Annotated in this window: 44 protein-coding genes and 1 pseudogene (1 of these 45 cut by a window edge); 17 read left to right on the top strand and 28 right to left on the bottom strand. The window is 54.1% G+C overall.

Annotation, left to right across the window (positions count from 1 at the left end):
* Positions 1–274: 274 nt before the first annotated feature.
* The gene (locus ACKC9G_RS08020) at positions 275–1,342 is read left to right on the top strand and encodes an AraC family transcriptional regulator N-terminal domain-containing protein (protein WP_411404420.1); all 1,068 of its coding nucleotides are present in this window, start codon (positions 275–277) and stop codon (positions 1,340–1,342) included.
* A gap of 65 nt (positions 1,343–1,407) precedes the next feature.
* Here the strand turns inward: ACKC9G_RS08020 and ACKC9G_RS08015 are convergent, their stop codons facing one another.
* The 4 genes from ACKC9G_RS08015 to ACKC9G_RS08000 all read right to left on the bottom strand — a co-directional run bounded on the left by ACKC9G_RS08015 (position 1,408) and on the right by ACKC9G_RS08000 (position 4,074).
* Positions 1,408–2,268: a LysR family transcriptional regulator gene (locus tag ACKC9G_RS08015; protein ID WP_411404419.1), complete on the bottom strand. Its 861-nt coding sequence runs from the start codon at positions 2,266–2,268 to the stop codon at positions 1,408–1,410.
* Between the two features lie 235 nt (positions 2,269–2,503).
* Positions 2,504–2,902, bottom strand: a complete 399-nt coding sequence (locus tag ACKC9G_RS08010) for a hypothetical protein (protein ID WP_411404418.1) — start codon at positions 2,900–2,902, stop codon at positions 2,504–2,506.
* A 48-nt stretch (positions 2,903–2,950) separates the two neighbouring features.
* A complete protein-coding gene (locus ACKC9G_RS08005) occupies positions 2,951–3,361 on the bottom strand; it encodes a hypothetical protein (protein ID WP_411404417.1) in 411 nt (136 codons plus the stop codon).
* Between the two features lie 5 nt (positions 3,362–3,366).
* Positions 3,367–4,074 carry a polymorphic toxin type 44 domain-containing protein gene (locus tag ACKC9G_RS08000; RefSeq protein ID WP_411404416.1) on the bottom strand — a complete coding sequence of 236 codons (708 nt, stop codon included), beginning with the start codon at positions 4,072–4,074 and terminating at the stop codon, positions 3,367–3,369.
* Positions 4,075–4,360: 286 nt separating this feature from the next.
* Between ACKC9G_RS08000 and ACKC9G_RS07995 the strand changes: the two genes are divergently transcribed.
* From ACKC9G_RS07995 to ACKC9G_RS07960, 8 genes and pseudogenes are all read left to right on the top strand, one after another.
* Positions 4,361–4,786 (top strand): VOC family protein, encoded by a 426-nt coding sequence (locus ACKC9G_RS07995; protein ID WP_411404415.1) that lies wholly within the window; start codon positions 4,361–4,363, stop codon positions 4,784–4,786.
* A 519-nt stretch (positions 4,787–5,305) separates the two neighbouring features.
* Positions 5,306–6,457, top strand: a pseudogene (locus ACKC9G_RS07990) (PAS domain S-box protein); the annotation flags it as partial.
* A 210-nt stretch (positions 6,458–6,667) separates the two neighbouring features.
* Entirely contained in the window at positions 6,668–9,154 is a 2,487-nt protein-coding gene (locus ACKC9G_RS07985; protein ID WP_411404414.1) for an EAL domain-containing protein, read from the top strand.
* Positions 9,155–9,165: 11 nt separating this feature from the next.
* The gene (locus ACKC9G_RS07980; protein ID WP_411404413.1) at positions 9,166–13,773 is read left to right on the top strand and encodes a PAS domain S-box protein; all 4,608 of its coding nucleotides are present in this window, start codon (positions 9,166–9,168) and stop codon (positions 13,771–13,773) included.
* The gene (locus tag ACKC9G_RS07975) at positions 13,773–14,774 is read left to right on the top strand and encodes a diguanylate cyclase domain-containing protein (RefSeq protein ID WP_411404412.1); all 1,002 of its coding nucleotides are present in this window, start codon (positions 13,773–13,775) and stop codon (positions 14,772–14,774) included. The genes ACKC9G_RS07980 and ACKC9G_RS07975 overlap by 1 nt, the downstream gene beginning before the upstream one ends.
* Positions 14,775–14,913: 139 nt before the next feature.
* Positions 14,914–15,255, top strand: coding sequence for an FKBP-type peptidyl-prolyl cis-trans isomerase (locus ACKC9G_RS07970; protein ID WP_411404411.1), 342 nt, complete (start codon positions 14,914–14,916; stop codon positions 15,253–15,255).
* Between the two features lie 179 nt (positions 15,256–15,434).
* Positions 15,435–17,633: a hypothetical protein gene (locus ACKC9G_RS07965; protein WP_411404410.1), complete on the top strand. Its 2,199-nt coding sequence runs from the start codon at positions 15,435–15,437 to the stop codon at positions 17,631–17,633.
* Positions 17,634–17,676: 43 nt separating this feature from the next.
* Positions 17,677–18,252, top strand: a complete 576-nt coding sequence (locus tag ACKC9G_RS07960; RefSeq protein WP_411404409.1) for a CesT family type III secretion system chaperone — start codon at positions 17,677–17,679, stop codon at positions 18,250–18,252.
* Between the two features lie 97 nt (positions 18,253–18,349).
* Here ACKC9G_RS07960 and ACKC9G_RS07955 read toward each other — a convergent pair whose 3' ends face one another.
* Together ACKC9G_RS07955 and ACKC9G_RS07950 are read right to left on the bottom strand one after the other, a co-directional pair.
* Complete coding sequence (locus ACKC9G_RS07955) at positions 18,350–19,663, bottom strand: methyl-accepting chemotaxis protein (RefSeq protein ID WP_411404408.1); 1,314 nt, start codon at positions 19,661–19,663, stop codon at positions 18,350–18,352.
* Positions 19,664–19,772: 109 nt separating this feature from the next.
* The gene (locus ACKC9G_RS07950) at positions 19,773–20,777 is read right to left on the bottom strand and encodes an NAD(P)/FAD-dependent oxidoreductase (RefSeq protein WP_411404407.1); all 1,005 of its coding nucleotides are present in this window, start codon (positions 20,775–20,777) and stop codon (positions 19,773–19,775) included.
* A gap of 140 nt (positions 20,778–20,917) precedes the next feature.
* Here ACKC9G_RS07950 and ACKC9G_RS07945 point away from each other — a divergent pair, with 140 nt between their 5' ends.
* From ACKC9G_RS07945 to ACKC9G_RS07935, 3 genes are all read left to right on the top strand, one after another.
* A complete protein-coding gene (locus ACKC9G_RS07945; protein ID WP_411404406.1) occupies positions 20,918–21,352 on the top strand; it encodes an RrF2 family transcriptional regulator in 435 nt (144 codons plus the stop codon).
* A gap of 22 nt (positions 21,353–21,374) precedes the next feature.
* Positions 21,375–21,746, top strand: a complete 372-nt coding sequence (locus ACKC9G_RS07940) for a hypothetical protein (RefSeq protein ID WP_411404405.1) — start codon at positions 21,375–21,377, stop codon at positions 21,744–21,746.
* Positions 21,747–21,827: 81 nt separating this feature from the next.
* Positions 21,828–24,920 (top strand): hypothetical protein, encoded by a 3,093-nt coding sequence (locus ACKC9G_RS07935; RefSeq protein ID WP_411404404.1) that lies wholly within the window; start codon positions 21,828–21,830, stop codon positions 24,918–24,920.
* Between the two features lie 157 nt (positions 24,921–25,077).
* Here ACKC9G_RS07935 and ACKC9G_RS07930 read toward each other — a convergent pair whose 3' ends face one another.
* From ACKC9G_RS07930 to ACKC9G_RS07885, 10 genes are all read right to left on the bottom strand, one after another.
* On the bottom strand, positions 25,078–26,025 hold the full coding sequence (locus tag ACKC9G_RS07930) for a sugar-binding transcriptional regulator (RefSeq protein WP_411404403.1): 948 nt from the start codon (positions 26,023–26,025) through the stop codon (positions 25,078–25,080).
* A 44-nt stretch (positions 26,026–26,069) separates the two neighbouring features.
* Positions 26,070–27,167: a bifunctional 3,4-dihydroxy-2-butanone-4-phosphate synthase/GTP cyclohydrolase II gene (ribBA, locus tag ACKC9G_RS07925; protein ID WP_411404402.1), complete on the bottom strand. Its 1,098-nt coding sequence runs from the start codon at positions 27,165–27,167 to the stop codon at positions 26,070–26,072.
* Between the two features lie 283 nt (positions 27,168–27,450).
* Entirely contained in the window at positions 27,451–28,224 is a 774-nt protein-coding gene (tpiA, locus tag ACKC9G_RS07920) for a triose-phosphate isomerase (RefSeq protein WP_411404401.1), read from the bottom strand.
* A gap of 203 nt (positions 28,225–28,427) precedes the next feature.
* Positions 28,428–29,915 (bottom strand): FGGY family carbohydrate kinase, encoded by a 1,488-nt coding sequence (locus ACKC9G_RS07915; protein ID WP_411404400.1) that lies wholly within the window; start codon positions 29,913–29,915, stop codon positions 28,428–28,430.
* Positions 29,916–29,979: 64 nt separating this feature from the next.
* Positions 29,980–30,918 carry a transketolase family protein gene (locus ACKC9G_RS07910; protein WP_411404399.1) on the bottom strand — a complete coding sequence of 313 codons (939 nt, stop codon included), beginning with the start codon at positions 30,916–30,918 and terminating at the stop codon, positions 29,980–29,982.
* Entirely contained in the window at positions 30,911–31,741 is an 831-nt protein-coding gene (locus tag ACKC9G_RS07905; protein WP_411404398.1) for a transketolase, read from the bottom strand. The genes ACKC9G_RS07910 and ACKC9G_RS07905 overlap by 8 nt, the downstream gene beginning before the upstream one ends.
* Positions 31,742–31,899: 158 nt before the next feature.
* Positions 31,900–32,688 (bottom strand): SDR family oxidoreductase, encoded by a 789-nt coding sequence (locus ACKC9G_RS07900; protein WP_411404397.1) that lies wholly within the window; start codon positions 32,686–32,688, stop codon positions 31,900–31,902.
* 71 nt (positions 32,689–32,759) lie between these two features.
* A complete protein-coding gene (locus ACKC9G_RS07895) occupies positions 32,760–34,253 on the bottom strand; it encodes a sugar ABC transporter ATP-binding protein (RefSeq protein ID WP_411404396.1) in 1,494 nt (497 codons plus the stop codon).
* 54 nt (positions 34,254–34,307) lie between these two features.
* Positions 34,308–35,243, bottom strand: a complete 936-nt coding sequence (locus ACKC9G_RS07890; protein WP_411404395.1) for a sugar ABC transporter substrate-binding protein — start codon at positions 35,241–35,243, stop codon at positions 34,308–34,310.
* Between the two features lie 108 nt (positions 35,244–35,351).
* A complete protein-coding gene (locus ACKC9G_RS07885) occupies positions 35,352–36,362 on the bottom strand; it encodes an ABC transporter permease (RefSeq protein ID WP_411404394.1) in 1,011 nt (336 codons plus the stop codon).
* Positions 36,363–36,755: 393 nt separating this feature from the next.
* Here ACKC9G_RS07885 and ACKC9G_RS07880 point away from each other — a divergent pair, with 393 nt between their 5' ends.
* Complete coding sequence (locus tag ACKC9G_RS07880; RefSeq protein WP_411404393.1) at positions 36,756–37,538, top strand: SDR family NAD(P)-dependent oxidoreductase; 783 nt, start codon at positions 36,756–36,758, stop codon at positions 37,536–37,538.
* Between the two features lie 163 nt (positions 37,539–37,701).
* The gene (locus ACKC9G_RS07875) at positions 37,702–38,343 is read left to right on the top strand and encodes a DedA family protein (RefSeq protein ID WP_411404392.1); all 642 of its coding nucleotides are present in this window, start codon (positions 37,702–37,704) and stop codon (positions 38,341–38,343) included.
* Positions 38,344–38,678: 335 nt separating this feature from the next.
* Here ACKC9G_RS07875 and ACKC9G_RS07870 read toward each other — a convergent pair whose 3' ends face one another.
* Both ACKC9G_RS07870 and ACKC9G_RS07865 read right to left on the bottom strand, forming a co-directional pair.
* Positions 38,679–41,324 (bottom strand): AAA family ATPase, encoded by a 2,646-nt coding sequence (locus ACKC9G_RS07870; protein ID WP_411404391.1) that lies wholly within the window; start codon positions 41,322–41,324, stop codon positions 38,679–38,681.
* Positions 41,325–42,251: 927 nt separating this feature from the next.
* Positions 42,252–42,554, bottom strand: a complete 303-nt coding sequence (locus tag ACKC9G_RS07865) for a helix-turn-helix domain-containing protein (RefSeq protein WP_411404390.1) — start codon at positions 42,552–42,554, stop codon at positions 42,252–42,254.
* 106 nt (positions 42,555–42,660) lie between these two features.
* Here ACKC9G_RS07865 and ACKC9G_RS07860 point away from each other — a divergent pair, with 106 nt between their 5' ends.
* Positions 42,661–43,179 (top strand): hypothetical protein, encoded by a 519-nt coding sequence (locus ACKC9G_RS07860; RefSeq protein ID WP_411404389.1) that lies wholly within the window; start codon positions 42,661–42,663, stop codon positions 43,177–43,179.
* A gap of 344 nt (positions 43,180–43,523) precedes the next feature.
* On the opposite strand, the gene ACKC9G_RS07855 is transcribed toward ACKC9G_RS07860, so the two are convergent.
* From ACKC9G_RS07855 to ACKC9G_RS07835, 5 genes are all read right to left on the bottom strand, one after another.
* Complete coding sequence (locus ACKC9G_RS07855) at positions 43,524–43,940, bottom strand: hypothetical protein (RefSeq protein WP_411404388.1); 417 nt, start codon at positions 43,938–43,940, stop codon at positions 43,524–43,526.
* Entirely contained in the window at positions 43,940–45,925 is a 1,986-nt protein-coding gene (locus ACKC9G_RS07850) for an integrase (RefSeq protein WP_411404387.1), read from the bottom strand. The genes ACKC9G_RS07855 and ACKC9G_RS07850 overlap by 1 nt, the downstream gene beginning before the upstream one ends.
* Positions 45,918–47,450, bottom strand: a complete 1,533-nt coding sequence (locus ACKC9G_RS07845) for a site-specific integrase (protein WP_411404386.1) — start codon at positions 47,448–47,450, stop codon at positions 45,918–45,920. Before ACKC9G_RS07845 ends, ACKC9G_RS07850 begins: the two co-directional genes overlap by 8 nt.
* A gap of 4 nt (positions 47,451–47,454) precedes the next feature.
* Positions 47,455–48,723: a site-specific integrase gene (locus tag ACKC9G_RS07840; protein WP_411404385.1), complete on the bottom strand. Its 1,269-nt coding sequence runs from the start codon at positions 48,721–48,723 to the stop codon at positions 47,455–47,457.
* Positions 48,724–49,335: 612 nt separating this feature from the next.
* A complete protein-coding gene (locus ACKC9G_RS07835; RefSeq protein ID WP_411404384.1) occupies positions 49,336–49,653 on the bottom strand; it encodes a hypothetical protein in 318 nt (105 codons plus the stop codon).
* Positions 49,654–49,740: 87 nt separating this feature from the next.
* On the opposite strand from ACKC9G_RS07835, the gene ACKC9G_RS07830 reads away from it, so the two are divergent.
* Complete coding sequence (locus tag ACKC9G_RS07830) at positions 49,741–50,013, top strand: hypothetical protein (protein ID WP_411404383.1); 273 nt, start codon at positions 49,741–49,743, stop codon at positions 50,011–50,013.
* 74 nt (positions 50,014–50,087) lie between these two features.
* Positions 50,088–50,681, top strand: coding sequence for a hypothetical protein (locus ACKC9G_RS07825; protein WP_411404382.1), 594 nt, complete (start codon positions 50,088–50,090; stop codon positions 50,679–50,681).
* A gap of 132 nt (positions 50,682–50,813) precedes the next feature.
* Here the strand turns inward: ACKC9G_RS07825 and ACKC9G_RS07820 are convergent, their stop codons facing one another.
* The 5 genes in view from ACKC9G_RS07820 to kdpA are tightly spaced (at most 21 nt apart) and all read right to left on the bottom strand, a layout consistent with a single transcriptional unit that may run on beyond the window.
* A complete protein-coding gene (locus tag ACKC9G_RS07820; RefSeq protein WP_411404381.1) occupies positions 50,814–51,521 on the bottom strand; it encodes a response regulator in 708 nt (235 codons plus the stop codon).
* A 21-nt stretch (positions 51,522–51,542) separates the two neighbouring features.
* Entirely contained in the window at positions 51,543–54,191 is a 2,649-nt protein-coding gene (locus ACKC9G_RS07815; protein WP_411404380.1) for a DUF4118 domain-containing protein, read from the bottom strand.
* 3 nt (positions 54,192–54,194) lie between these two features.
* Positions 54,195–54,860, bottom strand: coding sequence for a potassium-transporting ATPase subunit C (locus ACKC9G_RS07810; protein ID WP_411404379.1), 666 nt, complete (start codon positions 54,858–54,860; stop codon positions 54,195–54,197).
* 8 nt (positions 54,861–54,868) lie between these two features.
* Entirely contained in the window at positions 54,869–56,947 is a 2,079-nt protein-coding gene (kdpB, locus tag ACKC9G_RS07805) for a potassium-transporting ATPase subunit KdpB (RefSeq protein ID WP_411404378.1), read from the bottom strand.
* A 13-nt stretch (positions 56,948–56,960) separates the two neighbouring features.
* A protein-coding gene (gene kdpA, locus ACKC9G_RS07800; RefSeq protein ID WP_411404377.1) for a potassium-transporting ATPase subunit KdpA crosses the window boundary here: on the bottom strand, positions 56,961–57,671 show its final stretch. It continues 966 nt past the right edge of the window; only the last 711 of its 1,677 coding nucleotides appear in the window; the start codon falls outside the window, past its right edge — the gene reads right to left on this strand; it ends in the stop codon at positions 56,961–56,963.

Here is a 57,671-nt window from a genome sequence, read left to right as displayed (position 1 = left end):
CCAGCATGTCGACAGACGTCCCCATCACGGTCTTTTTCCTCGCTCATACTGCCGGGGCCATTCTCACCCTCCGGCAAAGCACGAGACGTGAGCCATGCACTTAAGGTCAAAACCGGGAAAGATCAAACCAGCGAAGCAGAGTCCACGATGACAACGGAGATGATCATTACTGCGCAAAGCTTGCCTAATCCTCCAGAAGTGAGGAACAGGCACTGGCGAACTCGCGCGCGCAAGGCCATGATGATGGGCATTCTGAGATGAGCGAGTTCAGCCCATGCCCGAACGACATGAACAATTCGACAAAACGTCCGCCGAGCTTCGCTCCGGCCCGACAGACCATGCCCTGACTTCTGTGACCCGTAATGAGGTTGTATTGCCGGCAGTCTCGGCCGATGCCATCGCCAGTGAAGCACAACGGACCGCCTGCCTGAATGAGCAAACCTCTCGTCTGGCGGCACTGATTGCCCGCCACCAGCCGGAACCCGGCTTCAGCCCCGTGCCTGAGCTTGGCATCAACCTGATCCGCTCTCACATCAGCCAGAGCCGTGGCCCCTTCATTTACGAACCCGGCATGGTGATTGTGGCTCAGGGCGACAAGATCGGCTTTCTCGGCAATCAGGTCTTTGAGTACAACCCCGGCAAATATCTGGTGCAGATGCTACCGCTGCCCTTTGAATGCCAGCATATTGCCAGCCCGGAAGTGCCACTGCTGGCCGTGAGTCTTAGCCTCGACATGAGCCTCTTTGCCAGCATGGCGCGGCAACTGCTGGACGATGCCCCGCTGCGCGAAGCCTCTCGCGCCGAGGACTGCACCACTGATGCCGAAGCCATGACGGCGATACCCATGCACGCCAACCTGAGTGAAGCCCTGATCCGCCTACTCAGTTTGCTGGATGATCCCCAAGGCATGCGGGTGCTGGGCGAAGCGCGTCTTAAGGAAGTGATGTATGAAGCCCTGCGCGGCCCTTATGGCTCAAGACTGCAACACCTGCTGAACAGTCATTCACAGTTCTCACGCATCTTTCGGGCACTGGGGCAGCTGCACAGCAATTACACTTCCAGCCTGAATGTGGATGCGCTTGCCAGTCAGGCCAACATGAGCACTTCCAGCTTTCACCAGCACTTCCGCCAGATCACCGCGACCTCGCCGCTACAGTACATCAAGCGTTTGCGTCTGCTGCGGGCACGCCAGTTGATTTACGAAGGCAGCGCGACCGTCAGTAGCGCGGCGATGGATGTCGGCTATGAAAGCCCATCGCAGTTCAGCCGGGAATACAAACGTTACTTTGGCGTGCCACCCAAGGAAGACCGGGCGCAGGCCGCCACCGCTTTGACGGCCTGACCTGTCAGGTAAAACGTTTACCCTTCCCCAATGAAAAAGCCCCGACAACTCGGGGCTTTTTTTGCTTAAGGGGTTTTCAGTGAATCCCGGAAGGCGCGGGTTAGCGGGGCATCACGTTGGCCATAGCGGCAGATCAGCACCAGCTCACGGTGGAAGGTCATCTCACCCAGGCTTAACTTGCGAATTCCTTCCGCACGCTGGTGCCAAAGACCGGCTTCCGGCAACAGCGCCACGCCAAGCCCGCACTCCACCATCCGCACAATGGCATCCAGCTCATCCAGCTCCATCACGGTGGTCGGCGTCAACCGTTGCTGACGCAGAAACCGTGACACCAGACGCCCGCCAAAGGAGTGCCGGTCATAGCGAATAAAGGGCTGGGTTTGCAGCAGATGCAAGGGATCATCCCCCTCGACGGACGGCGGCACCAGGAGTACGAAGGGCTCGCGAGCGACCGGCTCCGTATGCAGCTCTTTCGGTAGCGGAAAGGATGGCCGGATAATCAGCGCCAGATCCAGCTCCCCGGCATCCACCTGATTAAACAACTGCAGCGACACCCCCGGCACCAGCTTGGTTTCCACCCCCGGCGCGCGCTGGCGTAAACGCACCAGCACCTCAGGCAACAGGCCCGTCTGCACCGTATTGATCGCCCCGAGGCGTAACTCACCGCGAAAATCCTCCAGCTGCGCCGGTGTCGCCATCTGCTGATACAACCCGAGGATTTCCTCCGCCAGCGCCAGCGCCCGCTTACCTGCAGCGTTCAGTACCGCCGAACGGCCGGTCCGATCAAACAGCGCCTGACCCAAGCTTTCCTCCAACTGGCGAATCTGCGCACTCACTGCGGATTGCGTCAGCCCGACCTTGGCTCCCGCCGCCGCAAAGGAGCCGCAGTGGCAGACGCTGACAAAGGTTTTCAGTTCTCGAATCATGACACTGGAATCCGGTTTAACTCATCAGGGAATAGGCGGTGGTCGAACAGGAATGACTTGCTTTAACTTAGAGAGATCAGGCACGAGCCAAGAGAAGCCCTATATGCGTTTTTTCTTTGCTTTCACGTCCTCTTTACACTCAAGAGAAACGATATGAATAGCCGCTTGATCTATTGAAAACTAAAGGCCCGTCTAAGACCTTCAGTCTTCATGAATAACCTGAAATACGTATGACTTAGTCAAAAGAACAAGGCAGTTTACAGGACTTTTCATCAACAACCTGGCCTGCGTTATTAATCACTAAATGCGTGAGAAATGCAGTTTCTGCTGGATAAAGTTGTTTCCCAGACCAACCCTCCTTAGGAGCATTACCATCGGGATAACGTTGAACCCATGCGACAACCGCATTATCAGCAAACTCTCCAGGATAGATGCGCACAGACTTTGTCTCTCCGGGCGCAATATCAGTAACCCAGGTCTTGTCTCCGCCTGATATCAAGGTCACCGCAGCCAGAGGCGCAGCTCCCTCTGGCGCCATAAACTCAACTTCAACGTAACTGGTTGGTCCATTATGCGTAACCAACCACCCGACTGCACAAAGTAGGAACGCTATTCCTATAAGTAGATAACGCACAAGCTAAGCTTCCTATATCACCTAAACACTGAGGCTGGTGGCGATTAATTAACGTGCTTTAAAAGTACAGGGAAGCTTGCAGGATTTTTCGCTAATAACCTGTCCATTCTGATCAACTTGAATATGGGTACGGAAAGCAGTGCCCGCAGGATAGTAGCGTGCGCCCCCCCAACCCACGTTCTTTTTAGAGCCATCAGATGTTGGATAGATGAAAAGGCTCACTTCATTACCATGAGCATTTTCAGGGTAAACCTGTGCAGTTTGTGTATCGCCTGGCTCAATATCGGTAAGTCTGGTTTTACTAGGACCAGACATGATCTCTACAGTGCGAAGTGGGTTCGTCCCTGCAGGTGCGACAAACTCGATCTCGACATAGGACACCGGCCCTGAATGACGTGTAAAAAACCAGAAAGCACATGCCGCTAGAAGAAGGCTGAAGAAGAAATATCGCTTGAACATATTTCTTAGAGCCCTGCTGAACGATAAACAATTTGACTATCGAGAATGGCATTTACCAGCATATTCACACTGATACCACCTGGAGACTTTCGATAAAGCTGAATGCCCAACTGAATACTGAGACGGTCGTTGGCACCATCAAAATCTCGAAGTTTTCCCGTCAGCGCCCCTTGGCGTGAGGGCCATGAGCCTGCTAATGAATCGCTGGCAATTTGCTCTAGCCCTGCACCATCTAAGAGCATGGCATCATTAAAACCCGATGCTGCGCCAATAAATCCATAATGAATATTTGACCAGATATCGTAAAAATAACGACGATCTTTCCAGGCATGGAATTGCTGCGATTGCGGGTCTCTCGGATGGAAGCAGTGGCTGATCACCGGTTTATGATCCCAAGTACTGTCCTGAGCTACCTTTTTTGTCCAGATCATCATAGCCGCCTCTCGACAAGTGAGGCCTTTGGCTTTGTCTTTGCTCCAGTCCCAAAACTCTCCGAATCCCCATGATTTAACTTCATGCCCGTGATTAAGAAAGTAGTCCGCAGATCGGTTGAGGTAACGCATCACCCCTACATCACGAGAACGGAGATTCGTGCGAATTTCTCTGACTATGTATTCCGCGATGGGAGTTAGCTCATCGAGAAACGGCTGACCAGCAGGATTACTGACAACCGCTGATCCACTGGGAGTTGGGCATACGTTAAGAGTTCTCATTTCACATTCCATGTATCGTTGAGAAAAGTCGGTATTAGTGTCCATTACTACCGAAACGTGAGCAGCATAGTCCAAACGCAGGAAGCACGATAGTTTTCCGCTTCAAAGCATCAAAATTATTCTTGCTCAGCGTTGAAAATATCCGCTTTTTAATCAGAAAACGACGGGTAATAATAATTTTCGTCCGGGGCTAAACGCCTGAGCCTGTTTGCAAACCGCAGCACGCTGCCAGCGTCAGCCCATCAGAAGAACATGCCGCCCGGCGGCCAGACCGTGAGAGAACCCCATGAGCCTTTCTCCTTTTCACCTCGCCATCCCTGTTTATGACCTGCCTGCGGCGCGCTCTTTCTACGGCGATATCTTTGGCCTGTCTGAAGGCCGCAGCAGCGATCACTGGGTGGATTTTGATTTCTTCGGCCACCAGCTGGTCATCCATGAGCACCCCAAAACCACCTCACAGGAAGCGGCTCACACTAATGCGGTCGATGGACACGACGTGCCCGTTCCCCACTTTGGTGTTGTGCTGGGTTGGGAAGAGTGGGAAGCACTGGCGGATCGCCTGAAAGCACGTGAGACCAAGTTCGTCATCGAACCCTATGTGCGCTTTAAAGGTCAGGTCGGTGAGCAGGCCACCATGTTCCTGTTCGACCCTTGCGGTAACGCTCTTGAGTTCAAGGCCTTCAAGGACATGAGCCAGCTGTTCGCCAAGTAAGTGAACAGGGCCTGCGCCCTATCGCGAATGATGGCCTGAAAAGGCGGTTATTCAAGGTACAAAAAACGCTGCTCCACGTGTCCGGAGCGGCGTTTTTTCTTTCTGCGCCTTACTCCTTTCCCACGCCCTATAAAAACCGCCCCGTCCCAGATTCTTGCTCGTTTGAGTAACGCTTAATCGGTTCAGCGCTGTCTCAATGATCACAATTTAATCAATTGAGGAAGCCCTACGCTCAGTTCCCCACCGAGTGCGCCATTCTTTACTACAATTATTCAGCTTGCGACCAAAGCCTTGGGAAGGAATTAACAAACCAAGCTATCGTGTCATTAGCCGTGACATTCCTGACAAACAATTCTTTTGAGGATCAGGAAGTGATCGATCTTAATAACAATTTCGTAGCTGTCTTTAATCCAGAGTTTGGCGAGGTGCCACATGCTTAGCCTGTTGCGTAAAAAAACGGATGTTCCCGACACGGCACAACTGCAACTCCAGCAGGAGCTGAAAGATACCCAGAACAAGTTCGCGGCAATCTGGAACTCCGTGGGCATGATCGAATTCACGCCGGATGGCACCATCATTACGGCCAACTCGCAGTTCCTGTCTGTGATCGGTTATTCACTCGATGAAGTGAAGGGCAGGCATCATCGTCAGTTCTGCAAACCTGAACTCAGTAAGTCTGACCGCTACCGCCAGTTCTGGCAGGATCTCGCGGCAGGCAAGCAACAGGATGGCACCTTTGAGCGCGTTGGCAAAAACGGCCAGACGCTCTATGTCGAAGCCACTTACTTTCCGGTCAAAAACGAGCAAGGCGATGTGTATAAAATCGTCAAGATTGCCTCTGACGTCACTCGCCAGCACCGCCAGTTACAGGACCAGCAGGCTATTCTGGAAGCCCTGAACCGTTCTCAGGCAGTGATCGAATTTAGCCCCGACGGCCATATTCAAAATGCCAACGAGAACTTCCTGAAGGTAATGGGCTTTAAGCTTGAGGACATCAAAGGCAAGCACCACAGCATGTTCTGCTTCCCTGAGTTCTATCAGAAGAACCCGAACTTCTGGGCGTCACTGGGCAGCGGCCAGCTCTATGCAGGGCGCTTTGACCGCAAAAATGCTCACGGCACCCGCATCTGGCTGGAGGCGACTTATAACCCCATCCGCGATGAAACAGGCAAGGTCTACAAGGTCATCAAGTTTGCCTCGGATATCACCTCACGCATGAACAAGGCGATTCAGGCTGTCGAAGCAGCAGGTGTGACGTCGGAAGAAACCGCCGTGACCGCCTCCGATGCGACCACACGCCTGAGTAAGGCGGTCGATAACTCCGAGCAGATCAGCCATCAGGTTACTCAGGCTTCGGTGCTGGGTGGTCAGCTAAGTGAGCAGTCCTCCAGCATCGTTTCCATTATGAGCACCATTCGCAGCATCGCCGACCAGACCAACCTGCTGGCGCTCAACGCCGCGATTGAGGCTGCCCGGGCCGGGGAAAGCGGCCGTGGCTTTGCCGTGGTCGCCGATGAAGTGCGTAACCTCGCCCGGCGTACCGCCGATGCCACCACCGAAATAGACCGGGTGGTCAGCGGTAATGCAGAGCTGATTGAGCAGATGTCCCAGCAGCTCTCGGGTGTCGCCGGTCTTGCCGACAGCGGTGAAAACCATATTCGCGAAGTGTCCGACGGCATTCACTTTCTTGAAGGCGCCGTCAGTGAGCTGGCGCGTATCGTTCATGAGCTGAAGCCGTAATTTGTCAGGGATGCCGTCAACCGCCAGCAGGATGCAGGGCATTATTTTGAATTATCGCAACGTCACCGGGGCGCTTTGTGAAAGCGCACCGGAAGACGCGATTCAGTGATGCCGTCAGGTGTCCCGGAGGAATAACACGCCATGGCCACTCCAACACGCGATGTCATCCTGCTGGTGGATGACCAGCCTTCCAACATCAAGGTGCTGCATGAGGCCGTCGAGTCGCTGGGCAACATTCATTTTGCGATGGATGGCCTTGATGCCCTGGAAGCCGCTCGTCGGGTCAAACCTGACCTGATGCTGCTGGATGTGCAGATGCCGGGCATGGACGGCTATGAAGTCTGCCGCACCATCAAGAATGATCCGGAACTCTGCGATACCGCCATCATCTTCGTGACGGCCTATGCCGAGTCAGAGAACGAGCTACGCGCCCTGGAATACGGCGGTGTCGATTTTCTGATGAAGCCCATCAATATTCCCATTGCCCAGGCCCGTGTGCGTACTCAGTTAAGCCTGCTGCGTGAGCGCAAGGCACTGGCGCGGGCCCGTCAGGATCTCGACGACATCATCAATAATATTCCGGGCTACGTCTCCAGCTGGACCCCCGGCATGATGAATCTCTTTAGCAACAACGCGCAGGCCCAGTGGTTTGAGCTCTCCGGTGGCGACAGCCGTGGCAAATCCCTGCATGACATTGTCGGTAATGACAACTTCGCGGCGCTTTCGCCCCAGGTGCAGCAGGTGCTTGCCGGCCACACTGTCCACACCGAGCTGCGCCTGAATACCGTTGATCGCGGTGAGCGCACCTTTGATGCCACCTTTATTCCCCGCCGGGAGAAACGTGAAATCACCAGCTGGACCATGGTGCTCAATGACATTACCGATCTGATGGAAGCGCAGGCGGCGCTACTCACGGAAAAAGAGCGCCTGCGCGTGACCTTGAGTTCTATTGCCGATGCGGTGATCGCGACCGATCTGATGGGCGCCATCACCTTTATGAACCCGGTGGCGGAAAACCTGACCGGCTGGACCCTGAGTCGCGCCGAGGGCCAGCCCATCGAAGAGGTGATGCAACTCTGTGAACCCTTGGAACCCTCACCTCTCACAAATCCTGTCTATCGCGCACTGCAAGAGGGGCGCGTCGTAGAGACTTCACTGCACACCAGCCTGCGCCGTGCCGATGGTCAGCTGATTGATATTGAAGATTCAGCCTCGCCGATTATTGACCATCAGGGCCGTCCTCTTGGGGCCATCACGGTTTTCCACGATGTCAGCGAAGCCCGTGCCCTGGCACAGAAAATGTCCAACATGGTCAACCATGACCCGCTGACCGGCCTGCCCAACCGCCTGATTCTGAAAGAGCGCGCCCGCCGTAGTCTTCAGGATGCCAAGCGCAAGCATCATCAGGTGGCGATGCTGGTTCTCGATCTGGATAACTTCAAAACCATTAATGAATCCGTTGGTCACAGCGTGGGCGACCAGATTCTCAAGGAAGTGGGGGCACGTCTGAAAAAGATGGCCCGGCCTATCGACACCATCAGCCGTCACGGCGGTGATGAGTTCATTATTCTGCTGCCCGAATTGCAGAATGAACGCGAGCTGACCGAGTTTGTGCAGCTGCTGATGGACACCCTGCGGGAACCGGTCTGGGTGCAGCAGAACCGTTACGATATTGCCGCCAGCCTTGGTATTGGCCTCTACCCCAATGACTGTGAGGATGTCGACACCCTGTATCGTCATGCCGACTCGGCCATGTATCAGGCCAAGCGTGCCGGGCGTAACCGCCATCACTACTTTGCTCCGGCGCTGGAGCAGGCCGCTGTCGCCCGCCACATGATGGAAAAAGAGCTGCGACTGGCACTGGAAGAGAAACGCTTCGAGCTGTATTACCAGGCCAAGATGAATGCCAACACCAACAAGCTGGTGGGTGTCGAGGCACTGCTGCGCCTGCATGATCGCCAGGGAAAAATGGTCTCCCCGGCGGACTTTATCCCTCTTGCCGAAGAGACCGGGCTGATCGTTCCCATTGGCCAGTGGGTGCTGGAGCAGGCCTGCCGCCACGGCGCTGAATGGCATCAGGAAGGCTACCCCATTCGTGTGGCGATTAACGTTTCAGCCGTGCAGATGCGAGAAGCAGGATTCGATCGACAGGTCGGCACGATTCTCGAGGAAACCGAAGTGCGCGCCAATCTGGTGGAGCTGGAAATCACTGAAGGGGTTCTCGCCACTCAGATTGACCGTGCCGCTGACATGCTGAGCGCCCTCAAACAAACCGGCATACAGATCTCCATGGATGACTTTGGCACCGGTTATTGCAGCCTGGCCTACCTCAAGCAGTTCCCCATTGATGTCATCAAGATTGACCAGAGCTTTGTCCGCGATGTGCTGGTCGACCCCAGCGACGATGCCATTGTGTCCGCCATTATTCGCATTGCTCAGGGCCTGAAGCTGCGCGTGGTGGCAGAAGGCGTCGAAACCGTGCAGCAGGTGAATCATCTGCTCGAGCAGGGCTGCCATATCATGCAGGGCTTTTATTACTGCCGCCCTCTGCCCTATGACAAGATGTGCGAGTTTATTCATGACCATAGCGACGTGGCGCGCCTGCCCACCGAGAACTGGTGTTTGTAGGAGTCGGGGCCATGAAACTGAAGCCTTTAAACTCTGACTACCTGAACCGCACGGTGCTGATCACCCTGCAGGCATGCCTGCTGATCACCGTGATCGTCGCGCTCACCATTCGCCATATCAATGATCTGCGCACTAACGACGCGGTAAAGGAAAAAGGTGATATTGCCTTCCATGCGGTTATTGACCGTCTGCACTTGTATGAACACGGTCTGGAATCGACCCGCGCAGCGGTGCTGGCCGGTGGCGTCGAGTATATGACCCGTGAGGATTTTAACCGCTACGGCCATACCATTAATCTGGCGGAGGACTTCCCCGGCACCCGCAGTTTTGTGTTCGTGCGCAGGGTCAGGGACCCTGACCTTGACGCCTTTGTGGAACGTACCCGCAAACTCGACTGGCCCCAGTTTGAGCTGAAAGATCTGAATGCTCACGATCATGATGAGCATTTTATCGTCCAGTACGTTACCCCCGAGGAAGACAATACCGAAGCCATCGGACTGGACATCGCCACAGAAGCCTCCCGGCGTTACGCCGCTATTCAGGCCATGGTATCCGGCGATACGCGGATCACCCGCCCTATTCAGCTGATTTCCAGTGATACCGGCTTTCGCCATTCCTTCCTGATGCTGATGCCCATCTATAAAGGGGGCGAGATACCCAGTACCACCGAGGATCGCCTCAACAAGGCCATTGGCTGGGCGATGGCACCTATTACCATCAGCGATGCATTGACCGAACAGCGTCTCGACCCGGAGCGCTTTATTCTCACCATCAGTGATGTGACCGACACCAGCTACCCCGAAGAGTTCTTTATCAACTCCAAGGAAAAAGGCTCCCACACGGATATCGAGCGCTTCGAAGTCTATGGCCGCATCTGGCGGATGACCCTCTCGGCGACCCCGGCCTTTATCGACAGCCTGCATCTTTTCTCGCCGCTCGTGGCTGGCCTGATCGGTATCTTTATTTCGCTACTCGCCTCCGCACTGGTATCGGTGCTGCTGGCTAACTATCGGAATAATCAGCGCCTGCAGATGGAGCAAACACGCCTGACCTCCATTATGGAAAGCTCTGCTGACGGCATTATCGGTAAAACCCTGGAAGGCAAAATCATCGCCTGGAACGCCGGTGCCGAGCACATCTTTGGTTTTACCCGAGAGGAAGCCATCGGCAGGTACATTGTGGATTTGCTCATACCCGACCGGCTTCGCCATGAAGAGGCCATTGTGCTGAAGCGTATTAGCAACCGGGAAACCATTACCTCCTTTGAAACCACGCGCAAACGCAAGGATGGCCGCGAGATTCCCGTATCGGTCTCCGTCGCACCCATTATTTCCGCCACGGGGCAGGTCATTGGCGCCTCAAAATCCGTGCGGGATATTTCCAAACAGAAAGCGGCCGAGTCACGCATCCGTGACCTGAATGCCAATCTGGAAAAAGAAGTGGAGCAGCGCACGGCAGAACTGGCGGACCTGAACCTGCTGATGAGCAACGTGCTCTCCGCTGCCTCTGAGTTCTCCATTATTGCCACAGACAAAAGCGGCGTGATTCGCGTCTTCAACCGTGGGGCAGAAATTCTGCTGGGCTATTCCCCGGAGGAGATCGTCGGCAAAACCACACCAAAAATCTTCCATGTGCGGGATGAAGTCGAAGCCCGCGCGGCAGAGCTGTCGGCGGAGATTGGCCGCGAAGTGAATGGCTTCGAGGTCTTTACCTATAACCCGATTAGCACAGGCGCCGAATACCGGGAGTGGACCTTTATCCGTAAGGATGGCTCCCAGGTCCCGGTCACGCTGGTCGTCACCGCCATGCGGGATGATGCGGGCGATATCATCGGCTTCCTCGGCATTTCCACCGACATTACCGAAAGCAAGCGCGCGGCGGCAGACCTCAATGCCGCTCAGGAAAAACTGATGGCCACCTCCGACACGCTGCTGATGGCATCGAAAACGGCGGAGCTGGGTATCTGGACCTGGCATTTAGAAGACCAGCATCTGGAGTGGAACGACAAAATGTATGAGCTGTACCAGCAGCCGATTTCTCTGGCCGAGGGCGGCTTATCCTTTCATCACTGGTCATCCCGTTTGCATCCGGATGACGTGGATATGGCCATCGAGCGATTGCACCAAGCCATACGCGGTGAAAGCGAATACGACCCGACCTTCCGCCTGGTGCTGGATAATGGCGATATTCGCTACATTCAGGCGGGCGCTTACGTCGAACATGATGCCGACGGCAAACCGGTCAAAGTGACCGGAATTAACCGCGATGTCACCGATGACCGTGAGCTGAAACAACGGCTGATTAAAGCCAAGGAAATTGCTGATGCCGCCAACGAGGCGAAATCCCTGTTCCTGGCGAACATGAGCCATGAGATCCGCACTCCCATGAATGCGGTGCTCGGCATGCTGGAGCTGCTGCTAAAAACCAGTCTGGAAGATCGCCAGTTCGGCTATGCCAATAAAGCCAAGATGGCGGCAACCTCGTTGCTCAGCCTTCTCAATGACATTCTCGACTACTCGAAAATTGACGCAGGCAAGCTTGAGCTTGATCCACACTCCTTTGATATCAATGCGCTGATGGAGCACCTCGGGGTGGTGATGTCCGGCAATCTGCGCGGCAAATCCATCGAGCTGCTGTTTGATATGGACGAGCAGTTGCCCCAGTTCCTGATCGGCGATCAGCTGCGTCTGCAACAGGTACTGATCAACCTCTCCAGCAATGCCATCAAGTTCACCTCCGAAGGTGAAGTCACGGTACGCATTACCTGTCAGAACATTGAGAACGGCATCGCTGAAATTGACTTCAGCATCATCGATACCGGCATTGGCATCAGCCCGGATCAGCAGGAGCGTATTTTTGAAGGCTTCACTCAGGCGGAAGCCTCGACCACCCGACGCTACGGCGGCACCGGCCTTGGTCTGGTGATCAGCAAGCGCCTGATTGAACTCATGGGCGGCGAACTGAAGCTGGATAGCCATGTGGGGCGCGGCAGCCACTTCCACTTCACTCTGCGCCTGCCATTGGATACCTCTCGCGAATGGCACTCTCCCCATCTGACACTGGCGCAACCTCCGCGCATTCTGGTGGTGGATTATCACCGCGCCTCGCGTGAGCTGTTGGCACGCCAGCTCAACCATATCAATGGTTTTGTGCTGACAGCCCAAACCGCCGAGCAGGCGCTGCAGCATATGAGTCAGTGCGGGCCGATGAATACCCTGTGCTTTGATCTGATCCTGCTGGACTGGCCCATGCCAGATACCGACATGCCAGCGCTGGTTCGTCAGCTGAAAAACAGCTGCACCAACCCGAATATGCAATTGCTACTGCTGTGCAGTGCCACCGAAATGGAGCTGCCCCACGCCTCGAAGGACCTGCCTTTTGATGGCGTGCTAAGCCGTCCGGTCACGCCGCTTCGTCTGGTGCAAACGCTGGAAGCCGTGCTGACTCACCAGCCCATGCCGGATGTACTGACCGACATCGGCCATGAAGAAGAGGCCACCGGCGAGCATCACGGCCCCCTTGCCGGCCTGCATCTGTTGCTGGTGGAAGACAACCTCTTTAATCAGGAAGTGGCTTATGAACTCCTGACTCAGGAAGGCGCCAAAGTGGACGTCGCTCCCGGCGGTCTCGAAGGGGTCAATCAGGTGCTGGAGCGTCAGCGCCCCTATGATCTGGTGCTGATGGATATGCAAATGCCTGACATTGACGGTCTGGAAGCGACCCGCCGCATTCGTGCTGATAGCAGGTTTACCCATCTTCCCATTATCGCCATGACGGCCAATGTCAGCCCAAGCGATCAGGAACGCTGTCTGGAAGCCGGGATGAATGCGCACCTGGGTAAACCGCTGGATATGCCACGGGTGATCGAGACCATTCTGGAATACACCCGCGCTAACGACGAGGACAGCTCGAAAGTGATCCCGGTCAATCAGGAAAACCTTGCCGCCGCCGATACTAAAGAACAGGCGCAGCTCGCTACGCCCGAGGCCGATGAAGAGAACACTGACGAAAGTGATATTCAGGTGATGAGCAGCGAAGAAGCGATGGTCGACCTGATGCGCCGTTTCGCTGGCAACGAGAAACTGTGCCGCAAGGTGATTGTCGGCCTGGTGCCCTCACTGCAACCGATTCTGAATGACCTTCGTCGCCAGTTTGAAACCCAGGATTGGGAAGGCGCGCGCGCCAGTGCCCATACCATGAAAGGCACCGCCGGAACCGCAGGCTACATGCGTCTGCATCATCAGCTGGCCCAGCTGGAGAAGCGCCTGCGCCAGGAACCGGTCGAAGCCCGGCAGTTCTCCACCGCACTGGTGGGTCGCCTGCAGGGGCAAGCCGAGCAAGAACAACAGATGCTGATAGCCCTGTTGAAAGAGGAAGAAACCGCGACCCAGGCCACAGCCGAAGTCCCAACGCAGGATCTGCAGGCGAAGATGCAGGCCGCTGCCCAGTACCTGCAAAGTGGCAACCTCAAAGCGCTGGATATCATTGAGGAAATCCATCGCGCCCTGAGCCTGCGTACTGAGTTTGACCAGACTCTGGCCTCGCTGATGGAAGCGGCCGAGAACCTGGAGTTTGATGCGGCTCAGTCGCAGTTAATGGACCTGATGGAGAGACTCTGATGCTGAATACACTGCACGATACCCTGCAGCGCTCAGGACACCGGCCTCGCATCCTGATTGTGGATGACCAGCCCATTAACATCCGCGCGCTGAATGAGGTCTTCAAGGAAGACTGCGACATTCTGATGGCCACCAAGGGCGAACAGGCGCTGGAACAGGCCCGTTCCCAGCAGCCGGATATCATTCTGCTGGATATTGTGATGCCCGGCATGGATGGCCATGAAGTCTGTCGCCAGCTCAAGGCCGACCCTTCCACCGAGAACATTCCGGTGATCTTCGTCACCTCACAAAACGATGACAACGATGAAGCCTTCGGTTTTGAGATCGGCGCCGTCGACTTTATCTCCAAGCCCATCAACCCGGTGATTGTGCGTGCCCGGGTTCGCACCCAGCTCGCCCTTAAACTGCAATATGACTTTGCTCGCAATATGGCGCTGCTGGACGGCCTGACCGGCATCGCCAATCGCCGCCGCTTTGATGAAGACCTGATTGCCGACTGGCGTTTGTGCCTGCGGGAAGAGCGCCCCATGACCATGCTGCTGATCGATGTCGACTACTTCAAACGCTACAACGATCACTATGGCCATCAGGCGGGTGATGAGTGTCTGCGCATGGTGGCCAAGGGCCTGCAGGGCATCCTGCGTCGTCCCAGTGATCTTCTGAGCCGCTACGGCGGTGAGGAGTTCGCCTGCCTGCTGCCCTTTACTGATCTGGTCGGCGGCGAGGGTCGGGCTGAAGCCATGTTAAAAGCCGTTCAGGACTTGAAAATCCCCCATGCGCTGTCAGATGCCTCTGACTATGTCAGCATCAGCATTGGTGTGGCCTGCGTGATTCCCTGCAATGATCAGCAGCCTAAATCACTGATCAAACAGGCAGATGAGGCGCTGTATCAAAGCAAGGCCGAAGGTCGTGCGCGCTTCTCCAGTTACGCAGGCATTGACCAAAGCCATCCGAGTCACCCAACCGGCAGCGTTGAAGCCAGTCAGGAAAAGGCGCACTGACCGGCGAAGAGTCCAGCGCCCCCCACCGCCGGGCGCGATAGTGCTTTGTTATACTGCGCGCCTTGAGGCTCTTTCGGGCTTATTTTTAGGCAACACGGTGATTGCATACGCACCACCGCCACAGGACAGACAACGGCTTATGACACTTCAGGTCAGTATTGAAGACATCACCCCAGGTACCGGCAAAACCGCCAAACGCGGCTCCTTGATTACCGCGCATTACCGGGGTTTTCTGGATGATGGCCACGAGTTTGACTCCTCGTTTTCGCGCAACACGCCGTTCCAGTGTGTACTGAGCAACAAGCGGGTTATTCAGGGCTGGGTCGATGGTGTGCAAGGGATGCAGGAAGGCGGCAAACGCAGGCTGCACGTGCCAGCAGCCCTGGCCTACGGGGAACGCGGCATGGGTGATAAAGTGCCCGCCAATGCCAATCTGACCTTTGAAATTGAGCTTTTGGAAGTACTTAATCGCGACGATTAATTCACCCAAGACGCGAAGATTGAACCAACTGGTCAAACTCATGAGTCCGGCAAGGAACTGCTGCGAAACTCCAGACACATAAAGGATAACAATGCCGCCCGAAGGTCATTTAAACGACCTTTGGGCTCTTTCGGTGGGACATCCCAAAAGACTGGCAGCGCAGCTTTAAGGTACCGGTAATGGGACTAAATATCAGATCCGGCTTCAACGCCCAATTAAACCAGATCACGCAAGGTCTGGGGGATAAGCTCAATCGTCTGCAGGATGTCCTCCGCCACGAAATCTCCGCGGCCATGCCGCATTCAGTGCCCCAGGGTTTTGCCGGTTCCCCCGGTTCGCCACAGCTGCCGCCGCCGATGCGCCCCCAGTCCTACTCGCCTTATCAGAGCCAGCTGGCGATGAATGGCATGCAGATGCCAAGCGCCTACGCGAAACCCCAGCAGGGCGGACCACAGCAGTCACAGGGACAAGCTCTGCAGCAGGGAGCGCCCAACCGTTACGGCTCTCCCATTCAGCAGACGCTGCAGCAATCGCGCTTTGATCAGCAGTCGCCTCAGGCGCAACGTCCTGCGGGGGATCAGCGTCCGCCGTTGCCGGCCCGAAACCAGCATCAGAGTTCACCGAATCTCGGCACTCAGGCGCGTCCACAGATGGGCGCACGTCCCAACAGCACCGGTAATGTCTATCAGCGCCCGAGCAATCCTGATGCGCTAAACGATATGAATATTCCCACCAAGACCCATGTTCTGGTGGAAGAGCCAGCAGCACAAAGCACCCGGCCACAACAGCGCCCTCAGGATGGCGGCCCACGTCCACAGTCCGCACCTCAGCGTCCGCGCCCTCAAAGCATGAATAGCCAGAGCGCGCAGACCAATGGCGCGACAACCCGGCCTTATCAGCGCCCAGCCAATCCGGATGCACTGGTGCTGAATACGGCGCAAACCTCGTATGAGCTGGTGGAAGATCACGCACCGCAACAACAACGTCCGCAGCAGCGTCCACAAGGCGGCCCTCAGGCGCGTCCGAACTCGGCACCCCAGCGTCCACGCCCGCAGAGCATGAACAGCCAGAATGCTCAGACCAACAGTGCTACGACCCGCCCCTATCAGCAGCATTCCAATCCGGATGCGTTGCCGATGAATACCGTACAAACCTCGTATGAGCTGGTGGAAGATCACGCGCCGCAGCAACAGCGCCCTCAACAGCAGCGTCCGCAACAGGCACGTCCACAGCATACGCATCACAGCCACTCTCATCAGGGCAGCCGTCCGACCAGCACCGCGTCCTCCCATGAAGACATGCCTGACTTCTCACAGATTCAGACATCGGCCGATGAGCTGCACATGGGCTCAGGCAATGTCGACAATGAGCCTAAGTACACGGCACATAACCACATTGAGCAGGATCAGATCGCCTCACCGCGTCCACAGCGCTTTACCAAGCCTCAGCAGTCAGAGCTGTTAAAGCAGCAGGAAAATGAAGGCTATGTGACGGATCCCAAGTTCTACGCACCGACACCGCAGCCCGGTGAAATGCGTCCGCAGCAAGGTGCGGATGCCTCAACGATTACCCAGCAGGATCAGGATGACCTGGCCCAGGCACTGGCCGAGTTTGGCCTGCCACAAGGCAAGTCCAGCTTTACGGTGACTGCGGATGACTTCCGCCCTCAGAATCAGCAGGCAGGCAACCACAGCCCTACCTCTTCTGAAAGCTCTGATAACAAGTTCAGCACCGACATGAAGGCCTTTGCCGCACAGCACGGCGCCGTGGATATGAGCGGTCTGCATGAAACCAGCGCAGCCAGTGAAGTGAAGCGTCCCGACTCAGGTTTTAAAGGTAATCAGTTCCCGCTGACAGCGAAGATGGACAGCCGTTACCAGAACGAACATATCGCCGGACGTCATAACAACTTTTCTGCTGACTTTGGTCTCTCTGCCCGCGTTCAGTACCTGAACCCGAAAGAGCGGGAGCACTTCGAGCTGCACATCAAGGATGGCCTGATCTATAACAATCAGGGCAAGCTCTTTGATACCAATGGCTTTAACACCCCCGCCGGCGGCGCAGGTGGTATCTTCGTTATCGACCCCTCCAACGGCAAACTCTACGGCACCGCTGACCACGAAAACGGCCGTTTCCAGCACTCCAGCTTCCTGGCCGGTGGTGATGTGGGTGGCGCCGGTGAGTTCATCGTCAGTAATGGCCGTCTGCAGGAAATGTCCCGCGTGAGCGGACATTACAAGCCCAGCGTCGATATGCTGAACCAGACCGTCCAGCACCTGAAGGATCAGGGTCTGGATATGTCCAGCGCGCTGGTCGATAAAGAAATCATGTCCCCAGAGCTTGCAGACGTCGCAAAAGATTTTCTCAAAGAACTTTGAGAGGTAAGCTCTCTGGAAGTGCTTTGGCAATCGGAACATCAAGATGTCTTTTAACGCATTCTCAACGCTCATCGATCGCTTCTGCGAAGGCATCGGTATTGCCGACAGTGAACCTTTCAAGAAAGGGGACAGCTTTGATATCGGTGGCGTGATTGTTAATCTGGCCTACAGTCAGGATCGCCACCCGGACACCCTCTTTATTTACGTTGCCTTCGGCACCCTGCCGGAAGGCCGTGAACTGGCGGCCATGGCGGCATTGCTTGAGCAGAACTACCTGAGCCACGATGGTCACAGCCATGTGTTTGGCTGCCTGTCAGATCATAAAAATGTCGTGCTCACCGACACCCTGCCACTGCCGACGCTTGATGAGAAAACCCTGCTGGAACATTTGAACCGTCTGGTGGATGAAGCCCTCGACTGGCGCAAGCATTACTTCCTGAGTAACCAGCCGACAGCGGCAGCACCTGCGCCGAAAGTTCAGGTTTCTCAGGGCCCGGCGCCCTCGCCCGCTGCAACCCCCAAGCGCCCTGCAGCAGAACCGGCCCAGCCTCAGAAAATTCGCAGTGCCGAGCCACAAAATGCCCGCAGCCTGCTGGAGCAGAAGCTGCGTAACCTGTAAAAGTTAATGGATGCCGCAGAAAGCTCATCCGTTTTCGCGCCACAGAATGCAAAAAGGCCAGCAAATGCTGGCCTTTCTTATGGAAAAGCGTTCGAGGCTATTTGATCTGATCCGAGAACTGCGACACTGCAGCCACCACCTTGCGAGCTTCGTTTTCAATCTCGTGAATCACATCACGGGCCTGCGCCACCAGATGCACGACATCTTCCGCCTGCTTCTTGCTGGACTCGATAATCGATACTGCACTGGCGGTCAGCGCCTGATTCTGCCCCACCACTGAGACGATCTCTTCGGTAGCCGAGCTGGTACGGGATGCCAACTGGCGTACTTCATCGGCCACCACCGCAAAACCACGACCCTGTTCACCGGCACGAGCGGCTTCAATGGCAGCGTTCAATGCCAACAGGTTCGTCTGGTCAGCAATGCTGCTGATGCTTTGAATAATGCTGCTGATCTGCTGAGACTGCTGCTCAAGGTCACTGATACTTTTCGAGGCGATAGACATCTGGTCCGACAGTTTTTGCATCACTGCCGTGGTTTCCCGCATCACATCCATACCGCGCTTGGCACTGGCATCGGTCTCATGGGATATCTCATACGCTACTGTGGCGGCTTGTGATACCGCCAACTCCTGCTCCACCTGATCGGTAATTACCGTGGCGAACTTCACCACCTTGTAAAAGTGACCGCGAGAGTTGGCGATGGGGTTATAACTCGCCTCAAGCCAGACGGTATTGCCATAGCGATCAACCCGCTTGAAACGGTCCGCCACGAACTGGCCATCCCGCAGTTTGCGCCAGAAAGCCTCATAGGCCGGGTTTTCATAGACTTCCGGCTCGCAGAACATCTTGTGATGCTTGCCCTTGATGTCGTTCAGGGAGTAACCCATGGCTTTCAGGAACAGCGGGTTGGCATCCAGCACCAGCCCCTGCATATCAAACTCGATCACCGCAGTAGAACGCTGCAATGCCTTGATCATGTTTTCATGCTCAAGGGAGTTTTCGATAGTGCGGGTAAGGTTGTTACCGATGACAAACATCTCGACCAGTTTGCCATCACTGGTTCTTACAGGATGAATAATACAGCGAATCCAGAAGCGCTGATCACGGGCATTAGACGCCTGAACCGCACCGATCCAGTGAGTACCACTTTTAAGAGCCTCAACCATTTTCTGGTAATGAATGGTATTACGCAGGTCGGAAGGCACCAGTTCAGCAAAACGTTTACCTTCCAGCTCTTCCTTACCTACTCGCATTTCGTTTTCGAAATGCGAGTTACTAAAAATGATCTTGCCCTGGGGGTCCAGGGTCATCACCATCATCTCTTCACGTATTCCGTCACGCACCTGCAAGAAGGCACCGAGCTCTTCTTTCAGAATGGCATTTTCCCTGCGAACCTTGGCTCCAAACATGTACAGCACTCCTGCGGTGACTGGCTCTATTTCTTATAGACGAAAGCGTAACTAACCTCCAGTCATTCATAGAGTTCAGTCACTCCAGACCCCAGGCTTTATTGTCGCTTTAACCAAACATCAGCGAGCGATGAGCACTCACCCCCGCCAGGGTGCCGGAAGCGATGGCAAAGGTGCCGTTTTGCATCAGGTTGGAAAGATCACCCGCGGCGAAAACACCGGGGACGCTGGTCTGCTTCATGGCATCAACGCCAAGCACCGTCCCCATTGGGCTCTCCTCCAGCTTACAGCCAAGGGATAGCGCCAGCGGCTCTGCTGCATTAATGCGACTGGCAACGTACAGCCCCTCGATAGCTATTTCACGGCCATCGGCAAGGCGCACCCCCGTTAACTCAGGCGCCTCGCCCAGCAAGGTCACCACGGGCGAGTCTTCAATCATGACGCCTCGGCGCACCAGCAAATCCCGCTGCTCAGGCTCCAGCTGAATATTGCCTTGAGTGAAGAAGGTCGTGGCGCCCCAGTCAGGAATCATCGCCGCCTGATGCCAGGACATCGCACTTGAACCCAGCACACCCAGTGCACGGTGGCTCAGCTCATAACCATGGCAGTAAGGGCAGTGAATAACCGTCTTGACCCAACGTTCAGCGAGGCCGGCAAGCTCAGGCAATTCATCACGAATACCGGTTGCCAGTATCAGCTTCTGCGCCTGCATTCCGCTGCCTGCCTCCGTCGCCAGACAAAAACGACCATCCTCACCCGTAATGCTGACAACACGTCCCTCGACTTGCCGAAACGTTGGGTAGGCCTGTAATTCCTGCAGCGCACGCTCGCGAATCATCGCAGGGCTCAGGCCGTCCATGCCAAAGATGCCATGAGCATGGGCGGCAAAACGATTGCGCGGCAGACCCGCATCAATCACCACCACCTTGCGATGACCCCGCACCAGCGGCATGGCAGCAGCAAGCCCGGCAAAACTGCCACCGACAATCGCGACATCAAAAACGGAGGAGCTCCACTGCGAAGAAGATAAAGAAGACATAAACACCTGCGAATTCATTAGCGCCAACAGCGCATCACCAGAGGATTTCGGCGTCAGCCAGCACTGATCACCCAAACCACCATTTCATGAAACTTTAATAGTTACTTAATATTAGTCTGGCGCGGAAGGAACCAAAAGACAAGACAGGTAACCTAAAAAGATACGTAATATGATAACATTTTGCTTTTCATCGCCCGGATCAGACGGAGCCCACTGTGCGTAAAGACAGCCGCCTGTCACGAGTGCTTCATGCACTGGTGCACCTGAATGCCATCGGCACACCGGTCACCTCGGATGACATGGCCAAAATGCTGAATACCAATCCGGTCGTGGTGCGTCGAACCATGGCGTTGCTGCGCGAAGCCGGTTATGTCAACGCGGCCAAGGGTCATCATGGCGGTTGGACACTGAGCCTGCCGCTGGCGAACATCACCCTGCTGGATGTCCACAAGGCGCTGGGGGAAAACACCCTCTTCACTATTGGCCTGACCGATGAGCATCAGTCCTGTCCGATCGAACAGGCGGTGAACCAGTCACTGGCTGAAGTCATGAATGCCGCCGAGCAGCTGATGCTGCAGCGTTTCGGCGAAATCACTCTGGATCAGCTCGCCATTGGCGTGCCATCCGTTAAAGCTCATGCGACACCCTAGCCCCGCCGCCCAGGTTTAACCCATGCTGGCTTCTCCCCTGACATCACCGAGGCACCGCCATCAGCACTGGCTGATTGGCCTGCTGCTGTTTGCGCTGTTACAAGCGCATCACCTCGGTTTTATTCACGGGATCGAGCACACCCAATGGCAGGAAGTGCAGGCGCATTTTCATGGTGATGCCTCCTCGGAGGATCATGATGAAGCTCTGAGCCATGCTCATTCCTGTCTGGCGTTTGATGCCGCCTCCCTGGCCATCACCCTGCAAAGCCTGAGTTTTGCCGCCCCTTCTCTGTACCGCCGGGCGTTGCGCATCAGTGAGACGACAGCGCCGCCCGTGCCGCCTTTCATCACCCGCCGCTTCTTTGCCCCACGCGCTCCGCCTTCTTTCGTCTGAGTTATCCCGCGTTTTCTCTCTCACCGACCTTTGCCTGAATCAGGCGAAGCGGGTTACTGACGCCGAAAGAAGAGCATCATCATGAATACCAGCCTTCGCAATGTGCTGAACCAGCACTTCTCGACAGGCCTTGAGCAGGTTACCCAGCGCGACACCTCGGCTGATACCGCCGCTAAAGCGGTACAGTCCAGCGCCAAAGCCCAACAGGCCATCCAGACCCTTTTAGGGGATTCCACCATTGAGCATCGCCTGCAGGCGCTGCTCGGTCAGGTCAGCGCCCAGCATGAGGCGCACGCCCATGAAGCCGCGCCGGATCATCAGGCGTTTTTCCATGAAACGCGTGAACTCATGGGGGCTTTTAACACTCTGCTGGGCAGTTTCCAGCGCCCGGAAGAAAAACACTTCACCCAGCCCTGTCAGGCCTTGCTGGAGCTGCTCGATGAGGAGCTGCAACTGGCGGATAAACCTCTTGCCGCCGCGCAGACCCAAGCCAGTCACGGCCATGATCATGCCCACGCACATTCCCATGATGACGATGAGCATGTGCATCACCACCATGCCGACACCCGCATGAAGCGGCTGCTGAAAAAGTGTCTTGGCACCACCGATATTGACGAAGGTCCTCACGCGGCCGTCGGCGCCAAGACCGGTATGGCTGCTGTGCTGAACCCGGATGATGGCCACTCGGGCCTCTCCCGCCTGCAGCAATTTCAGCATCATGAAACCTCAGGCTCGGGCCTGGAGCTATTCGGAGATACGCTGCTGGCCGGCCTGCAGGTGGGCGCCGGAGGGCTGGGTTACGCTGCTGGTAAAGGAGAGCGCAAGGAAGGTCAGGCGGAGAAAAAGCACGATACCAAAGCCCGCTTACGTGTGATTGAGCACAAGGCGCAGCTACTGAAAAAACTCGAGGCCCTGAAAACGGCACCAGCGGATGAAACCCCGGCCCAGCATCAGGAGCGTCAACAGCATTTGCAGCTGCTGAGTACCGAGCTTCGTGTCACCGACTGGGAACTGGAGCGGCTCGATCAGCGTCTGGGGAACGTCAAATACAAGATTGGCCTTGGTAAAGGCTCAGAAACGGCCGGCGCGCTGATGATGGTTAAAGGCATGATCGAGCTGGTCTGTAAGCCTCTTGCCTACGCCAGTGAAGTTGCCATGCCGGTCGCGTCGACCCTCGCAGGCGTGGCGGGCATTGGCCTTTCGCCTGCGGCTGCGGCCTCCGGCCTTTACATGGGCGTCAACACGCTGAAGCTCACTAAAGCACAACTGGCAGAGCTGCAGGACCGCCTCAAGACGGCCGGTGAAGCCTTCGAGCTGATCAAGGAAGAACTGCCGACGGAAATTCGCGAGGACTACGACCGCTTCTTCAAGGACGGCAAATGGGCATCCCAGGAGCAGGGGCTGAAAGCCTTCAAGAAACTGCTGAACTGGTTCGTCGGCGGTATGGGCGGTTATACCCTCGGCGCCACGGGGATCAGCGCCACCAAGATTGCGGCACTGGTGGCAGGCACCGCGACCGTTGCTGATATCAGTGCCAGCACCGCGATTCTCGCCTCCGTGGTCGCCGTGGCCTACGGCACCTACGGTTATGCCCGTTATCACGCCAACATCCATGAGCATGAAGAGTGGGCAGAGCGTGAAGACCCGGAGCTGCGCAGTGATCTCTTCAAGGCCCTCGCCGCCAATGGCGGTAAAGACAGCATCCAGCTGCCGACGGAAATGGCGCGCTTGCTGGATGAGCGTGAAGATCATCGCACCGACTTTCTGGTGGATATGGCCAAGGCCAACGGCCTGCGCCACAAGAAGATCACCACCCACTCCACCGACACAGCACAAACCCGGGAAAAGCGTGAAACCCAGCGTAAGGAAGACAAGGGCTTTATGCAGCGTACCCGTGAGTCCCTGCAGCGAGGCGGCCAGCAGACAGCGGCGCTGTCGCGAGGCGTCGGCAGCTATCTCAAACACAGCGCGCCCCAGACTCTGAGCGGAGAATCCTGGAAGAAAGCCTATCGCGATACCCGCTACCAGCCTGCGGAGCACAACCATGATCACTCCGCTCATCACCATGACGCTTCGGCCCCGCCACAGGCAGAGCATCATCATGGTCACGCTCATGAGCACCATCACGGGCACAGCCATGCTCATGAACATACTCATGATCATAGCTACCGTCCCCTGAAGGACCGTTTCAAAAGCATGACCCTGCCGATGAAGCGTGGCGCCCAGCATCTCACCAGCACCCTGAAAGCCCATGAGAAACCCGCGCTGGCGGCCGCACGGGAAGACTTCAGCGATAAAACGCCCTACCTCAATAAAACCCAAATGGCGCGGATTCTGACCAAGCCGGAAAGCGCCGCGCCACTCAAGGCCTGGATGGCGCAGGATGTGAACAAGGCGCTAACGCACATGGACAATCTGCTGGCCGCCGAAACGCGGCTGTTTGATGTCAGTGAAGGGGATGACCGCCTGGCACAGGCGCTGTATCAGCCGGAAGACAACCCCTTGCCCGTTGAAGAGCCAGTCAGCCAGAAACCGGAGCACAAGCATCGCTTTGGATTATCGCTGCACCGCCATCATCACGAGCACAGCCATGATGCGGCAGCTCCAGCAACGGCCAGTGGCGTACCTGTTGAATCTGCACAAGAGGCCGCGCAGTCCTCTTCTGAGAATGCGGCAGAGCAGACCAGCGAAGAGGCGGTGAAAACGCACTGGCAAAGCGTGGGAACAGGCCTTGCGACCGATCTGCTACGCCAGCGAAAACTCAGCGCACTGGCGGAAAAGCTGACGAGTGAGACAACAACACCCGCGGCAATGCAGGGGCTGATGGAAGCCTATCTCGATCTCTTCGGCCCGGTGGCAGATCATCACCATGATCATGACCACGGCCCGGCTACGGCGGAGCCCGCCTCCATCGAGCAGCGGTTTGCCCAGCATCTGATGGATGATGCCAACAAGGAGTTTCGCAAGAAGCGCAGTCGCCTGAATACCTTACTGCTCGGCACCGCGCCGCTGCGACTGGATGCTGCCTGCCGTCAGGCCAAGGTACTGCAGGACCGTCAGGCCGCGCAGGATCAGCAAGCTGCTACCGAACACGAACGTGAGCTGGCGATCAAGCTCCAGGGTCAGCACTGGCAGAGCGGTTTCAGTGCCTCCGGCGCGCCGCAGATTCTGTAAAGACCGAGGCCTTTGAGCAGCCTCTAAACTGTCTCAGAGCGGTCTCTTAACGCTGGGGTGTACTCGCACAGGATGCGCTGAAGTGCCCATAAAAAAACGGCTCGTCCCCTGATCAGGGCGAGCCGTTTTCATTAGCAGGTACGCGCTTTGTTATTTGTTACTTCACCAGCGCCTTGGCGGTAATGCGATCGGTAATCAGCACATCAATGTAACCACCGGCCAGCGCCCCTTTAATGGCATCCACGCGATCAAGCCCACCGGCCAGACCAACCACCCTCGGGCAGTTTTTCAGCTGCGCCAGCGACATGGAGATGACCGGATCTTCCTGATCCTTCAGTACCGGCTCGCCCTGCTGATCAAAGTAATGCAGGCAGATATCCCCCACCGCACCCCGCTTGACCAGCTCTGAGGTCATCTCTTCCTGAAAGTAGTTACCGGAGTTGCGCAGCAGGAAGGATGGCTCCGTGGAACCAATACCCACCAGCGCCAGATTGATTTCCTCAAACCTGCCCACGACATCCAGCACTTCCGGACTGCTCATCAGGCGGGTGCGATCCTCCACCGACTGACCAATCCCCGTGGCCGGCAACAGGTAGGAATCACACTCCAGCAGTCGCGCCAGTGAATGCGTCAGCATGGTTGCCTGCAGGTTGCCGTTATGGCCCACCCCGCCAATCATCTGGATCACGCCCCGCGCCTTGTTGGCCAGCGGGTGCATGTTATCCACCATCGCCCGGATGGTTTCACTCCAGGAGGAAATGCCGATCAGCTCATCCTTCTGCAGGGTGGTATGCATGTAGTGCGCAGCGGCGGCACCGATGGCCCGGCGGATCTGATCCTGGGAAGCATCATCCGGCACATCGACCACGATCGCCTGGGCAAAATCAAATCGAGACTGAATTTCCCGCTCCAGACTGACGAAGATATTCGGTGGCTGCACCACGCTGATCTTCACCAGGCCGTCTTTCAGGCAGCGGCTCAGGGCACGGGACACTTGCGACTGCGAGAGGTTAAGGTTCTTGGCGATATCCGCCTGCTTAACACCCTCGTCGTAATACAGGGTCGCGATCTTGATCAGAAGACGTAATTCGTTATTGCTGGTCATCGCGCTCCCGTTTACGGATCACTGGCCTGTGGATCAAAGGCAGGTTATTCACAGATGTTCTCAACCACTTCCAGACCAAAGCCCGAGAGTGCGTGATAACGCTGCTCGGTCGAGGTCAGCAGGCGCATTTTGCGCACGCCCAGATCAGACAGAATCTGTGAGCCCACACCAATCTGGCTGAATTGACCACGCGTGGCCTTGGCGGCCGCTTTGGTTTCCTTGCCACCCAGACGCTGAATCTTCTCCAGCACCGCATCCTCGCTATCCTGACTGGCCAGAATCACCAGCACACCGCCCTGCTCGGCAATACGCTGCATGGCGGCGGGAATTGACCACTTCTTGCCACCTGCGTGGAGCACATCGACGACCGGGTCCTGTGAGTGCACACGTACCAGGGTTTCGCCGTCGGTATCAATGGGGCCTTTGGTCAGGGCAAAGTGCAGCTTGTGCTCAATCTGGTCGCGATAGGTCAGAAGGTTGAAAGCACCAAAGGCGGTTTCCAGCACCGTCTCGGCGACCTTCTCGATGGTGCGTTCAGTTTCGTAGCGGTAGGCAATCAGATCGGCGATGGTGCCAAGCTTGATGCCGTGCTTTTCAGCGAAGACTTCCAGCTCGGGACGACGTGCCATGGTGCCATCATCATTCAGAATCTCGACGATAACGCACGAAGGCGTAAGCCCGGCCAGACGCGCCACATCACAGCCGGCCTCGGTGTGACCGGCGCGGGTCAGAACGCCGCCTTCCTGCGCCATGACCGGGAAAATGTGCCCCGGCATGACGATGTCTTCCGGTACGGCATTTTCCGCTACCGCGACCTGAATAGTGCGGCAGCGGTCCTTGGCGGAGATGCCGGTTTCAACGCCGGTGGCCGCTTCGATAGCGACCGTAAAGGCTGTAGAGAAAGCCTCGGTGTTATTGCGCACCATCAACGGCAGGTTGAGCTGACGGCAGCGGTCCTGCGTCAAAGTCAGGCAAATCAGGCCACGACCATGCTTGGCCATAAAGTTCACCGCTTCAGGCGTCACTTTATCCGCCGCCAGCAAAATATCGCCTTCGTTCTCGCGGTCTTCGTCATCCATCAGGATGACCATTTTGCCCTGACGAATATCTTCAATAATTTCTTGTGCAGTGCTGATCGCCACAGTGACCTCGATAACCCGTCTCAGGGACTAAGAATGTTTTTTCAGGAAGGAAAGCGTCCGCAACGCCTCCCTGAACCCCGCTCATCTACAGAGCTTTGCGGTTCATTCTAGCAGTTGTGAATAATTATTCACTGAGGATTTTGCATGCTTTTTTGTACAGAAAATCCGCAAAAACTGCCTATGCCTGTCAAAAAAAAGCCCGGATTGTCTCCGGGCCGAATGTGGGTCACACCTCAAGTTAAGAAGCGACACCTCGAATTGGATTCGTGCTGGCAGGCAGGTCTTAGCCCACCTCCGCCAGGGTATTGCACACACGGGCAAACTTTTCCGCCACCAGCGCAGCACCGCCGACCAGACCGCCATCAATATCAGGCTGGCTCAGCAGCTCTTTGGCGTTCTGATCATTCAGACTGCCGCCATAGAGAATCAGCAGTGAGTCGGCAATAGCGCTATCCAGCGCCGCCACCTGCTGACGAATCAGCGCGTGGACTTCCTGTGCCTGCTCAGCCGTTGCGGTCAGGCCGGTGCCGATGGCCCAGACGGGCTCATACGCCACGATGATACGGGCCACACCGGCACGGTCGATGCCCTCAAGCACTGCCTGCATCTGGCGGGAAATCACCGCCTGCCACTGTCCGGCTTCACGCTCTTCACGGGTTTCCCCGACGCAGAGAATGGGCGTCAAACCCGGCTGTTCCAGCGCCTTGGCGACTTTACTGACGACGATGGCGTCGGTTTCAGCAAAGAGCGTACGACGCTCGGAATGGCCAACAATCACATGATCACAGCCAATATCCGCCAGCATGGTCGCGGAGACCTCGCCGGTGTAGGCACCGTCGTTATAACTACTGACGTTCTGGGCGCCCAGGCTCACACCACTCTGCCCAAGTGCCTCTGCCACCATCGGCAAATAGGGCATCGGTGGGCACAGACACACCTGTTCCGTCAGCGCGGGGGAGAGTTGCTCCAGCAGGTCGCTGACCAGCGTACGGGCAAACACCGTGCTGCCGTTCATCTTCCAGTTACCCACGATCTTCTTGCGACGTTTTAACGTCATGCATACCTCCAGAAACCGATCGGCGGGCAGCGGTATCCTTGTTCGAGTCTGACCAGCTGCGCCAAGATTAGGGGATGGTTCGCCCCGTATTATGACGAGTCTTACGGTCAACGACACCTAAAGGCGCGCCACCCGGCAAATTCAGGTCGGAAACCGGTGTTTTTCACCAGCTTCCGACTGCCGTTATGCGATGTACCACGATGCTACTCAGCAGTTGGGGTCAGCAGCGTGCGTTCAATCGCCTGCTTCCAGCCCGCGTAGCTTTCGGACAAATCCACTCGCGGTGAGCCGGGCTCAATAACCTCCACCTGACGGCTCAGTGCCGCCAGATCCTGCCGAGTGGCCCACCAGCCAAGAGCTTTACCGGCCAGATAGCCTGCCCCCAGCGCCGAGACTTCTGCCGTTTTACAACGCAGTACCGGGCGGTTCAGCAGATCGGCCTGGAATTGCATCAGCCAGCGGCAGCGTGTCGCGCCGCCATCGACCAGCAGCGCTTCGAGCTTGCTGCCCGAGAGGCTTTCCATCAGATAGAACACATCGGCGACCTGATACGCCACGGACTCCAGCGCGGCACGGGCGAGAATCGCCGGGGTGGCATTATCGGTAAGACCGGTGATCAGACCACGCGCTTCGGAATTCCAGTACGGCGCTCCCAGACCCGAGAGTGCCGGCACAAAATACACGCCATCGTTGGATTCCGTGGATTCGGCCATCGCCACCAGCTTGTCCATATCGTTGATGCCCAGCATCTTCGACATAAAGCTCATGCCCGCGCCGGTATGGGTAATGTTGCCTTCGAGGGCATAGGTCAGGGCATCATCATGCCAGGCGACCGTACGCGCCAGGCGGTAGTCATCGCTCTCGACGGTGGTGACCGGTGTCATCAGCGAGCTGCCGGTACCGTACGTGGCCTTGATCACGCCGGGGACAAATCCCCCCTGTCCGTACAGCGCAGCATGGGAATCACCAATCTGCGACAGCACCGGCACGCCATCAGGCAGTGCGCCAAAGCCGCGCGTGACGCCTCGCAGCCCGGATGACTGACACACCGTGGCGAGGCACGATGCAGGAATATCAAAAAGAGCCAGCAAGTCGTTGTCCCATTGCTCCTGATAGATATCAAAGAGCTGGGTGCGACTGGCATTGGAGTAATCGGTCACGAACGCCTGCTGTCCGGTGAGATGCCAGACCAGCCAGGTATCGATGGTGCCGACACAGAGGCTGCCGTCATCGGCTTTGCTGCGAGCATTCGGGATTTCATCCAGCAGCCACTTGATCTTCGCTGCCGGAAAGAGCGGATCAACCGGCAAACCGGTTTTCGCCTGTACGGTCAGGGCATTATCGCTGGCAGCCAATCGGCGGCAGAACGCATCGGAACGCCGGCATTGCCAGGTCACCACCGGGCTTAAAGGCTCACCCGTGGCGCGATCCCAGATCAGCACGGATTCACGCTGATTACTGATGGCGACACCGGCAATCTCGGCATCCGCCACCCCGGCAAGGGCTTCAGTGATGGCCTCTTTCACCGCCTGAATAATCACCAGCGGGTCCTGTTCAGACCAGGCCGCCCTGGGATGCGTCAGGCTTAAGGGGCGAGAGCCCTTGGCGATGATCTGACCGTCGCGGTCGATACATACGGCCTTGGCGTTCGTGGTGCCTTCATCAATGGCGACAATGATGGGTGTCGGCATGCTCAGCGTCCTGTTTTTAGCATTATTCTTGTGAACTGTATTTCGCCTGCGTCAGGCTGCCGGGTTATCCCAGCAGCTGACGGGCCTTAGCGCTGATGCCCTTGGCATCAATACCCAGTGCATCACGGGTCGAGGCACGATCACCGGCAATGGCATAGCCGCCATCACTGATGCCCAAACGGGCAAGACGTGCACCGATGCCATATTCCGCCAGCACTTCGGCCACAATCGAACCGGCGCCACCGTTGATGTTGTGCTCCTCAGCCGTCACCACACAGCGGTAACCTTTCAGGGCCTCAGCCAGGGCATCACGGTCCAGCGGACGGATGGACGACAGACTGATAACGCCTGCGTCGATACCTTCAGCGGCCAGCGATGCGGCGGCATCCACGGCTTCATGCACCGCTGAACCCAATGCCACCAGCGCGACATCATTCCCCTGCTTTAATACATCGACTTTGCCGGGAGCGAATTCATAACTCTTATCATGCAGCACCGGCAGGGCTTTGCCATCAAGACGAATGTAGACTGGCCCGACCTTATTAATGGCGTAATCGATAATCTGCTGGCACTCCAGAGGACAGGCAGGTGCGTAAATTTCGATATTGCCAAAACCGCGCATCACAGAGATGTCATCGGTACTGTGGTGCGTGCTCGCCAGCGGGCCGTAGCTGGCACCGGCGTTCAAGCCAAAGAGTTTGACGTTGGTGTTGTTGTAGCAGATATCGACCTTCACCTGCTCATTGGCTCGAGAGATCAAGAACGGCGCGGCATTACAGGTCACCGCGACTTTGCCGCCGAGGGCCAGGCCCGCCGCCGTGCCGACCATCACCTGTTCGGCGATACCGACATTCACCACGCGGCCGGGATACTTCTCCATAAAGGGTTTGATCTTGGCAGTGGAGGTGGAATCGGCAACCACAGGCACGAGATCCACACCGGCTTCCACGGCATGCATAAACTGCTGCACCATCACGGTGGCAAGATGCTCTGCATTACTCATCGTTCAACTCCTCCAGTGCCAGACCGACTTCCTCGCCCTTGGGCACGCGGTGGTGCCATTCAGGACGTCCCTGAATAAAGGAAATTCCCGCGCCTTTTTCGGTGTTGGCGATCACCACATGGGGTTTGCCATTCGGCTTCAGGCTTTCCAGCGTTGAGACCACCGAGGCCATGTCGTTGCCCTGACACTCGGTGACTTCCATACCGAAGGCACGCCATTTCTGATCCAGCGGATCGGTTGACATGATTTCCGCCGTGGGGCCTGCCAACTGCAGCTTGTTCTTGTCGTTGATGATGATGAGGTTATCGAGCTTGTAATGCGCCGCGACGAGGGCCGCTTCCCAGTTACTGCCTTCGGCCAGCTCACCATCACCGGTAATTGCATAAATCTTGCGCGGGTTGTTATCGCGCTTGGCCGCCAGCGCCAGACCGACCGCAACCGGCAGGCCGTGACCCAGGGCACCGGTGTTTAGCTCCACACCTGGCGTTTTCTGACGCACGGGGTGACCGGGCAGTTTGGAATCATTGTGCTGATAAGTCTCAAGCCAGGATTCCGGGAAGTAACCGGCTTCTGCCAGTACGCAGTAATAACCGCCGACCGCATGGCCCTTGGACTGGATATACATGTCGCGCTCAGGATCATTAAGACGATCCGGGCTGCAGTTCAGCAGTCGAAAATACAGCGCGGTCACCAGTTCAACCTGGGAAAGATCAGCGCCGGTATGACCACCGGCCGGGCTATTGGCATTCAGGTGAATGATGCGACGACGCACCGCCCGTGCCTTTTTTTCCAGCTCTTCAACGGATAGCAAGAACGGATTCATAACCATTCCTCCATAATTATTCCATTTCGCATATTTATCCGCAGTGGCGAAAAAAATATGCCTGCAGAAAACCGGGACGAGACCACCAAGGGGACTCACCCAGCCCGTCAGCCAGCGCCTTGCAGCGGCCCCGGCTGACGTCTGTGATTGTTATGCGCTTACCAGCAGCAGAAGCCGCCATCCACCAGCAGATCGACACCGGTGCAATACGAGGAAGCATCGCTCGCCAGGAAGATCGCCGGACCGACCATTTCGTTGACGCTAGCCATACGACCCATGGGAGTCTGGGCTTCAAACTCTTTGGTCTGGTGCACCATCTCAGGACGGGTGTTCATCGGCGTGGCGGTATAGCCGGGGCTAATGGAGTTCACACGAATGCCCTTCTGCACCCACTCCATCGCCATGCTTTTGCTCATGTGAATCACACCGGCTTTAGAGGCGTTGTAGTGCACCTGCTCAAGGCCACGGTTGACGATCACGCCAGACATGGAGGCGATGTTGATAATGGAGCCCTTGCCGTGTTTCAGCATGGCGTTGGCTTCAGCCTGACAAGACAGGAACACGCCCTTCATGTTGATATCCATCAGGGTCTGGTACTGATCTTCTTCCATCTCCTCGCAGGGATTGGCGTTAGCAATACCAGCCGCGTTGACGGCGATTTCCAGCGGGCCAAGCTCCGCTTCGGTAGCCGCAACCGCTTCCTGCATCGAGGCTTTGGAGGTGACATCCACAGACAACGCCAGTGCCTTGCGACCCAACGCCTGAATCTGCGCCACAGTATCCTGCAGGCCACCATCGGTACGACGGTCAAGACAGGCAACATCTGCACCGGACTGCGCCAGTCCCAGTGCAATCCGCTGGCCGATACCACTACCGGCACCGGTGACCAGCGCCACACGTCCGGAGAGATCAAACAGCGCGGGGGCATTCAACACGTCTTGAGTCATCGTTATCACCACTTGTACTTAATGCGTTTGTTATTTGAGGTAATTCTGTTCAGGGTCTGCGCCGGTACCGATCAGGCAGTCGCCAGCTCCATCACCGAGACATCATTGGCTTCACTCTGCTCAAGAATGCCGGTCTGCTGACCGTGTGCCATCACCATGATGCGGTTGGAAACCCCCAGTACTTCTTCCAGATCCGAGCTGACCACAATGACGCTGACGCCGTGGTCGGCCAGACCATGAATGATTTCGTAAATCGAGGAGCGCGCGCCGACGTCAATGCCGCGGGTCGGCTCATCCAGCACCACCACTTTCGGGTTACGTGCCAGCCATTTGGCGATTACCACCTTCTGCTGGTTACCGCCGGACATCTCATCGGCGTTTTGCTCACCGATGCCTTTGACGCCGAACTTGCGAATACTGCTGTCAGCAAATTCGCGGATACGCTTCTGGTTAATCCAGCCGGACTTGGACACCGACTCGATATTGGAATAGCTGATGTTGTCGGCGATGCTGTGCTCCAGCACCAGCCCCTGCAGTTTGCGATCTTCCGGCACCAGGACGATGCCGCGCTGAATGGCCTCGGCAGGTTCTTTCGGGGTGATTTCCTCGCCGTGCATCAGCACCTGACCGCAAGCGATGGGGTCCGCACCGGTGATGGCGCGCACCAGCTCGGTACGACCGGAACCGACAAGGCCCGCAATACCGAAGATCTCACCTTCACGGACACTGAAGTTCACATCGTTAAAGCGGCCCTCTGCAGAGGTCAGCCCTTTGACTTCCAGCACCACGCTCTCTTTGGGTGTCGGCACCGGCGGGAACATCTGCTCAAGGCTGCGACCCACCATACTTTCAACAATGGTACGCACCGGCAGATCTGCCGAAGGAAACTCACGGACTTTTGAGCCATCGCGCATCACCACAATGCGGTCTGCGATCTGGCGGATTTCCTCGAGGCGGTGGGAGATATAAATGATGCCCACCCCTTCACTTTTAAGCTTGTGAATCTGCTTGAACAGCAACTCGGTTTCCGCACCACCGAGGGCGGCGGTCGGCTCATCGAGAATCAGCAGCTTGGCTTTCAGCGTTAGCGCCTTGGCGATCTCGATCAGCTGCTGGTTGGCAGTGGACAGCCCTTCCACCTTGCGGCTGGCCGGAATGGTCAGACCCAGACGGCGAATCTGTTCATTGGCCTCGGCTTCCATGCGGGCACGGTCAACGCGCCCGTTTTTCATGGGGTAACGCCCCACGAACACGTTTTCAGCAATCGACAGGTGCGGCAGTAAGCGCAGCTCCTGATGGATCAGCCCGACCCCAAGATCAATGGCTTCACGAGGGGTGGAGGGCGAGTAGTTCTCGCCCAGCCAGGTCATGTCGCCACTGGAAGGTGACTTGGAACCGGCAATGATCCCGGACAGGGTCGATTTACCGGCGCCGTTTTCACCCAGGAGCGCGATGGCTTCACCCGCGAAGATTTCCATATCGATACCGTGCAGCACTTCAGTCGGCCCGTAGGATTTACGGATCTGCCGGAGTGAGAGGATCGGAGCGTCTGCGTGTGAAGTCATAGCACTACCTTCTTGTTGTCATTATCAGTCGTGTCGTGAAGCGTCAGTCATCCATTACGGATGGTTGGCGATAAAGCCGTCGACGTTGTCTTTGGTGGTCAGGGTCGCATCCAGCAGCTGGACCGGCTCAACCTTGTCACCTTTCACCAGTTTGTCGGCCATATCGACGGCCAGACGGCCCATCTTCTGGGTCTGCTGGGTGGCGGTCACATCAAAGACGCCATCACGAATCGCTTCCAGCGCGGCGGTATCGCCATCAAAACCACCGATATAAACGCGGTGGTCAAGACCAGCAACCTTCACCGCCTGGGCGGCACCCAGTGCCAGACCATCGGCCTGCGCGAAGATAATGTCGGTATCGGGGTGCGCCTGCAGCAGGTTCTGGGTGATCTGGAAGCCTTCATCCTGTGACCACATCTGTGACCACTGCTCTTCCACCACTTTCACATCAGGATATTCGGCGATGGCTTTATTACAGCCTTCGGTACGGTCGCGCTCAGGGGTTGTACCTTTCTGACCGTGAACCATCAGCATGGTGCCCTTGTTACCGGCTTCATTGATGATGTGCTTACACACCTGATAAGCCGACGCCACGCTGTCAGTCGCAATAAAGGTGTCACCGGGTTCGCCGTCAGCATTACGATCGATGTTGATGACCGGAACGTCCTGAGCATGGGCCAGACGAGCAGGCACGGTGGCCGCTGCGGCACCCGCGGGGATGTAGATCAATGCATCAATATTCTGGCTCAGCAGGTCCTGTACCTGACTGACCTGGGTGGCGCTGTCGCCACGGGCATCAACAGTAATCACCTGAATGCCCTTGTCGCCTGCGTAGGCTTCGACCGACTGCTTGATCTGGTTAAAGAAGTTGGCTTGCAGGTTAGCAACCGCCAGACCAATCTTTTTCACTTCAGCGGCCGATGAGGTCATCGGTGCCAGCAAGGTTGATGCGACAACAGCACTAGCCAGCATTGTTTTTATCATTTTCATGCTAATCCCCTCGTTGGAGTTCAGGTCATCCGTATCGGTACGGCTGCCCACTGGTTATCCGGCGTTACCCGAATGGTTGGCTTCGCAGGCGAAGCCGTGAAATCTGAATCAGGCCTGTTTCTTTTTCTTGTAGGTCTCGGCAGCGACGGCCAGCACGATGACCAGTCCAATCACGACCTGCTGCATAAAGGGTGAGACCCCCAGCAGGTTGAGACCATTACGCAGCACACCGATGATCAGTACGCCCACCAGCGTACCGCCCAAACCGCCAGTACCCCCTGACAGGCTGGTGCCACCGATAACCACGGCCGCGATGGTGTCGAGTTCATAACCAAAGCCTGAGCTTGGCTGTACAGAATCCAGACGCGCCGCCATCACCACACCGGCAAGACCGGCCAGCAGGCTGGACATCACGTACACCCAGGTGGTGGCGCTTTTGACGTTGATACCGGCAAGGCGGGCAACTTCAGCGTTACCACCTATGGCATAGAGCGCACGGCCACCGGCGCGGTAGCGCTGATAGACGATGCCAATCGCGAAGACCACCAGCATCACCGCCACGGTCATGGTCAGGAAGCCGGCGTGACGAATGATCGCCGCCATGTTGAACCAGGAAGGAAAGCCGACGATTTGCTGACCGTCCGTGATCATGTTGGCCAGACCGCGGGCAACGGACATCATCGCCAGCGTGGCAATAAAGGCAGGCACACGAAAACGGGTAATCATGACGCCGGAGGCAAGACCCGCCAGCGCCGCAGCGCCAAGGGCAATCACAATGGCCAGTGGTAATGGCACGCCCATGTAATTGGCCAGATAACCCATCACCATCATCGCCAGCGCGAGCACCGAACCCACCGCCAGATCAATCCCGCCGATCAGGATGACGAAGGTCATGCCCACCGCCATGATGCCAAGCACCGTGATCTGATCGAGAATGTTCAGGAAGTTGCGAAGCGTGAAGAAGGAGTCTGTCGCCACCGACAGAAAGATGCACAGTGCAACCAGCCCGATCAGCGGGCCTGTCGCGCCGCGCATCGAGAACATTGCACAGAGTTTAGTAGTCCGTGAGCTTGCCATGGTTGTGGCTGGCATAACGCCCACATCACCCGAATTAGCCATGCGCCATTCCTCTTACTTTTATTATCTGGATATTTATTCGTGCATGATTAACTATTCAACCAGCCGCCCCGGAAACTGTCAACAGCCCGACCACAGCAAAAAGTCGTAGATAAGAGCACAAAAAAGTACATCTCCTGCGGATTTTTCACGGGTATTTCTCTGGCCAAGCCGCATAAAGCCTCATTTAACTCACCTAAATAGTGAGATAAATTCAGCAAAACTATTTTGGATAAATATTCGATATTAATTTTTTATGCAGAAGTGGCGTAGGATATCCTCCACCAAGACAGGCAAAAGACGATTACGCGCTTGCCTGCCTTCATCCCAGATAAGCAGACCTCAAGAATCATCGTCTCAACACTTACCACCTCAACAAAAACAAGGAGAGGCAGGATGCAACGTTTCACCGGGAAAACCGTCGTCGTCACGGGCGGCAACAAGGGCATTGGTCTGGCGATTGCGGCGCGCTTCCTGAAGGAAGGAGCCAATGTCGTGATCGCTTCCATCGAAGCTGCCGTGCATGAACAAGCCGCTCATCTCAAGGAAGCCGGTGCGCCGGTGCATACGGTGGTGTGCGATGTCAGCAAGCTGGAAGATGTGAAACGCCTGTATGCGGAAGCCGAAGAAGTCTTCGGCGGTGTGGATATCTCGATTCAGAACGCAGGCGTGATCACCATCGCCAAAGTCGAGGACATGACCGAGAAAGAATGGGATCTGATTCTGGATGTGAATACCAAAGGCGTATTCCTCTGCTGTCAGGAAGCGCTGCGCTATATGCGTAAAAGCGGCCGTGGCGGCCGCATTATCAACACGGCATCCGGACAGGCACGTCAGGGCTTTATCTATACGCCCCACTACGCCGCCAGCAAGTTCGGTGTGGTCGGCATCACCCAGAGTCTGGCGAAAGAAGTCGCCACCGATAACATCACCGTTAACGCTATCTGCCCGGGCATCATCAAAACCGAGATGTGGGACTACAACGACAAGGTCTGGGGCTCTATGCTCGGCGACTACAAACCGGGTGAGCTGATGGCCGAGTGGGTTGAAAACATCCCGATGAAACGCGCAGGCACCGGTGATGATGTCGCCGGGCTCGTCGCCTTCCTCGCCAGCGAGGATGCCACCTACATTACCGGCCAGACCATCAATGTGGACGGTGGCCTGATCATGTCCTGAACGGACACACTCTCCTTTGCAACGGCGCCTGATGCGCCGTTTTTTTATGTCCTGACCACACGCCCCATGCGCTCTTAAGCCTGAGCTAAGACTTGCCCCGCAGGATGATTGCCTGGAAATTCCGATACTGCGCCCGCAAGAGCGCCAATAAGGGAGCGCGACATTGTTCAGCGGATTACTGGGATGGCTCACCGATAGCCATCAGCTTATGACCCTGCTGCAGCAGAACTGGCTGCTCGGACTGGCGCTTATTACCGCCATTATCTTTTGCGAAACCGGTCTGGTGGTCTTCCCTTTTCTGCCGGGTGATTCTCTGCTGTTTGCCACCGGTGCCTTTTTAGGCGCCTCCGGCATGTCGCCCGTCACCGCCATTCTCTGTGTGAGTGCTGCAGCCGTACTCGGTGACTCTGTGAATTACTGGGTTGCCAGCTCTCCCATCGGCCAACAGCTGGTGAAGCGCAATTGGGTAAAGCCTCAGCACCTTAAAAAAACGCAGGAGTGGTTCGACCGTTTTGGCGGTGCGACCATCATCATCGGCCGCTTTATTCCGATTGTTCGCACCATCGGCCCATTTCTGGCGGGCCTTGCGACCATGAATTTTCGCCAGTTTATTCTCTATAACATAATGGGCGGCTTGCTCTGGTGCTGCGTTGTGCTCCTCGCTGGCTTCTGGCTCGGCGCGATTCCCTGGGTACGTGACCATCTGGAATGGTTTTCCCTTGGCATTGTGGTGATCTCACTGATTCCGGTAGCAACCCATGCCAAGGATTTCTTTCGCAGCAAAGCAGAGACGGATAAGGGCTGACAGGTTGGTATGAGCAATAAAAAAGCCCCGCAATTGCGGGGCTTTTTTGATCTTCGACTGAGCGAGTTCGCCTCTAGCCTAAAGTCAACTCTAGAAGGGTAATGTATACCTAATGCACAATAAATCGAGCATATCCATCATGGATACTGGGGCTGCTCTATTTGTGTAATGTTTTTTGTAAATTTTATCGGCTTATGAGCCTAGAAACTTTACACATTAGTCACCGCTACAGGATTTCTGAGCCTACTCCGATAAGGTGTTCTTCATATATTAGATGCTAAAAAATCATTATCGAATCAAAGCTATGATTCTAGCCATCCAGACTTTCAATGCCCTTAGCGGCGGCGCATCCTTAAAGCATTAACTTCTTCCATCAAGATCACCAGCTGCTCAACCACTTCTTCATCGAAGTCCTCTCGATCCTGCTCCTCATGAGTCCCCTTGTTAAGGTACTGCCATAACAACGTCTGATCAGGTATCCCGAGGATCTGCTCCATTGCATCGAGCCATGGTTGCTTATCTTCATGATCGAACGCACGGGCGCTATTCAGCTTGACCCGGAGACTTTCACATAGGTTTCGTAGTGTAGGTTGATCTCCTACTCCCGCCAATTTGACGCTTATCACGCCTTGGTCCCATTGGCCGAGCCATCGCCATGTCTTGTTGGCGAGCAACTCTAGCGCCTGCCTACACGGTTGTAGCGCTCCGCGATGGTCGCCGCGGTCGACAGCGGCCCTAGCGTGCACAAGATAGGCTTGCGGCGGCACATTCCTGAGGACACGCGGATGGTGATCCCCTGTATGGTGCCGGAGCGTGTAGGACACCCACTGATCACGATTAACATGATTCTGGATGTCCTTAATGAACTCATTGCTGTGGCAGGTCACGATGATCTGCATATTTTCAAAGCGTGCACTCTGGAACAAAGCCTCGCGAATACCTTGGCGATGCTCATGGTCGATGGCATTAATCGCGTCATCGAAGATCACAGTCGGTGCTCGGATGCTCGTAGCTTTTGCCAGCAGTATGGCCAACCCAAGGCACCGGACATGGCCTTCACTCAGTACCTGAAGTGCATCAACTCGTGCTTCAGGGGCACTTCGAAAGCTCAACTCGATTCGACCTTCACCGGTGACAGGTAGGTGAAGCGCCGCCAGTTTGTCTCCGTCTGTATCTCGGACGTTGAACTCGTTGTAGAGCTCCATGGCCAAGTTGTTCAAACCTGCCATCAACGTTCTCGGTAGCTCTGATCTGTAGCGTCGTAGCAGGCCTAAGAACCCGTTGTAGGACGCTTGAATCCTTGCCTCAGCAGAAATTCGAGCTTGTTCCTCGGCAGCCGCTGCGATCAGTCCTGCGTTCTGCGCTTCAAAGGCGTCTACGCGCAGCCGAGCGGCTTCAATTTCTGCGCTCGCCTGTTGGCGTCGAGCTGAGTGCTGAGCCAATGCGATGCGAGCCTCTTGGAGGCGATCTCGCTCAGCAATCAACTGTGCCCGTTGTTCAAGGTTCCGCCGAATTTCGACGTCAGCCACTTCTAGCTGAGCCGCATAATTGACTGCCTGCTGCGACACGGGCATACCGCCGGCGACAGGGTTATAGCCGGATCTCCACCATGCGGCGTTGGGTTGGACTCCTGGGTTTGCCAGATAGCGTAGAACCTCATGCTCACTATCAACCCTAGCTCCCACGCGCTGGGAAAAATTGGCGAAGTACGCACGCAATGCATCCGAGGCTAGCCTTCGCTGATCAACAGCTGCTTGGTACTGTTGCTTGAGCTGAGTCAGCTCTCGTAGCTGTTCCAGACCCCGCCTGGCTTTAACAAATGGATCTGTATGAACATGTGCGGCCCCGACAATTGCAGTTTCACATGCTGGGCAATGGTTTGGAGAAAGTCCTTGTAGCTCAAGAACTGAGGTGTAGAGATCTTGGTATGCGGCGTCATCTTGCTGCAGGGCAAGTTGGCCGGCGAGCCGTTCAACTAGATCGTGCGCGTCATCTGCAACGCGATAAGCCTCAAGAAGATCTTGCTGGCGTATTCCGTACAGAGCAGGGGCTGGTTGGTTCAGTATCGTGATCAGTTCTTGCAGTCGGCCCGGTGCTTCAGCAGTGCCCACCGCCTGTTGCAGCTGGGCATACGTCAGTCCGACTTGAAAAGCCTGTGCATACTGCTGCTCTACTTGGTTGAATGCAGCCATGTTGGCGGCCTCACCAGCTAGAAGCGCAGAGTCATGCGCAATTGCTTGTCGCCTACGGGTTAGTTCTGGGCCATGCAGAGGCAGAAGCGAGAGCTGCGCATCAACCGACTCGTTAAATTGCCCCACAAACTCATTGAAGTCGTCCATGCCGAACAATGCGGCGATCAACTCCGTCTTCTGACCGGCGGGTTTTGCAGCGATCCTAGAGAAGGAGTCAATACGGTTCTTCTCTATAAAGCAGAACCGATACGCGTCGGCGTCCGCTTGGACGACAATTTCTCGGCCTTGGGCATCTAAGGCGCTTAGCTGAGGAGGTACATACCGACCTTCATGGATGTTGCGAAGATACTGAGCGGCATCAATGCGCTTTTGCGCTCCCTCATCTACAGCTCCAAGGAGTGCGTACTCGAGCGCCTCGCAAAGGCTGGTTTTGCCGCTGCCGTTGGGGCCATAGAACAAGACTATACGTCGTGCTAGATCAAACGCCTCGGTGTTACGAAAGCCCCGGAATGGCCCTAGCGAGAGGCTGCTCAATCTCTGCCAACTCCACCCCTGTCCCATAGCTATGGCGTCGAGCAACGGCTGCCCCGGATCAGCCGTTGGGAGCAGTCGACGAGCGAGCTCGACCAAATGCACTGACCTCTGACTTCGATTGCGAGAGGTGGCACTGACACGTTCGAAGTCGTCTAACACTAGCCGTGCAAATCGGCGCACATCTTCGGGCACGCCAGCGTCCGCTCTATGCAGCCATTGCATGAAATGTTGATAGTCGTGTTCTGCAGATGCCATCCCTACCTCCGCTGTAACTGGCATGATCGTTAGTCAAAACATTACTAGCACGGGTCTATGGTATCCACATTAAGCTTCTTGCTGGGGTTGTTACCACCAAACGTCCCCTTCAAACACGCCCTTCTGCTCTGGTAGATATCTTTGACTGAGCTACTCGGGCAGAAGGTGCCTGAGTAATTCATGAGGGGCTTCGCGCCAACAATGCCCGGAGCTTCAGTGGTGAGTAGACTTTCCAAACAAACATATTCTCAAACTTACGAAGCTGCTGAGAGAAGGTCTTTCACGTATACGCGATGAACAGCACTTCACGAGACATGCTGAGTGCAGCATCAAAACTCTCAACAGTTCAGAACGATATGGCTAGAAAGTCCAATATATTCGCAGCTTTCTACGAGATCGGCGCGGATCCACCATTGGATCTTCGCAAACGCGAAAAAATCTGCATACCAAGGCTTTGACAAGCGTAGCAAGCGAAAATAGAAGCAGTGTAACAACGGCACGAACAGTCTTTCTGAGGGCTCAATATGTGACTCGCGAAGAGAAGTTGAGAGGTTGTGGCCCTTAAGCGTGTTCTATGATGATTAGGTGACTTCGACCCTAATTGAAAATGAACATAACCTCGCGTTATTGTACCTAACAGAGGTGTTCAACCTGCCTGGTGTTCAAGTGGTTCACCCCGACGAGTCGATGAACTAATCTTTGAGATGTACTTCAGCGCAGCGATAATTCATGAAATGGAGTTCTAACTTTTTGACAGGATGGCGTTAACGGTGTTCTGCAATAAGGAAGCTCTCCTAGACAGCTAGGATACCATTTTTATGGATCTTTAAGACTAAGCGCACGAATCTATAAGGCGTCTAGTCAGCAATAATGATCTCACTCCGAATTTAATTGTAGAACTTCAGCTAGTGCACTGGAAGATAATACCTAAATATCACTCAGCAACTTAATCAGATCAATCTTAGCTTCATCGTCAAGTTTTGAGATCAGGCATGCAAGCTCAGCACTCAGCTCATCTTCACATAGAAAGTAATTAAGAGGTACTCCGAGCTCAACAGCAAGTTTTCGGAGGGTTTCTATGTCAGGAAAGTGGCGACCCTTCTCATAATGGTTCATGCGACCGCTTGCTGAGCCTTCGTCCATACCGATTCTTATCCCCAGGTCTTTCTGCGAGATACCGATACGCTTACGAGCAAGCTTGAGCCGAAGAGGGATTGGGTTAGTCGACAAATCACTTTCATCTGAAGAGCCTGAAGAACTTAGATTGTCTAAGCTTTACGCATTTCTGTATACTTAGCAATCCTAAGTTTTTTTAAACACGCTCTGAGATCTAACCATGACGGATACATCCATTTCCTTGAACTCGAAGTTTAGCGACCTACTGAGAAAAGTGGATGGCAGTGCTATCAGAAGAAAGGCTCTTATCGATTTAGCATTAGATACTACAACTCTCACTAAATCCCAAGCCACAGGCTTTGTAGCCAGGAATATCCATAGTCTGAAGCGCCAACAGCTTATAGAGGCATCAGGTAAAAGACCTGAGCGTATTTATCGTATTACCCCCACGCTCGCTAAAAGATTGGGGCTGGATACCCTTAGTAAAGGGTTCGGTGAAGCGCCAGGAGTCATGCCGCAAGATAATCAAGAAATTCTTTTAGAAGAAACCAAAACTGCTGCGGAGTTAAAAATTGTCCAAAGTGAGATTAAGGCCTATCAAGATTTTTTAGAAAAATTTCCTGCTAGCCGAACTCCAATTTTGATTTTATTAGATAAATCAAAAGAGCATGAATCACTACTGAATGGTCGATTGAATGCACTCAAGAAGATTTCTAAGATAGTATTCAATATTCGATAGCAGGCCAAACTATTCGAGATAACAATACAGCCTGTAGGCTAAGAACCAGTGAATCAATACACTTCTAAATGGTACGAAAGCTTCCAAAAAGTTCACTCAAATGTGAGTAGATCTGAAGGTAAGCAACAATCTTCAAATCGGTGTATTCAAGATTTTTATTTAGCTTATTATCGTTTCAAATCGTAAAAATCACTTCTTTTAATTTACTAGAGAACTTATTTTTTATCTAAAATAGGTAAAATAGCTCTGAAGCGTTTAAGGAGAAAACAGGTAGCAGTCACTATTGCAATAAAGCGTTTCATTGAAAATTTATATTTCTTTTCTTAGGTTAAGTTCATATAAAATTAAGATAGCCTCTCAGAAGAATCACGGTCGATAAATGGTAACGGCTCATCTAACATTAATTTAGTGAGACCTCTTTTTTGCGCGTTATACTGCCAGCGAATGAATTGCTCAATTAGTCTTTCTTTTTCATACTTATGCCGTTCGATTTCGCTTTCAAGCTTGCGTATTTTTTGTTCCGCGTAAGCAAGGCTCGATGGCCGCCGCGAGGGCGTGGCTTGGTTTTTGACATATTTCTTTTTGGCATCATAGGCTGACTTTACGGCTTGATGAGCATTGAGTGTCTGCCTAGTCGGACGAAAGCCAAATATCTCTTCTGCACGATCACAAAGACTGTTCCAAGTGAGTCGCTCATTCCAAGCATCAATAATGTCGACTAATACTTTGATGTCGTAGCCAGTTAAGTGTCTACGCGCCATCAAAAATCGTCCACAATAAAACTCATCACAGCCGGATCTATGAGTCGATCACTCCCTTGGCAAGCGGCTAGTTCTCGCTTGAGCGGACTGTACTCTTCATTGTTACCGAGCATGACTACACTGCCATCAGCGATCTCTGGATTTTCCATAATCTCGATCAGTTGATTAAGCCGCTCTAAAGTTTTGAGTTGATGCTGGCTCCAGCGGTCTGCTCCGAAATAGCCAGCTTGTTCAGCCTCTTGCGCATTATCTAATTGTATCTTGGTGAGCTGCTGTTGCTCTTTGAGTCGCTCTAGTTTAACTGCATCGCCTTTGAGACAGGCATGTTCTGTGCAATTTAAACAGTCACGGTGCTTCATACATGGCAGCATTGAGTAGTCATGAACACAAAAACCAAAGATCGTCACATGTGCAATTGCATCGCCCTCTTGCTCAAGGTCAGCTAGTGTGACCGGAGCATTCTGCTTCACCTTCTCAAGAGCAGCAGTAGGGTAAGCATTTTCAGAAAGTTTGACGTACTCATCCTCAGACATGTGGTTATAAGTAGCATTTTGGTGGATGTTCGCCCTAGCGGACCATTTCGCGATGTCGAGCTGACCGAGATTTCCTCTCTGAGCAGCGGTATTGAGCAAGTGGCGTAATTGGTGTGAGGTCATACTGACCGGGGAACCATCGTGATTTCTGTAGCCGTGTCGGATCCATATACTCCGCTCTTGTCCTTTTATGTAGTTCAAGTCGGTTGTAAAGAGGCTCTTACCAGGAGTCCAGAGCTTGACTCGGCTAGTAGCGAGATCGGTTCGGAACTCATGTGCGCGATAGCAACACAATGCTTCCGAATACTTAAGTCCTCGCTCCTTATCAAGAAAAGGAAATCCTTCTGGCAGAGAGGCATGACAATAATCATTAAGGAAAGCCAAAGTTAGCGGTTTGTTGTATCTCTTATATTCGAGGTAGGGTGGATATTGTTTGAAAAAACTATCTATAAGACCTCTTTGACCTGACCAAGATAGTCCTAGTGACAGACATACCTGCTCATCCGATAGCTCCGCATGTTCAGAGACCGGGGGACAATCTTCATGTCGGAAGAATCTTGATGGATTTTCCTCGTACCATCTCGCCAGCTCACGCCCACTTCGTGATAGTTCAGTCAATCGGTGCACAGCCTCTTCGGCCACTTCGACAAAAGAGGTCATAACGTACTTAATATCCCAGCCTGCGCCTTTACCGCCAAAGAAGCGGAGACCCAGGCGCGAAACTCCTTTTGAGTCACGCTCGTAGTGTAAAACGTCGCGTGGTAGCCGCTGAATTTCGCTGATTCTTGATGGTGCACACATGAGTAATGCAAAAATAGAAGTGGTAAAAATATCTCGAGGATGTTGCGGGTTATTTGCAAAAATCTCAGCCATAGCTGTTAGATGAAGGTCAGCTGGCATTTTATCTGCTCGCTTTTGTCGAGTCTCTTTATCCGTCCGGTTGATCTCTTTTGGTTTAGTTATAGGGTTTCGCCATTCAATCCTACTAAGTGTCAACTTAGTATCATTCAAAAAATTAACTAAATTAGCTAGAGCAGCTCCAGCTTGGTATGCCGTGGCTTTGTACTCTCTAGCAAATTGAGCAGCAATATCCATCACCGATGTATCAACCAAAGTAATATCAGCCTTACCTTTTACCATTAACAATGCTGGCTCAATGCATCTAATAGCTTTCAATTCGTTAATTAGCTTTGATGGCTTTAGGCCTTGCTGATAACGAACATAAGCTTTGGCAAAAGGTAGAATTTCTTCATTAAGATATTGATCTTTAGTAAAACCTCGCGAAGGAGCACCCTTGACTGTGAAGTTACCTACTTTAGGCCAAGAATTAGAGTTCCAGTCGAGATCTTTCCCGAACACTGTAATTTTATCTCGAGAAAGCTTAATAAAATCTTGGAGATTTCGTTTAGCGTCTTGTTCAGCCTTTGGAATAAATAAAAACAAGTCAGCCATTACTTAATTTCCCTCTAGCCTCACCACAACGCCTTACTACCTCACCAACCGCATAGATCAGCCTATCATTTGCTGCAGCAATTTTGATGTCACCAGTGAGTTCATTCACTCGCTCACGTTCGTTAATAAGCGCGTTAAGTACCTCTTCGTGCGGTCCATCCTTCCATGGTTGGAAGTGACTGCAGGTATAACAGGCAAATGGAGCCAAGGCGCCGCAGAACCCGTAACTTCCACAACTTCCAACATTCTTCTTACCATTTGAAACTCGGCTAGATGGATCATTAGCTCGAAGCGTATCTTTTTCTGATTGAATTACTACACCACGAAAAGCCTGTGCGAAAGGAGCCATCTCTAAAGCAACAGATTTGTTGAGTCGCTCAACAATATCAGCATCACTCTTAGTATAAACGCCAGCATTCTGTGTATCAGTGTGATCAAGAGCTTCAGCAATAACGTATATACCACTCCCCTCCCTCGCAAGATTCGTACCGAGAGTATATCTAAAGCGATATGGATTAAGATGAATAGGTTTTCCGGTCCTTTCACTTACGGCATTAACCTTCTCTCCAGCATTTACAACAATATGGTAAATTTTCATAGAAGGAATATGAAGGCGGTCAGACTCCAGAACCTCTCGCAGCTCTAATAGTGATATATTTTTCGGCATCTTAGGAAATAGAGGAAGTTCTCCTTCTAGATCCTGATGAAGCACATCAGGACTCACACTCTGAGAAAATATTTTTCTGACATAATCAGCCTGTTTCTTCAATAGTAACCAGAGGTCTTCAATAATTCGATACTTTCTGAATGAGGAGCGCCAACCTTTGTAACGCTGCTTAGAGCGTGGAAAATTGATGAAATATTTATCCTCAATCTGAATAATATCTTTTATCTTTAATGCAGAGACCTGATTTGGCCGGCGACCTGTCATTGCCAAAGTCATTAAAATTACTGTTTCATTTAACCCTAGTATCCCGTTGCAAAAGCTATGTGTAACAGCATCAATAACACTCTGCATTTCTATATCAGTCAATGGTCCGTCTTCGGAGCATCTAGATTGAACAGCTCGCCCTTTCTGATTTCCTTTTATTCGAATATTGTCGAGTAGTCTTAAAGAATCTTCCGGGACTCCAGGATAGCCTAAACGGACCCACTTTCTGATAAGAATTCTTATAACCGAAAGATACCAAGCTCGCAAATCATCTAAGCTAGCATGGTAGGAAATAAGAGACTCTACAGAGAAAACTTCAGCTCCATTTAGAGATTTAATATAGTGCAATAACCTTTCCATTAAATTTCTAAGATGCGATGGAGAGTTATGTCTACCAAAAAAGGCTAGGACTTGTCGAAGCGCATAGGTGTCACCTGGAAAGGAACGACATAACTTACCAATAGACAAACTTATGTCTTTGCTTAGTTGCCATTTATCATCAAGGAGTTTAAAAGGATAGCCATGCATTGAGTAAAATTGCTCATTGACAATACCTTGATTTCCATCTTTACCAAAAAGATCCAATATCTCCATAGATTCACATATCCTCATGTGAATTTTTTCTAAAATCAATGTAGTGCTTTTGTAGTTCTAAACCAGCTATCTGTGCTTTCTCTTTGATATGTCTACGGTTGTATGTAGCAGCGGTACCTGAAGTTTCGCTCCACCCCATGAAATAGGATCTAATTCTCTCTTCTTCGGCAGCGCTCATACCCTTTTCTTCCGCGAGGCGTGAAAACTGATAATTCCAATTATGCCGAAGTGAATGTGCATGAAATTTTGACTCCTTTACAATACACGATATTTTCACCATCCACTTACCGAAAGCTCCAATTGACATTGGAGCTCCTTGACTTGGACCTGCTTTATGAGTGACAAAAAGATAGTCATGCTTTCTGGCCCCCGGGACATATCTCCGAGCCTCTTTAATGTAGTCAGCAATATTCTCTACTAAGGAGGTAGCTATACGTATCCGGCGCGGTCTTGTCTTAGCAGTTGGTTGAAACTTTCGTGTATCCAGAGTGGAGTCAGGTCGGCGCACGATAGTCATCGTGCAATCTCCGAAGTTGATATCACTAATTCTTAGATTGAGTAATTCGCCTCGACGTATACCTGTATGCTTCAAGAGGAAGAAAATTAGAGCATTACGAAGCTGAATTCCTCGGTTCCTAGCAGGATTGTCAGGAGCACCAGGTCTCAGCGCGGCTTCAATAGCATGAATAACTTCATCACTAAGATGTACTTCATCTCTATCTATTGAGGACTTGTTTGGCTTGCAAGGCCGATGTGCTTTAATCGACACGACCATTTTCTCAATATCTCTCTCAACTGCTGAATGTGAAACTCTATAAGCCAAGAACTGAAGATATTTAGCGGCAGTAGTGATACGAAAGTAGTGGACACTAACATCCACTTTTTTTGAGCTACGATTAATTGAAAAGGTTTTAAAATATTTTTTTCTTGCAATAGATTTTTGAAGAAAATCACAGAGATCTCGAATCTGATTGTAATTTAGAAACTTTCCATTTCTAAAATTAGACTCTAAGTCTAACTCACGCTCAAACTCCCAGACCAGCAATAACTTAAGCGCGTTAAGTGTATTTGTAATACTATTCGCAGCAAGAGAACTTCCTCTCAACGTCCACGTTGCAAAGAGAGTTGGATAGAAAAGAGGCATGCCGTCCTTATCATTAAGAACTGAAAACCTTTCTCCATTCTCCCCCCTGAATCGCATTAAATGAATATTCATAAACCACCAAAATTTTATGCTTTCAATGGTTACAGAGTGCTGATCTTCCGTCAACAAAAAACTATTACTCTGAGAAAGTATTTATAAAAATAGTACTTAATCGTCGAAATCGTCGAAATCGTCGAAATCGTCGAAATCGTCGAAATCGTCGGAATCACTTTGCTATTTTTTTAAAAAACCCTTAAGACATTTAATTAACAAGTAACTTCGCTGCAATCTTAAGCAGCAGATGCAATAGATAACTTTTATCTCGAAATCCGCTTCAATATACCAATAGGCTCGAAAGTCTATACTTGTAATTTCAACGTATAATCGATCACGTTATACTTAGTTAACTGTATACCGCCATTGTATAAGTATATTCTTAATAAAACCTGATTATTATCTTGATGGCACCTATCTCCCTCGGTTCATGAGCTTGATGATATATGTACTTCATACTCATTAGTCCACTAGCACTCTATTGATTTTATCTTTAACCGCATGATAAACGGCAGAGTAATGACGGCAGATTAAAATCTAGTGCCTTCTACCTTCCGTTAATTGATAATAAGACATAAAGATATTTCGTTGACTCTTGGCGAGGTAACGTATGCCTGTACCAGCAGACGGAAATTATTCCCGGTCTTATCATAACGATCGCACTTTCCATCTGGATCTCTAAAATTTCTAGCGAAAAGATAGCCCAATTATTTTTGTTTGGCTCTCATGATAGGTGAGCGACCATAAAATTTCGTGGTGGAGAGTATGTTTGACTTTGTAAAGCACTTCACGTGAGCTATCTCTATCTACCTGGCCTAAATAGGCTAAGTACTCTGTATCTTCAGATAAGAATTTGTTCTCAATAATGATTTTACGAAATGCTTCTGGAGGGATTGCTTCTTGTAAAGATGGATGTAGAAGCTCAGAGAAGCTCTTGTAATCAGATTCTGAGAAAGCATCTAAAAACTGTTTCAGGTGTTGTGATGTGATATTAATACTGATCAAGTGTTGCCTCTCTCACTCTATCCTGGATTGATATGTCGCTAGTATTCGTCTATATAGAATGTTATATCAGAAAAAGTGAATATATAAATGTTTAATTCATTTACGAAAAAACAGACATTCTTGATAGCTGTCACTAAGTACCGAACGGCCTATCAACGCTGTGAGTATCGTGAAGAAGGAGACTATACCCCTGCTGAAGTTACCGCTGAGGAGTCTGATCGAAACCGGCAGAGGCTAGATGATCTGATTGCCGAAAAATTTACTTATAACCCTCAGCTTTTTTATTACATTTTTCTAGCTAACATCAGCCTGCTGTTTCTCTCAATTTTTCTCTCAGGTTATCTTTCCATTCAGCTATAGTGCTTACACTCCCGGCGCTCTGCTGGTCGGTTTCTCGAGAAATACGGTTCCACCGATTTCTAAATGTTCACTACGTGATTGATGAAGATATTGAGTCTGCTTATGTAGAGCTATGCAGTGAAATTGAAGCTCTTAAGAGACGATCTTACATGTGGTTTGTGAATGGTGAGTTTGCAGTACCCGTTGAGACGTATAGTTATGGCGGAGTTGTGCAGTTCGCTGAGAAGGATGAAATAGTCTCTAATAGAGAGTCTTGTCTAGATATCTGCAACATAAGAGCAGTGTCTTTGGAAGGACAGTTAAGTAGATTGTTTTTCCTTCCAGACCGTATCCTTTTTATCAGTAAAGGTGTTGTGCGGTCTGAATCAATTCATACCTTAAGAGCACACGAGGAGGATGTGGTCGTTAAAACTACACAAACGGTGCAGCAGAGTGCGCAAGTCGTAGGGCAGACATGGGAGTATGTAAATAACGTCGGCGCTAAAAATGAAAGTATAAGATTTAATAAAGAGGTTCTGTTATGCCGATACCAAAAGCTAACTCTATCATCGGATAGAGGGATGTTAGGAAGGATATTAAGTAGTCAGAGTATTGCGGAGGGCTCTATATTTTTTCCTTTAAGAAGATATACGCAAATGTTTTCTATGGTTAGAAATATCTCTAATTAGAGGGAGGCGTTTTTCATTGCGCAATGTGTTTAATAGATGGGTTCTATTTTTCACAAACTTGCGTATTACTACTCATCGAACATTAGCACTCTTCCTAGCTGGCCATTATTAAGTTCTCGGAATAGCATGGCCTTAACTCATCAGTCGGTAACCTACACCTTGTTCCGTGCGGATATAGCGCGGGTTGGCAGGATCATCCCCCAGTTTCTGGCGCAGACGGCCAATCAGGATGCGCAGGTAGTGGCTGTCGTGGCGGTGTACTTTGCCCCAGACCTCTTCGAGGAGCACTTGCTGGGTAATGACCTGATCGACATGGCGGGCCAGCAAAGTCAGCAGGGCGTATTCCTTACGCGAGAGATGCAGTTCTTCATCACGCAGGTGGATTTTGCGCAGGGCAAAGTCGAAGGTGATCTCGCCAATGGTGGCGCTGGCCTGCGCTTCTGCCGTTGTGCCACCTAATGCGGAGGCAGGTCGCTGGCGCAATAACACCCGAACCCGCGCCATAAATTCCTGAATACCGAAGGGTTTAGTGACGTAATCATGGGCTCCGGCATCCAGCGCTTTGACTTTGTCTTCCTCACGGGCGCGCACAGACAACACCAGCACGGGTGTGTCGCTCCATTCACGCAGACGTTGCAGTACCTCGTTGCCGTCCATGTCAGGCAGACCAAGATCAAGCACAATCAACGCAGGTTGTTGCAGGGCTGCGGCGCGGATGCCGTCTGCGCCTGTGGCAGCGGTGATGACATCATAACCTTCCGATTGCAGGGCGATTTTCAGAAAGCGGATGATTTGTGGCTCATCATCAATGACCAACACGCGTCTTGGGTCAGCACTCATGGTGGTCTCCGGGCATCTTGCTTAGCTATCCTCATCATCGGGCAGGGGTGGTTGTTTATCGAGCGGCAGGGTGATCTGCATACAGGTGCCCTGCCCTTGCGGATTCGGTAACGCCACCACATTGCCGCCGTGAGCGCCAATCATACCCTGACAAATCGCCAGACCTAAGCCTGTACCGCCTCCTTTGCAGTCACCTTTTTGTACGCTGTAGAACATATCAAAGACGCGGGCGCGCTCTTCCTCGTCGATGCCTGGCCCCTGATCGGTGATACTCAGGCGCAGCTGCGTGCCTTCCATGCGAGCTTCGATCAGCAGTGGCGCGCTATCGGGGGAGAAGCGTGCGGCATTTTCCAGAATGTTGATCAGCGCTTGCTCAATCAAGGCTGCATGGACATACAGAAGCGGAATGTCATAGGCGAGATGCAGGCGCACTTTGCAGTGTGCTAGTACTGAATGCAGCCGTTGTAGCGCTGAGGAGAAGATATCCTCAAGGCTTACCCAGTCGCGTTGCAGTTTCAGCCGCCCGTAGCCAAGCCGCGTCATATCCAACAGGTTCTGGATATAACGGTTAAGGCGTTCGGCCTCTTCAAGGGTGGTATCGAGCAGGCTGCGTCGGTCTTCGGCGTTGAGCTTGTCTTCGTAGTGTATCAGGCTCGATACCGCGCCAATCATGCTGGCCAGTGGTGTGCGTAAATCATGGGAAACCGACGATAGCAGGGCGGATTTGAGCTGTTCGGTTTCTCCCTGAATGCGCGACTGTTCAAGATCGCGGGCGAGTTTAGCGCGGGCCAGCGCCTGCACCAGCTGCTGGGCGAGAGCGTTGAGCAAGGTTTTATGCTCGGGCTGCCAGATGGGCATGCGTATGCCAAGCAAACCCAGACACTCAGGGCCGGAAATTAGCGGCAACCAGTACCACTCGCTGCTGTTTAAGGTATCCGTCCCAGCACCGGCGGCCTGTTGCTGTTGCCATGCCCACTGCGCGGCGGCAATAGCGCGGGCATCAAGGGAATAGTCCATTTCCGGCAGTGCTGCCAGTATGGTGACATCGCGGGTCAGCCATTGGGCGATAAAACGCTCACCGAGCTGGCGAATGCTTTTTTCATCCGCCGCAGTGACGAGCTGACGGGAGAAATGCAGCAGAACATCCGTCGCCTCCTGCGCCTGGCGCTGGGCTTGCAACTGCTGGCGTAAACGTCCGGCAAGGCTGCCTGTCACCGAGGAGAGAATCAGGAAAAAGCACACGGTAAGGACGTCTTCTTTATGGTGAATAGCGAGGGTGAAGCGTGGCTCGGTAAAGAGAAAGTTAAAACCGAGAAAACCTATCAGGGCGCTGGATAAGGCCGGGCCCACCCGAGTCATAATGGAGGCTACAAGGACGCCGACCAGCAGAATCATCAGCACGTTTGATAACGCCAGCACCTGCGCAGCTGCAAAAGCCATAGCGAGTGAGGTCAGCATAATGCCGCTGGCTTTCAGGTGATCGCCCCAGCGCGGCATAGTGCGGGGCGTCGGCATAATCGCCTGACGTGCATGAGCAGGGCGGCTTAGCAGCATCAGGTGTAAATCATCGGCCTTGCGCGCGATCGACTGCCCCAGGGATGGGCGCAGCAGGGTGCGCAGGCGATACCAGTGGCGCGAGGCGGGCGAGCGGCCCAGCAGAATATCCGTGACATGATGACGACGGGCAAAGGCCAGTACCTCATCAACAATGCTGGTGCCGCTCAGGCTATGGCAACTGCCGCCCAGACTTTCAGCCAGCATAAAGGCCCGCTGCAGGCGATCAAGCCTCTGCGCTGACATGGCATTCTGGCGTTGCACATGCACGACCATCCACGGCATCTGCCGCCATTCGGCGCGCTGTTTGGCATGGCGAATTAGCCTTTCGGCCTCATCATCAGCATCAATACACACCAGCAAACGCGCCTGCCCGTCCTGCCCGGGCGCAGCCCCTTCGACCTGCCAGTTTTCCCGCACCTGTGCATCCACATGGGCGGCCACCGTACGCAGCGCCAGCTCCCGCAGGGCCGTGAGGTTCGGCAGGGTAAAGAAGGCTTCAATGGCGGCGCGGGCCTGCTCCGGCAGATAAACCTTGCCCGCACGAAGGCGGCTGATCAGCTCCCGCGCAGGTAAATCGACCAGCACAATTTCCCGTGCCTGCTCAAGCAGACGGTCGGGCACGGTTTCCCGCACCCGCACACCGGTGATGCTGGCGACAGTATCGTTAAGGCTGGCCAGATGCTGAATATTCACCGTGGTCATCACATCAATACCCGCCGCCAGTAACTCTTCCACGTCCTGATAGCGTTTGCTGTGGCGTCCGGCAATCAGATTGCTGTGGGCTAGCTCATCAACCAGCACCAGCGCCGGAGGCTCTGCCAGCAATGCGGCAAGGTCCATCTCCTCCACATCAATGCCTTGATAGTTGTGATGCAACCTTGGCTGGCTCGGCAGGCGTTCGGCCAGCTGCGCCGTTTCTGCCCGACCGTGGGTTTCCACCACGCCAATGCGCAGCGCCACGCCTTCCTGCAGTTTTTGGTAAGCCGCATTGAGCATGGCGCAAGTTTTCCCCACACCCGGCGCCGCCCCAAGAAAGACCGTTAAACGCCCCGGCCCCTCGCGCTTTAAGCGAGTCAGCAAGGCATCAGCGCGAGGAGAAGATGGCGTGGTCACAGATTAATCCTTGTCCGACGTGGAAGGGGAAGTGGCCGGTGAGTGTTGCGGCGTCGCGGCGCTCAGCGCATCAAGCGCGCGGTTCAGGGCGAGAATATTAACCACCGGTGTTTTTCTGCCGTGATTATCCGCCAGAGTCGAAACCAACCCAAGCACTTGTGGGAGGGGTAACTGGCGCGCAGCGGCGATGGCGGGGGCCTGATAGCGAACGGAGGCCTCATCCAGTACAGGGTCAAGGCCACTGGCGGAGGCCATCAGCAGCGGCGCGGGCACTGCCTCACCGGGAAGACGCTCACGCCATTGCTGATAACGCATCAGCACGGCTTTGGCGAAGGCAGGGTTGGTATCAGCCAGATTACTGGCCGCGCCTGACTGATAATCGCTGGCTGAAGGCCGCCCCTGGAAGTAACGGGCATCACTAAAGCGCTGGCCGATCAGCGCCGAGCCTATCAACTCGCCCTTGTGGTTCATCAGCAGCGAGCCATCTGCTTTGGCGGCAAAACCCAGTTTACCCACCAGCGTGATGCCAAAGGGGTACATAACTCCCAGCATCACCATGCTTAAGGCCAGTACCACTAAGGCACGCACAAGGCTTTGGCTCAGGGTTGGCGCGACCTCAGGCTGTAATTCAACATCGTCAGTTAAGTGATAACGCGAGAAAGTGCTCATGGAATACCTCACACCAGACCCAGGCCGACGAGGGCAAGGTCAATCAGTTTGATGCCAACAAAAGGCGCGACTAAACCGCCCAGACCAAACACCAGCAGGTTACGGCGCAGCAGGCTGTGCACGCTGCTGGCCCGACTGGTCACACCGCGCAGGGCAATCGGTACCAGCGCGGGGATAATCAGTGCATTGAAGATAATGGCCGACAAAATGGCGCTGTCGGCCGAGTGCAGGTGCATCACATTGAGCGCTGCCAGAGCAGGCAGAAAGCTTGCGAACAAGGCAGGCAGAATCGCAAAGTATTTGGCGACGTCGTTGGCGAGGGAGAAAGTCGTCAGGGCGCCACGGGTAATCAGCAGTTGCTTGCCGACTTGCACCACATCCAGCAGCTTGGTCGGGTCAGAATCAAGATCGACCAGATTACCTGCCTCGCGGGCGGCCTGTGTGCCATCGTTCATGGCAAGGCCCACGTCAGCCTGCGCCAGAGCCGGTGCATCGTTCGCACCATCACCGCACATGGCTACCAATCTGCCCAGCTGCTGCTCCTGACGGATGCGCTCAAGTTTGCGCTCAGGAGTGGCCTGCGCCACGACATCATCGACACCGGCTTCTGCGGCGATGGCCGCTGCCGTGACAGGGTTATCCCCTGTGACCATCACAGTGCGAATGCCCATTTCCCGCAGGGCAGCGAAGCGCTCACGGATGCCGGGTTTCACTACATCTTTCAGGTGAATAACACCTAAGAGCTGCTGATCTTGGGTTACCAGCAACGGAGTACCGCCACTTCGGCTAATGCGGTCAATGCCGGCGGCCAGCCCGGTGGTCAGGTTTTCCCTCGGCAGGGACAGCCAGTTCAGTACTGCATCGACCGCGCCTTTTTGCCAGAAGTCTTCGCCGTGTAAGCGGGGCAAACGCGCTCCGGAAAGACGAGTCTGGGCGGTAAAAGGAATGGTCTGCAGCGGGCCTGCGGCAGTGGCGATGGCGTTTTTCACTTCCTCCTCAAGGGTGGGAAATTGCTGTTGTGCAAGCGCACGGATGGACTTGCCCTCAGGGGTATCATCACCCTGAGAGGCAAAGAGCGCCGCGCGCGCCAGCTGATGAGCCGAGACATCAAGGGCCGGAATAAACTCATCGGCCATGCGGTTACCGAAGGTGATGGTGCCGGTTTTATCCAGCAGCAGGGTTTGTACATCACCAGCCGCTTCGACCGCACGACCGGATGAAGCCACCACATTGAGGCGCAACATGCGGTCCATTCCGGCGATACCGATGGCCGAGAGCAAGCCACCGATGGTGGTGGGGATCAGCGTGACCAAAAGCGCCAGCAGCGCAATGGTGGAAATATGGCCGCCATCGAAGTGGGCAAAGGCAGGCAGCGTCATCACCACCCACAGGAAGATCAGCGTCAGGCCCGTCAGTACAATGCTCAGGGCTTTCTCGTTCGGGGTTTTCTGGCGTGAGGCACCTTCGACCAGACCGATCATCTTATCCAGCGTCGACTCGCCGGGGTTGACGCTGACCCGAATGATAAGAAAGTCCGACACCACCTGCGTATTGCCGGTAACGGCGCTGCGATCGCCACCGGATTCACGAATTACCGGCGCCGACTCACCGGTAATGGCGGCTTCATTCACAGCAGCAACGCCTAAGATCACCTCGCCATCGGCCGGAATCATTTCGCCTGCCTCAACGCGCACCATATCGCCTTTACGAAGGTCAGCCGCTGGTGTGGCCGTGCCGGTTTTATCGTGCACATCACGGATAAGCCGTGCTGACAAATTTTGCACGCCGGAGCGCAGGCTATCGGCGCGCGCTTTACCGCGACCTTCAGCGTAGGCTTCGGCAAGTGTTGCGAAATACAGCGTCGCCCAGAGCCAGAAGACGATTTGCCAGGCGACGGCTTCGCTCATGCCAAGCTGCGTGGCAGGCGTAGTGATGGCGGCAAACGTTGCCAGCACAGAGGCAATTTCCAGCACCAGCAGTACGGGCTGATGCCAGAGGTGCTGCGGGCTCATGCGGGCCAGCGCGGTGAGAAAAAGCTTCGCCGAAGGACGCACAGAAGCGGAGGTTGAAGTAGAGGTTACCGTCATGATCACTCTCCCGTTAAGACAACGCATCAGCCACCGGCCCAAGGGCCAGCACCGGCAGGAAGGACAGGGCGCCCAGTAACACCAGCGCGACCAGTAAGAGCACTACAAACAGCGGACTGTGGGTAGGCAGGTCCATTTCAGCGCCTGCGCGAGGGGCCTTCGTGGCAAGTGAACCGGCAATGGCCAGCACAGCGATAATCGGGATGTAACGCCCAAGCAGCATGGCGATACCAAGCAGGATGTTCTGTGAAGGCGTGTTAGCGGCAAAACCTGCAAAGGCAGAGCCGTTATTCCCCGTGGCCGAGGCGTAGGCGTACAGCCATTCCGTCAAACCGTGGGCGCCGGTATTGGTGACTAAGGTATGGGGGTCGGTGATCAGCGCTGTGATCGCCGCCAGTACCAGCACACCAAAGGGCATGGTCAAAAGCGCTACCAGCGTCCACTGCACTTCGCGAACTTCAATGGTTTTACCTAAATACGCTGGGGTGCGACCGACCATCAGCCCCGCCAGAAAGACCGTCAGCAGTACAAAGAGCAACATGCCGTACATGCCTGTACCCACGCCGCCGAAGATCACCTCACCGAGCAGAATATTCACCAGCGGAATCAACCCGCCCAAGGCCGAAAGGCTGTCGTGCATGGCATTGACCGAGCCGTTTGAGGCAGCTGAAGTCAGGGCAGCCCAGGTGGCCGACAGATCAATCCCGAAGCGGCTTTCTTTGCC

This window comes from Pokkaliibacter sp. CJK22405 (genome assembly GCF_046614695.1).
In the GTDB taxonomy this organism is placed as follows: Bacteria; Pseudomonadota; Gammaproteobacteria; order Pseudomonadales; family Balneatricaceae; genus Pokkaliibacter.
This window is presented reverse-complemented; position numbering and strand designations above follow the sequence as displayed.

Bases quoted from the DNA above. Each gene is read 5' to 3' on its own strand.
- ACKC9G_RS08020 (WP_411404420.1), top strand. From the start codon at position 275: ATGCCCGAACGACATGAACAATTCGACAAAACGTCCGCCGAGCTTCGC.
- ACKC9G_RS08015 (WP_411404419.1), bottom strand. From the start codon at position 2,268: ATGATTCGAGAACTGAAAACCTTTGTCAGCGTCTGCCACTGCGGCTCC.
- ACKC9G_RS08005 (WP_411404417.1), bottom strand. From the start codon at position 3,361: ATGTTCAAGCGATATTTCTTCTTCAGCCTTCTTCTAGCGGCATGTGCT.
- ACKC9G_RS08000 (WP_411404416.1), bottom strand. From the start codon at position 4,074: ATGAGAACTCTTAACGTATGCCCAACTCCCAGTGGATCAGCGGTTGTC.
- ACKC9G_RS07995 (WP_411404415.1), top strand. From the start codon at position 4,361: ATGAGCCTTTCTCCTTTTCACCTCGCCATCCCTGTTTATGACCTGCCT.
- ACKC9G_RS07985 (WP_411404414.1), top strand. From the start codon at position 6,668: ATGGCCACTCCAACACGCGATGTCATCCTGCTGGTGGATGACCAGCCT.
- ACKC9G_RS07980 (WP_411404413.1), top strand. From the start codon at position 9,166: ATGAAACTGAAGCCTTTAAACTCTGACTACCTGAACCGCACGGTGCTG.
- ACKC9G_RS07975 (WP_411404412.1), top strand. From the start codon at position 13,773: ATGCTGAATACACTGCACGATACCCTGCAGCGCTCAGGACACCGGCCT.
- ACKC9G_RS07970 (WP_411404411.1), top strand. From the start codon at position 14,914: ATGACACTTCAGGTCAGTATTGAAGACATCACCCCAGGTACCGGCAAA.
- ACKC9G_RS07965 (WP_411404410.1), top strand. From the start codon at position 15,435: ATGGGACTAAATATCAGATCCGGCTTCAACGCCCAATTAAACCAGATC.
- ACKC9G_RS07960 (WP_411404409.1), top strand. From the start codon at position 17,677: ATGTCTTTTAACGCATTCTCAACGCTCATCGATCGCTTCTGCGAAGGC.
- ACKC9G_RS07955 (WP_411404408.1), bottom strand. From the start codon at position 19,663: ATGTTTGGAGCCAAGGTTCGCAGGGAAAATGCCATTCTGAAAGAAGAG.
- ACKC9G_RS07940 (WP_411404405.1), top strand. From the start codon at position 21,375: ATGCTGGCTTCTCCCCTGACATCACCGAGGCACCGCCATCAGCACTGG.
- ACKC9G_RS07935 (WP_411404404.1), top strand. From the start codon at position 21,828: ATGAATACCAGCCTTCGCAATGTGCTGAACCAGCACTTCTCGACAGGC.
- ACKC9G_RS07930 (WP_411404403.1), bottom strand. From the start codon at position 26,025: ATGACCAGCAATAACGAATTACGTCTTCTGATCAAGATCGCGACCCTG.
- tpiA (WP_411404401.1), bottom strand. From the start codon at position 28,224: ATGACGTTAAAACGTCGCAAGAAGATCGTGGGTAACTGGAAGATGAAC.
- ACKC9G_RS07915 (WP_411404400.1), bottom strand. From the start codon at position 29,915: ATGCCGACACCCATCATTGTCGCCATTGATGAAGGCACCACGAACGCC.
- ACKC9G_RS07910 (WP_411404399.1), bottom strand. From the start codon at position 30,918: ATGAGTAATGCAGAGCATCTTGCCACCGTGATGGTGCAGCAGTTTATG.
- ACKC9G_RS07905 (WP_411404398.1), bottom strand. From the start codon at position 31,741: ATGAATCCGTTCTTGCTATCCGTTGAAGAGCTGGAAAAAAAGGCACGG.
- ACKC9G_RS07900 (WP_411404397.1), bottom strand. From the start codon at position 32,688: ATGACTCAAGACGTGTTGAATGCCCCCGCGCTGTTTGATCTCTCCGGA.
- ACKC9G_RS07895 (WP_411404396.1), bottom strand. From the start codon at position 34,253: ATGACTTCACACGCAGACGCTCCGATCCTCTCACTCCGGCAGATCCGT.
- ACKC9G_RS07890 (WP_411404395.1), bottom strand. From the start codon at position 35,243: ATGAAAATGATAAAAACAATGCTGGCTAGTGCTGTTGTCGCATCAACC.
- ACKC9G_RS07885 (WP_411404394.1), bottom strand. From the start codon at position 36,362: ATGGCTAATTCGGGTGATGTGGGCGTTATGCCAGCCACAACCATGGCA.
- ACKC9G_RS07880 (WP_411404393.1), top strand. From the start codon at position 36,756: ATGCAACGTTTCACCGGGAAAACCGTCGTCGTCACGGGCGGCAACAAG.
- ACKC9G_RS07870 (WP_411404391.1), bottom strand. From the start codon at position 41,324: ATGGCATCTGCAGAACACGACTATCAACATTTCATGCAATGGCTGCAT.
- ACKC9G_RS07860 (WP_411404389.1), top strand. From the start codon at position 42,661: ATGACGGATACATCCATTTCCTTGAACTCGAAGTTTAGCGACCTACTG.
- ACKC9G_RS07855 (WP_411404388.1), bottom strand. From the start codon at position 43,940: ATGGCGCGTAGACACTTAACTGGCTACGACATCAAAGTATTAGTCGAC.
- ACKC9G_RS07850 (WP_411404387.1), bottom strand. From the start codon at position 45,925: ATGGCTGACTTGTTTTTATTTATTCCAAAGGCTGAACAAGACGCTAAA.
- ACKC9G_RS07845 (WP_411404386.1), bottom strand. From the start codon at position 47,450: ATGGAGATATTGGATCTTTTTGGTAAAGATGGAAATCAAGGTATTGTC.
- ACKC9G_RS07830 (WP_411404383.1), top strand. From the start codon at position 49,741: ATGTTTAATTCATTTACGAAAAAACAGACATTCTTGATAGCTGTCACT.
- ACKC9G_RS07820 (WP_411404381.1), bottom strand. From the start codon at position 51,521: ATGAGTGCTGACCCAAGACGCGTGTTGGTCATTGATGATGAGCCACAA.
- ACKC9G_RS07810 (WP_411404379.1), bottom strand. From the start codon at position 54,860: ATGAGCACTTTCTCGCGTTATCACTTAACTGACGATGTTGAATTACAG.
- kdpB (WP_411404378.1), bottom strand. From the start codon at position 56,947: ATGACGGTAACCTCTACTTCAACCTCCGCTTCTGTGCGTCCTTCGGCG.